The following is a 57,671-nucleotide window of genomic DNA, read 5'->3' as shown; positions in this document are numbered from 1 at the left end:
GTGGAATTACTGGTGCTGTTGGCTGGATGATTTTTTGGTTTTCAAAAAATTTATCAACAGGAGAGATTTTTGCTAATTTCTTAGGTTCTGTAGGGATTGGCTTAGTAAGCATATATTTTTCACGAAAAAGAAAAATGCCAATGACAATATTCAATATTCCTAGTTTAGTTCCTCTGGTTCCAGGTGGTGCCGCTTATCAGGCAGTCAGAAATATAGTTTTGGGTGATTATGTTGCTGGATCACAAGAAGCATTAAAAGTAATTATGACTGCTGGAGCAATCGCAGCGGGATTTATGATTACAGGAATTTTCGAACGAATTTTGAAAGCAGTTATTGATAAGAAAAAGATAACCTCTTAATTTTTGGACTGAAAAGTGCATAAAAAAATCGATCATTTTATTTTCCTATTCATTTAGTTGGAATAAGAAACAAAAAAATGATCTTTTTTTTATTAATATATTTACTAGCTAACATTTAAAGACAAATAAATGTTAGCAACTGTTGTATACTCATTCTTTTAATCGATAGAAATCTCTTCTTGTGCTTCTTCAAAAAACAATAACAAATCTTGTAATGTTAATTTTTCTTTTTCAGCTTTATTTAAATCTTTTACGATTTTCCCTTTTTGTAAAACAATCAAGCGGTTGCCGTATTTTAAAGCATCCTCCATGCGATGAGTGATCATTAAACAAGTGAGGTTGGCTTCTTGAATTCGTTGGTCAGTTAATCGCATCAATTGTTTTGAGGTTTTTGGATCTAATGCCGCTGTATGCTCATCTAGTAACAATAAGTCTGGCTTAGTCAATGTTGCCATCAATAAGCTTAACGCTTGTCTTTGACCACCAGAAAGATTACCAGCTGGGGTTTCTAAATGATGTTCTAATCCATTCCCCACTTCTGAACAAATTTCAGAAAAATAAGCACGTTGTTCATTTAATTTTCTTAATTTCAAGCCTCGTTTTTGTCCTCTAAGCTGAGCAAGTAACAAATTTTCGGCAACAGTCATTCTAGGAGCGGTTCCCATCTTTGGATCTTGAAAAACTCTAGAAAAATATTTTGCTCGTTTTTCTTCTGAAAGTTTAGTGATTGGTGTTCCATGAATCAACAATTCTCCTTCAGTTAAGGTTAAAGTCCCTGTAATACTATTGAATAAGGTACTTTTTCCTGCACCATTTCCACCTAGTACCGTAATAAATTCCCCTTGGTTGATTGTCAAATTCACATGATCAAGAATCGTTTTGATCTCATTGAGTCCATTATCGATATCTTTCGTCGCATTTTTTATTTCTAAAACAACACTCATTTTTTGCCCTCCTTTTCTGGAAGAAAGTGCAGATTTAATGCTTTTTTAAATTGAGGAATCATTAAGCAAACTGCAAGGATTACTGCTGAGAATATTTTCAAATAAGTTGTGTCAAACCCTAGCTTGATTACTAATAGAATCAATAATTGATAGAAAATACTCCCAATAATAATTGCAACTAGTCTTTCAGCAAACGTTAATTCTCCAAACAATACTTCCCCAATAATAATCGAAGCTAAACCAATTACAATCACGCCTGTTCCTTTATTAACATCAGCATATCCATCATTTTGAGCAATTAAAGCACCTGATAAAGCAATAATTCCATTTGACAGAGATAACCCTAAAATTTTCATTGAATCAGTTTTTATCCCAATTGATCGAGCCATGTCTTCGTTATCTCCTGTAGCGATATATGCTTGCCCTAGAGATGTATTGAAAAAGAACAACAGTAGACTTATAATAATAGTTAAAACAATAATGCCTAAAAAAATAATGTCGTAGTACTTAGGTAATCCCCAACTTAAAAAGACATCTTGAATCTTCGGTTGATTTAGTAACGACAGATTCGGACTTTGCATAACGAATAAAATTACTGAATTTAGTCCTGACATTACCAAAATACCTGCTAAAATAACTGGAATTTTTCCTTTCGTAAAAAGAAATCCCGTCACTAAACCGGCACACATGCCTGCAAGTACACCTAAAATCGTGGCTAAAACTGGATGAATTCCAGCCGTAATCGCAGTAACACAAACTGCTCCTCCCAAAGGAAACGTTCCTTCAGTCGTCATATCAGGAAAATTTAAAATTCGATAAGTCATAAAAATACCCAACCCTAAAATTCCCCATAACATTCCTTGTCCAATTGCTGAAACAATCATGTTTTTAGCTCCTTTCGCTTACTCATTCACTTTTTTCGCTTTTGCAAGTATTTTTTCTGGAATATCAATTCCTAAAAATTTTGCCTGTTTTTCATTTATAATTGTATCACCTGTTTTAAATGTATAAATAGGTGTTGTCGCAGGATCACTCTTGCCAGATAAAATATCAGCTGCCATCTTACCTGTTTGGACACCTAGTTCAAACTGATTGATTCCAACTGTTGCCAAGCCACCTTGCTCTACCATCGTATCTACAGATGGGATAATAGGCGTTTTACTTTTATTTGCTTCATTTACAACTGTTTGCATAGCATTAGCAATCGTATTATCTGTTGGAATATAAATAAAATCAACTTCACCAGTCATAACTTGAACCGTTTGAGCAATTTCATTACTGGACGGCACCGCATAGGCTTTGACCGATAATCCTTTTGCTTTAGCTACTTTCTCAGCTTCTTCTACTTGATATTTTGAATTTTCTTCTGAAGAAGCATATAAAATACCGACTTTCTTCGCTTTTGGTAATAATTCAAGCGCCAAATCAAATTGAGAATCAACTGGAGATTTATCGCTGACACCAGTAATATTCGCCCCAGGTTTTTGATCGTTTTCAACCAATCCAGCACTAACTGGGTCTGTAATAGCTCCTAAGACAATAGGAATAGTATTTGTCGTATTAGCTAAAGATAATGCGGCCGGTGTTGCAATCCCAATCAATACATCCGCTTTATCTTGAACTAATTGTTGACTCATGGTTGCTAATTTACTCTGATCTGCTTGACCATTTTGAAAATTAAGCACCATATTTTTTCCTTCTTCATACCCTTCTTCTTTTAATCCTGCCTGTATTCCTTTGTAAATTTCATCTAGCGCAGGATGGCTAACAAATTGCAAAACACCCACAACTGGCATTTGCTTTTCGCTGATTTCTTTTTTTTCTGTAAAATAAGACCCAATTAAAAATACTGCAATAATTCCAATCACCACGTACAACCGCTTAATTTTCATTTCCTTCCCTCCAATATTCTTGATTTTGATAACCTTATTACTCACTACCCTATGCTAAAGCTTACCATGATTGCAAACAATTTACATTAGTTATTTGCACCAAAAACCCTTAATAAAAAATAAGAACAGAAGCTTTACTATCAACAATAGAAGTCAATTCATAAAATGTAGAAACAATTTTTATGAACAGTTCTTATTAATTGAAGATAACTGCTTCTGTCTTTATATAAAATCATCGGTTTTTAGTTTTAGGAAAATAAAGTTTGTATTGTGAACCAAATCCAGCCTAAATTAAAAAGTAGTTTAAATTAATAAAGGTACTTGTTATTTTATCGTATTTCTATTTTATTCGTCAATAAAAATTTACTTTTCAACTGTTTTTAAATTTCTTCTATAGCTACAGCTGTCTTGTAACTTTTTATAAGGATAAAAGTTCAAATTCTTAAACATTCTCTGCGAAGCCTTGTTCCAATTAAATATCTCACTAACAATGATAAACTCTCGATCCATTACTTCTGCTTTATGAATAAAATATTGCGTCACAATTCGTCCTATATGCCGATTCCGATATTTTTTGTCAATGACAATAGCATAATCATCCTCCGCCAACCAAACATCGCCAATCGTTCGGAAACGTCCTTGCAATTCATATTCTATATAGTAAAGCATGCCATGTTTATTTTGCCAAAGATACATTTCTCTAATTTGCTCTCTTGTATAAATAACAGGTTTCCCCATAATATCTTGCATACTTTCTGGATCTTGGTACCAATCTAAAGCTTCTTCTCTAAGAAAATCAAATTGAACTAAACGAATTTTTTTTCCAATTCGAATCATTCTTGGTTTTTCCTTTTTTAAACTTGTGTCATTATCTGTAATCATTTCTTTTTTACAGAAAAAAGTAAACAATGTTTCCCAATTAATTACGGTCACGTTTTTCACTTCTTACAAAAACACGTTGCTTCTTTGATCTAAAGGTAAACAATGCTAACGTACATATAATAACTAAGATCATTCCTTCCATGCTTTTACCTTCTTCCTATTTAAAATTACTCTACCGGAACTTCGTCTGACTCTACAGCTGGTGCTTCTTCTTGTGAGCTTGAAGTTGTAGAGGTTTCTGTTTGCTGCTGAGAACTAGGCGTTGTTTGACTAGGTTGAACAGGTGTTGTATCCGCTGATAATGGTAATTCATTTAATTTAGGAATCAACATTGTGTTAACATCTAATGAATCTACAACAATAAAACGATTCTTTTCTTTACCATTTTCAAAAAAAATAACGGTCACTTCGTTCTTATTGATACCGAATTTTTTTTCAATCTTACTACTATTATATACTATTGGATAAATAAATAAACTATGATTAAAGCTATTCATCAATTTAGTGTCTGAAAAAACAGATAAAACTTTATCATATTCGGTCCCATGAGGTTCAGAAAACAAAACCGTAACAGCATTTTTGTCATCAATCTGTTTTTCTATATCTCCTTCAGCAAAGAATGAAACTTTTTTATTCAAATTTATTTTCTCAATCAAATAATTTATCTCAGATGTTCGGATACTCGCTTGCATTTTTGGAATAAAAATGAATAAGCTTATAATTAATAATACAATTACCCCCAAAATAATTGCACTAAATTTTTTTTTCTTATTTATTAATTCAACAAAATCATCTTTAGTATCAATCACATTTTTTTTCATACCGACTCATCTCTTTTCCTAAAATAAATTTTCATTTTTCCTTTATTAGTGAAATAACTAATTATCTATTTATTGTAGTTAAAAAAGTATAGTATTGCAAGTAAAGAAGCATTTCCAGTCCTTATGCCATTATAATTAAATGACTTTTTCGGATTTTTTGTACATAAATAATAAATATATGTTATTTTCTCACATGATTAATCGTAAAAAATAAAACCTAAAAAACAAATTATTACTCTTAATTTGGGTCTATATTTCAATAAAAAACTAATTTGTTTCAACTAAAGAGCTATTTTCTACTCTTATTTCCACCAGTTCAAATTCCTTAGTCAACTTCAAATAGGCAAAAATAGACTGCAACAAACGAAATTTAAAAATCAATTTCGAAAATTGCAATCTATTAAACTTGTTTACATTTGTGTTTAGTTTCTATCTATTAACAGATCGAGCCATGCGGTTGATTGTGTGACGCATACCACGAATAGCCAGAGACATTTCATAAATATTTTCTGCTGGAGCTAACCCACCGTATCCAGCATCACCAATATGTTGAATATCTACTCCGCAAATTTTATTTAATAAAGCAATTTGACGAATCGTTTCTTTTGTTGCACTTTCTTGACTTGTTCCAATAGCTGACATCGTTAATAGATCATACTTTTTAGCAATTCCCACGGCTTCTTTCAAATCCTCTTCAGTAAAACCTTGAACAGTTCCTACTGCAGGCAATAAAAGAATATCTGCACCTGCTTGGGCATAAGTTTCAACAGCTTCTATAGAAACTACTGGTTCATCTGAACCTGCACTATGCATTTTACCAGCAATCACTAAACCAGAAAAATTATTTTTAGCTACCTTGACTGCTTTAGCAATTTCTTTATTAGTCACGCCAGTTCCAGGATTTCCAGTTAAACAAATAAAGTCAATTCCTAACTCCTCAGCTCGTTGAATTGTTTCTTTAGAACTGGTTCTTCCTTTACTGATGATCAACTTCTCACTAAACATTTCTGATGATTCATCCACCGGTTCTAAATTAACACCAATTGGGCGACCCACTAACTCTTTAAGTATTTTTATAGGGTTGGTTTTATTTTTTTCAGGAAATTGCCAGTAATTCATTACCTCTTCAAAAGTTATCCCCGGAAGACCTTGGACAATCGGATTAAAACAGTCAAACGCATTTAATAAAATCAAGTCAGCTCCAAAAGCAGCAGCCACCTCTGCATTTGTAATATCACCGGCTTGAGGTGACGCAACGACAACATTTTCTGATAAAATCGTTCGTCCTTCACTAGCCTTAATCGATTGTTTCAATTCTACTGCATTCATTTGTTTCACTTCACTAGCACTTGCACTAATCAGTCTTTTTACCATAATGGTTCCTCCTCAAAAACATCTTTACAAACTATTATACGCCATTTCGTTAAAACTCTTTTGCTTATTTTGAAAAACTCATCGTTTTCTTAAGTATCTTGAACTTTAAATCAATCAAACCTAAAAGAAAAACACTAGTCTCTTGATTTTCTTTATTAATGAGTGAAAATTCGTTATAATAAAACCATTATGTGTATAGAATTGAGGGATGTTTATGTCATTTGATGGCGTATTTACTCACAACATGGTTAATGAATTATCTGAACAATTATTACATGGCCGAATTTCAAAAATTCATCAGCCTTATGATAATGAAATAGTCTTAGTTATTCGTTCCAAAGGAAAAAACAATAAATTATTACTTTCTGCTCACCCTAGTTACGCTCGAGTACAACTAACAGAAATTGCTTATGGAAATCCGGATACACCGCCAAATTTTGTCATGATGCTGCGGAAATTTTTGGATGGAGCGATTTTAGAACAAATTGAACAATTGGAGAACGATCGGGTCATTCATTTTACTTTTAGCAAAAGAGATGAACTTGGAGACCTACAAGACATTGTCTTGATTGTTGAATTAATGGGCAGACACAGTACCATTGTTTTAATCAATAAAGAAACTGGTAAAATTTTAGATGCTATTAAACATATTGGTAGTTCTCAAAATAGTTACCGTTCACTCTTACCTGGGGTTGAATACCTTGCTCCACCGAAACAAACCCAAATCAATCCATTTTTAGTATCGAAAGAAAAAGCCTTTGAATTACTCTCAAAAGCGCCAGAAATTTCTGGAAAATACTTGCAACAACAATTTCAAGGCTTAGGAAAAGATACTGCTGAAGAACTCGCTTTTCGTTTAAATCAGCAAAAAAATGAAAAAATGAGTGTTTGGACTGCCTTTTGGCACGAAATCACTGCTGATTTTAAGCCAACATTAACAATCATGAGTTCAAAAGAATTTTTTACTCCGATTCCTTTTTTTTCATTAGATGGTGATTCAACCTTTTTTGCTTCATTTAGCGAGTTACTTGATGCTTACTATGGTGGTAAAGCCGAAAAAGATCGTGTAAAACAACAAGGTGGAGAATTAATTCGTAAAATTGAAAATGAATTAAAGCGTAATAAAAGTAAAGTGATCAAATTGAAAAATACATTGGCTGATACTGAAAAAGCTGAAAACTTCCGCCGAGATGGTGAACTTTTAACCACTTTTATGGCTCAAGTTCCTAAAGGCGCTGAGTCTGTAACTTTACCTAACTATTATGAAGAAGATAAACAACTTGAAATTAAATTGAATCCAGCGTTGACTCCTAATCAAAATGCTCAAAAGTATTTTCAAAAATACCAAAAATTAAAAAATGCCGTAAAAGTTGTGCACACTCAAATTGAACAAGCTGAAAATGAAATTCTTTATTTAGAATCAGTAGTTTCTCAGTTGGAATTAGCCGGTCCGATGGATATTGATTTAATTCGTGAAGAATTGCTTAGTCAAGGCTATATTAAAAAAAGAGGCAACAAAAAAAGCAAACAGAAAAAAGCCAATCAACCTGAACGTTTTACTTCTACTGACGGAACGACTATTTTAGTTGGACGCAACAATTTACAGAATGATCAACTAACACTTAAAACCGCTAAAAAATCCGATTTCTGGCTCCACGCCAAAGATATTCCTGGCTCTCATGTAATCATAAAAGATGCAGAACCAAGTCAAGAAACATTATACGAAGCAGCCTTGCTTGCTGCATACTATTCAAAATTCCGACTATCTGCACAAGTTCCAGTCGATTATGTCCAAGTAAAACATGTGCATAAACCAAATGGGGCTAAACCTGGCTATGTCATCTACGAAAATCAAAAGACACTATACGTAACACCAGAAGAAGAAAAAATTACTCTATTACGTGATAATAAGTAAAAATTGAACTAGGGAGTGATAGAAAACTATGGTTTCGAAAATTTTCGCAATAGTTTTCTAACACTCCCTATCTATATTTTAGATGTGTAAAATATTAGTAATTATTTGCTTGCGAATACTACCCTTTTTATCTAAAATAATCTCTAAAGTAGTATCATCTACTTATCAATCAATATGCATTAAGCAACTCACTCATTTTTGTATAACCTAAACGAGCAGCATAGTCTCCAGCAGTCATGCCTTGATTATCACGAATATTTTTATCCGCACCATTTTCTAATAAGACTTTTACAATTTCCTGATAGACTTCTGAGCCATCTCGCAAAGCAACTGCCTCAATCAATGCGGTATAACCAAAATTATTTTGAAAATCTATCGGTTCCTTTCCAACAGCAAGTAACAATTTTACTGTTTCTAAGTGCCCTTTTTCAGCAGCAGGTATTAATGCATTCCCGCCAAAACGATTGACTTTGTTTAAATCGGGCGTAGCATGCTCAATAATATAGCTTAAAATTTCTGTTTTCCCTTGGGCTCCGGCATAAAGATACGGACTGTCTGAAATTGCATCCTGTTGATTGACATCCGCTCCACGATCAACTAATTGCTTAGCAATTTCAATATCGTTATTATGTGTTGCAATCAACAATGAGCTTTCTCCTTGCTCATTTGTTTCATTAATCGGATAGTTGGGGTCTTGTAAAATTTGGCTGACACGCGCTTGATCTCGAGCTGTTACAGCTTGAATTAAAGAACCTGATTCGAAATGCACAACTGATGTTGAACTGTCAATTGGTTTTTCAGATGACTCTTCAGTTGTATTTTGTTCACTTGTTTGTTGACTAATTTGACTCACCGAACTTCCTCCTACCTTTACTTCATCTTTATTTTTTCCACACCCGACCAAACCAATTACTCCTAAAAACAAAATAGTAAAATAGATTTTTTTTATTTCTCTCACTCCTTATCCTTGTGACTGATTTGTATCTATGATGCGCTTTTTTACTAATAAAAAGCAATTATTTTGCTTGAATCATTTTCCTTTCTAAACTCATGTTTACTCTTTCTGCCTCTTTTCCATCTGTAATCGTTACTTTAAATGATAAAGAAAAATGAGCGCACACCTCTTTTATAGTTTGCTCTATTGATGCGATTATTTTTGGATTTGAATTAGCTACAATTAGATAAACAACTCTTTTTTTGGGTGGAAAAAATTTTCTATGAAAATCAACTGATGGCAATTCTGTTAAGCGATCAAGAAAATTCTTTAAATACCCTGACATAGATGACCAATAAACGGGTGTTTCTATAACTAAAACATCAGCTTCTTGCAGTTGATTAATTACTAAAAAAAATTCATCTCCATCATAATCTTGTCCTAATTGATTTAAATGATAATCAGCCAAATTAATTTGCGTATATGTTGAATTTCCAAACAAATTAGCAATTATTTTTGCAGTTTGAGCTTCATTTTCAATGCTTGTTCTTAGCAAAATTTGTTTCATTTAATCTGCTCCTTTTTGCATTAAATTTTTCCTACATCAAAACGCGTACATTTTATACGTGTCAATGTACGCGTTTGATTCGATTTTATTTACACTTTTTATACCTTATTCACTTAGACTGCTCCTACAACATGATGAGGAACATATGGTTCTTCTAAATAAACAATCTCCTTTTTAGTCAAGCTCAAATCCAGTGCTGGTAATGCTTTTGTTAAATGACTTTCTTTCGTCGCTCCTATAATTGGCGCGACAACTGGTGCTTTTTGAAGTAACCAAGCTAGAGCTACTTCTACTCGCTCCACGCCACGATTTTGAGCAATTTCAGCAACGCGTTCAACAATTATACGATCTTGATCCGCTGTCGTATCATATTTTGAACGAGCTGTCACATCTGTTTCAAATCGTTTCGTCGTCGCACTCCAATCACGTGTCAAGCGCCCTGCAGCTAAAGGACTGTATGGCGTAACCGCAATTTTTTGATCTTCACACAACGGTAACATTTCTCGTTCTTCTTCACGATAAAGCAAATTCAAATGATCTTGCATCGAAACAAACTTAGTCCAACCGTTCTTATCAGCCACTGCTTGTGCTTTTGCAAATTGCCAGGCATACATCGCAGAAGCTCCGATATAACGAACTTTTCCTGTTTTAATCAAATCATGTAACGCTTCCATTGTCTCCTCGATTGGTGTGTGATAATCCCAACGATGAATAATATATAGATCTACGTAGTCCATTCCTAATCGTTCTAAACTCTGATCGATTTGATGAAAAATTTCTTTTCTAGATAAACCTCCACTGTTCGGAACATTCTTTTTCATCGTTGAGAATAATTTAGTTGCAACAACAATCTCATCTCGATGGGCATATTCTTTTAGTCCCTTTCCCAAAATTTGTTCACTTGCTCCATAAGAATAAACATTTGCTGTATCAAAAAAATTAATTCCTAAATCCAAAGCTTTTTTTATTACTTTTTTACTATCAGCTTCTTCTAAAACCCACTCATGAAACCCACTATTTGGATCGCCAAAGCCCATCGCACCTAAACAAAGTCTTGAAACATCCATACCTGTATTTCCAAATTTTACATAATCCATTTGATTTCCTCCTTAAATGTTTTTCTATTTAAACCCAGTTTATTCCTTGAAGTGAACTCCAAGTCAAGACTTTTTTGAATAAAAAAAGCTAAACAAAATCAATTTCTAGAAAAATCACTAGTTTTTTGATTTTATTTAGACTTATTTGTTTAGCGATAAACATCAAAATTTCTTAATAAACTTTCCGCTGGTACCATGTGATCATCATAATGTTCTAATTTAAATTCCAGACGGTCAATTGCACCATTTAATTCAGCAGCTTTTTTCTTTAATTCAAAAATTTGATCCGCAATGATTTCTTTTCTTGTTGGCACCGTCTCCGTTCCCATTCGAAATAGGGTCAAATATTCCACTAAAGATTCAATAGATAAACCAGCATTGCGCATTTGTCGACTATAAGTAATCCAGCGAAGATCTTCTTCATCAAAATCTCTTATCCCATTTTGATTTCGTTTGATTGGTGGAATTAAACCAATTCGTTCATAATAGCGAATGGTATCTGAAGAAACGCCACTAAGCTCACTTGCTTTTTTTATATTCATTTTCCTCAACGCTCCTTTTTTCTATATTTTTCTTATCATTAGAAACGAGAAATTTTCCTCATCTTAATCAACTTAAGTACTATTATACACTATACTTTAGTCAATATATTTGAATACAAATAATTTTTTGATTAGTTACACTTTAGGAAACAAAATACAAGTGTTTCAAAGATTTTTGCAAAAATAATATTGAATAAATTATTTATACATTTTTTTAACGATCATGATTTATGGGTTTAAGATTGTAAATTATATTTAAGGGGCGAGTTCTAATTACTATACATTTTGACGGATGTATGATAGTTTTTACGAACAATTAAATAACGATTTATATTTTATTTGAACTAGTGAAAAAAAAGTATCCGCACTAAAGAAAAATCAATTTTTTCTTTAATGCGGATACTTTATAAAAGACCATGAAAATAGTGATACTTAGTTTATTCTTTTTCTTCTAATTCTTTACCACGTCTATTTTCTTCGCGAATAAAACGTTTTGTTTCTTTCTCTTCTTTTTCTTCAGCAACATGTGCTCTATTTTTATCAATCGTTGCTTCAAAAACTTCTTTATTTTTTTCTTCTCTAAATGCTTCTCTGTTTTCTTCTTCTCCGTGACGATCGCTTGACATAATATAACGTCCCCTTTCTCTAAATACAACTAGATTATATGCCTATTTCAAAAAAAATTCCAATGATATCCTTATTTTTAGATACTCATTTATTTAGGCTAATCATTAGTGAAAAAAATGACTCTGTCACTAAGAAATAGTTCAAAGAAATTTTATCTTACTGTAAAAATTGATTCATTTTGACAAGTAATTCATCATTCGTACACTTTTTAGCGCTTTGTAAAGTAATATTTATTTCCCCAAATCCCATTTTTACATTCGCTTGAATTGCTTTACGTTGAAGTCCTGTGATATTTGCTAGAACTTTATCCGGATCTTTTAAGTAAACAGAAACAAAACTTTGATTAACCATACTCTTAATTTCTATCTCAGAAACTTCGTCCCATAAAATACAAAGATCTTTAGTGGCCATTGCACTAGAGTAATCGTAAAAACCTTTAGTCGTTAAACAAACGATTTTCTTTCCATGAATCAATTGCTTGATTAAATAAAATTCACAAGAGCCAAAGAAGCCAATACCAATGATACCTATGATGATAAATAGACTATTTCCAGCAAATAATGGAATAAAACTAGCTAAAACCATTAAAATACCTAATAAAACTAAGCCAATTTGTTTAAATTTACTTTGATAGACGACAAAAACTTCTTCATTTTCCAACTTCAAAACTCCTATTTTTTATTTTACATTTAGAAGATGCATTCCTTACTCTAAACCAATCTGTATGTATAAAAATAATGTACCTTACTTGATTTCTCCAGTCAATATGCTTTCAAAACTTACATGTTTTTACTATCAAATCGGAAGCGATCTTTATCAGAAGGCATTTGATGATGTACTCGCCTCCATTTTCCCTCATGATATAGTTCGTACATTTCAAATAAACAAGGAATTCCTTTAGAATGAGCGATATCATCACTATCCATTACTTGAAAATGTAAATGCGGGGAAGTGGAATTACCCGAATGACCCACTTGTCCTAACCGATCTCCTTTTTTTACTTTTTGATGTGCTGAAACATTGATTGAATTAGTTTTTAAATGTGCAAATAAACAATAGTTGTTATCTCCAAATTTCAGCACCAAATAATTCCCAGCAATTTTACTATAAGCTTCTTTCTTTTCATCAAAAAACCAACTATTTCTAAGTGCAATCAGCAAATCTCTCAACCAATGGACTTTTCTTTCTGGAATACCATCAACTATCGAAATAATTTCACCATCGCAAGGCGCATAAATCGTTTGTCCCCAACAATAATGTTTGTTCAAGGGAACCCCAAAAACTAGATATTGCCAAAAGCCAACTTGATAAAATGGACGTTTTTTATCTTGCCAATTGATTTGCAGAAAATCAAAAGCATATCGTAATCCAAAACGGTTCGTCCCATGACTAGGAATTCTTTTTTTAGGCGTCGTTGGCGCGTACCACTCTCCTCGTAATGGAAATTCCAGAATTACCGCCCGTTGTTCTCTACTAAATCCTTCCATTTTTCGCTCCTCCTACATTCAATACTTCCTTTTTGAATAACTATTTAGACAAACTCATTCTTCAACATCATCTGAACGATAAAACGCAAACCGTAATTCAGTCAAGTAATCATTCAGCTCTGAAGTGAAGGAAGTTTCATCCAAATCGATATCAGTTGATTCTTTTAATCGTTCTACAAACTGATCAAACAACCCTTTCATTGACCAGTAAATAATATTTTTCACCTTATCACAATCTAGCTCTGGTTTAAATTTAGTCCCATCGATTTCCTGAAATAATTGCACTTCGCAAGAAACATGATCTTGATTTCCCTTGTTTCTAAGAATTTGATTGATCTCATCAGACTTAGTTCTCTTTCCTAGTTTTTCCCAGTCAAAAATGGCTGGATATTGTTTAATCAATGTCATTTGTAACTCATACGACTGGCGCAATCGTTGAAGTAAATCTCTCTCTTCATAATCCAATTTTTCAAAGTATTCTTTTTGCAATAACTCTTGAAAAAAATCATAGACAAATAAAAATAGCTCTTGTTTACTTGATATATAATGAAACATCAATGCTTTCGAAATTCCCGCTTCTTTTGCAATAATATTGGTAGACGCTCGATCATATCCTTTGATTGTAAATTCTTTTAATGCGGCATTTAAGATGGCCGTTTTTCTTTCCGTTTCCAAATTAGCTAGATTCATTTTTCTAAAACTCCTTTCAAGTTCGCATTTATCTAACAGGTCAAAATAATCGTATCACGATTTATCTATCAGGTCAACAAAATTTAGAACTTAATTTCTCTTTACAAATTAGTAACTAGTTACTATAATAGATGTAAGATGAATAAAAGGAGTAAACTATGATAATCAATGAATTGATAAACGAATATAGTGACAATCGAGAAAATGAAATCAAAGGGATTTTCGCGAGTATTTTTATCTTGCAAAATCGACTACAAACTATTTTTGATAAAACAGATCCCGAATTAACCTTAAAACAATTTATGCTTTTAACAATGATTCGCTTTTCAAACAGTAAAACGACCTTTACTCATTTAGGAAAGCTTTTGGGATCATCTCGGCAAAATATTAAGAAATTAGCTTTATCACTAGAAAAAAAAGAATTTATCATCATTCAGCAAGAAGTTGATAACAAACGGAATACCTCAATTACTTTAACTAAAAAAGCGGTTGAATATGTTGATATTGTTTCTGAACTACATACACAAAAATTGACCAGTCTTTTTAATGACTATTCTACCGAAGAAATTCATTTATTTTACCAAATGATTACAAAACTCTATGTAGGTGTTGAACGAGAGGAGGAATGATTATGAAGAAAATTGTTATTTATGCAAGTCGCTATGGAACGACAAAATCTTTTGCTACAAAAATTGGGGAAGAGAAAAATATTCCTGTTTTTTCTTATAAAGAACCAGATCTCCCACTGACAGCTGTAAACGAAATTATTTTTGTCGGAGCAATTTATACAAGTAAAATTTTAGGATTAGAAGCTTTTTTGAAAAACAAACAATTAACAGTTCAAAAAATAACGATTCTAACTGTTGGATTATATGATCCAAAACGAGAAAATAATCAGCAACGAATTGAGCATTTTGTAAAAGAAAAACTAAAAAATAGTCAATTGAAACTTCAAGGGATTTACTCCCTTTCTGGTTATTTAAATGTATCTCAACTATCATTTCCTCACCGTTTATTGATTAAAGCCTTGTATAAACAAGCACAAAAAAAGCCAGTTAATCAGCGAACTGCTGAAGAAATAGACATTATTCACGCATATGAAAATACAAATTTAATTGATGAGAAAGAGCTAGAAATGATTCTTGGGAAAATTTGACATTTTCAAATTCATTTTACTTATAGTCTTGATTAATTAACGTATTTTCTTTATACTTTACTTATAGAATAGAAACAAAAAGTCTTGTATATTTTATTTACTCATATTGACTTTTATACAATCAAATAACTGGCACTTTTTGGTTTAGCTGGAACTGAACTAGAAAGTCTTGAAAACAACCAACATTGTTCTCTACAGATTAGCCGATAGGATAAACTCTTATATTTTTTACTATCTTTCTATATGATAATAGTAAAAAATGCTAAGTTTCTTTGAGTTACTATTGATTCAGGTATTGGACACCACGCCAATACCTTTTTTGTTTCTATTCTATATTATTATTCTTTCTTTAAAGGAGATGATTTATTAATCAGAACATTTCTAAAGCAAAATAAAAAGGCACCTTACAACCTGACTGGAATCATGTTGCAAGGCCCCGAAAAAACAGCCAACACTGTTTATCCAAGTTGCCAATAGCGCGTACCAAAGTACTCGCATGTTTTATTGTACTTAATTTTGATTGATTTGACTAGTGTTTTTGTCAGTTTTTTTCATCTTTTTGACGATTTTTCATATTCTTTGTCGAGTTATTGCACACGATGAGGCTTTGGTCTGATCGTATTTTTTCGTAAAAATCAAGAAAGGAACAAAATAAATGAATAAAAATCAGGATTTAAAAGCTATTCCTTATCAAGATATTTTAGATGCTCGTAATGAATTGACCAAATTGCAATCTTGGCAAAAATCTTTGGTTTATTTAGATGAATTTTTTGATAAAAATATTACCAAGAATAAAAAAGAATTGCAGATGCGTTATTATTCTTGTGCGCAATTATATCAAATTTTTGCGGCAGATTTAGAAGAAATAGTGACTCATACTGAAACTATCCTCACACATATGATACAACGAGAAAAATGTAAGTAATATACTTTCTATTTATAATTTTAGGATGAAATCAAATGTTCACTTTTGTCTCATCCTAAAACTAATTTTTATTATCTCGGACCTTGTCCACCAGGTCCACCCATTTGACTGTCATCTACGTCTGCACCCGTTTCATCAACAGAAGTCAACGAACTGCTTAACGTTATTTTCCCTATTTCTGTTCCATTTGAATAGCTACCACCTGTATATAGACCATTTTTTTCTGTCCCAGAATCTTCACCGCCACTAAACAATGTAAGTGTATCTCCAACGGTAAGTTCTGGTGAACTGATAGCGACATGTTTAAAATCTTTGGCAGCTTTATAAGTAAGAATCGTTTCTCCTTCACTATTTTTTAAAGAAATTAAACTTCCTGCTTTTTGCGTTGTTGTAAAATATAAACTAAGCGCTGCTTGAGAAGATCCTTCACTGGCACTCATTGCCATCCCAGAACTACCGCTAGCAACAAACATTCCTCCGTCCATCGTAAAGGTTCCATCATAATCCAAGGCACCATTGCCATCATCCGTCGGTCCATTGACAACAACTGTTCCTGCAGTCATCCGAATATCTCCATTACTATCAAGACCATCTCCCGCAGCATCTACGTAAATCATCCCGCCATTTATCTCGATAAATTTACTGCTATCACCACCAGCATTAGGGTTGCTAAATGAATCCACCCCAAACTGTCCTTCTTGCGAGGTTTCTTCACTACTTCCACCTGCCGCGTTGATTCCATCATCTGTTGAAAGAACGGATACCTCTCCATCGTTGATAGTTACAGTAGACCCTTCTAGTCCTTCATAAGATTGAGCAACTGTAATGGTTCCGTTATTAATTACCAAATCAGTATCAGAATGAATCCCATCATCTCCACTAGACAAATCAAATGTTCCATTGTTGATGGTCACAGCAGCGTTAGCATGAATTGAATCATCTGCTGTATCAATTTTATAGGTGCCATTATCAATCACTATATTTCCACCAGCTTTTAGCCCTTTATAGCTTTGCTTGGTATCGATTGACTGATCATCATATCCGCCAGCTGTTGTTAAATCGATTTTGGCTGTTGCTATTGATAAGTTGGTTTCTGCTTGTATGCCATCATTTCCTGCTTTGATTGTAAAAGTACCACCATCAATAGCAATCCAACCTTTTTCGCCATCTGTACTATTATTCGCTTGAATCCCATCCCCTTCAGAAGTTGTCAATGTAAAGGTTCCATCCGCGATTGAAAGTGAATCTTTTCCTTTTAAAGCATTATTTTTTGCATTTACTGAAATTGATCCGCCTGTTATTACTAAATCATCTTTGCTTCTGATTCCATTACTATAATTCCCATTTACTTCTAACGAACCTGAACCATTGATTGTTAGGTCATCTTTACTGAAAAATGTAGCATCAGGTTCTGTTTGGTCTGAGGTATTATAACTATACTCTGTTCCATCAGAGAGTTTATTCGTTGAATTTCCAGCTAATGTGGTGATGACCTTTTCCGCCTGTTCCACATAAATAGCTGATGAAGAAGTATTGCTAATCGTCACATTATTCAATACTAAATGAACTGTCTCTGTTCCTGCATTAATCAAAACTTGTCCTTCATAATCACCACTTAAAATGTATGTCCCTCCACTACTAATTGAAAGGATACCAGCATGTTCTTCAGCGCCAGAACCATCAATCGTAGCAGTACTCTTACTAAGAGTAATTTTTGTAGCCGTTGACTCGTCATAACTATCATCATAATCTTCATCTTGATAAGAACCATACATATTTTCAGAACTTTTCTGTGCCGTTTTTACCGAAATTGCTTCAACGGACGTTTTTGTAGTGGACGAGTTGCTACTTGATTGATTGGAAGTCGTTGAGCAGCCTGATAGGATCAATGTAGCCATTGTTACAATGACTGAACCAAGTATTATTTTTTTCATTTGTAATCACCTACAATTCCTCTCTATTAGTAGAAACTTTTCCAGAAATTATCGTTAAGTTTCCGTTTCTAACACGCATTGCATCCATCAACTCTTTTTCCGTTTGACTATCTTTCAACATAATTCGATACCTCAACTCGTATAAGCTACCCATATTTGTTGTTTTTACAGAATCTAAAGTCGCTGAATACGTATAGGAAGCAAATAAATCATCAAATAATCCAGGATAATCTAAATCTTCTGGTATCGTAACTTTGATTTCTCGTTCTGCAATATTGTTCTTCTCTCCAAAATGAATCGTATTTAGCAACAGTAAAAAAATGGCAATAATCAAAGAAAAAATGGCGATATAACCGACAAATCCCATTCCAGTCGCTAATCCAATGCCCATTGACCAAAAAATACTCGTGATTTCCCTCGCTCCACCAGCTACAGATCGAAAACGAATCAAACTGAACGCACCTAAGACAGCGACCCCAGTCCCTAAATTTCCATTAACCAACATAATCACTAATTGAACTAAAACCGGTAAAACTGCTAATGTTATCACAAAATTTTTACTGTAAACATTTCGGTACATATGAACAAAGGCAACGACTAATCCTAAAACAATTGACGTTGTAATACAAAGCAATAATTCTTTATACGATAAACTGGTTGAACTTTCTGTGCTTTCAGTAATTAAACTAGACAACATGACGAAAATCCCCCTCACAATAAAGATATCTTTGGTAAGTTTGTGCATATTTTGAAAATGAAGCGGGATAAATCTCAAGTGATGCTAATAATTCTGAAAACCATAAGGGATAGGCCCCTAATGCTTTAACCTCCATTAAGACATCAATTTCTGGAGCCACTCGTTCTCCTATGTCATTTATTTCCTGCGTTCCAGTTATTTTGTTATAGCGAATATTAAAATCAAAGGTAATACGGAAATTTTCATCTGCTGAATCAAAAAAAGCACGTCGGTCATAAGCAATCATAACTTTTGGTTCTAATTTCTTTCTAGCAAATAACCAATCAATTTCCTGTTTAATTTGTTGGCTATTTGCTTTTGTTCCTTTAAATGATTTAGGACATTCCAGATATTCTTTCGCTAACGAAAACGGTAAATCCATTCGTCGTTTGTAGACAATTCCTTTAAATTTTTTCTTGATTTCTAAAAAAACAGCACTATTTTCTTGTGGTATCCCATAGCTCCGAATCCGAAATTTTTCTTTATAGGTTGGCTTGCTAATTGAATGGCGAATCAGTTCATAATCAGCCGTATCAAAGTAAATAGAGATTATTGTGTGCAAGCCATAGCTGTCTTCCTCCATATAGGCTTCCAATTTTTCTTTCAATTCAAGGTACACTTTATTTGATAAAGAATATTTCTTTTCTTTTCGTTGGAAACTATTTTTTAATTTAACCATCTAAATCCCTCCTGTATATTTGTTTATAATAAAGAGGGAAACATAAAAATAACTTAAAAAGAACATTTTTAAAGTAGTTTGGAAAGTAATTAGAATAGCTATAAGTCTATCCTAATAAAATAAACTACAAAATCACAAAAGTTAAATACACTTCTTATGATTTGTAGTTTATTGTTTTATTTAATCCTAGATTTCCAAAAGCATTAAAGCGTCAAAAAAGTAGCAATCATTCCAATCATACTAAATGTATTCAGAGATAAATGAACCACCATTCCAATGCGAATATTTTTCTTATAGTAAACGACACTAACAAATGGCAAAATAGCTAAAATTCTAGTCACATTTTCCCAAGGAGTAAAAAAATGATAGAGTGAAAATAATACTGTGTTTACCACGGGAGCTAATTTTCCTAATTTTTCCATTCGAGGTAACAGAAACCCACGAAAATATAATTCTTCAACAAAAGGACCCAATAAACCATTTAGTAAAATTCCAATCGCTAAAAAAGGAATGGCTTCTGTTTTCGAAATTTCTCCAATAGAAAACTGATCTAAACGAAACCATTCAGAAACCCAATCAAAAAGTTGCCATAGTGGATGCTCGATTGGTGCAATAATACCAAAAACTACTAGAGCAATGAGTATACAAGGAAGCGCCCATAACAAGGTTTGACCAACTGACATTGGTTTAGTATATTGAATAAATTCCTTGATTTTTTTTCCTTCTTTTTTTGATAAGTAGTATAAAACACCTAGTTCAACTGGGATCAAGCCAAAAAGAATCGCCAACATCAATGATGAAAATATGGATAATCCAATCCCAAAGTATGGATTTGAAAAGAAATACTCAAAATCAAAATCGGAATTCCTGGTAAAAGATGGTACAAAATAATTTCTAAAGCACCTAATTGTTTTACATTCGTTTGTTTTTTCATGATTAAGACTCCTTTGTTTTTAGTTACAAAACAAAGTTTAGACTATGTTGTTAAAACAAAGTCAAGTAAAAATCACTCATTTTTTATAGGAACATAAACATCATAATAATTATGTTCGGTTTCTCCAAATAGGACTAGACGAATAAAAATATGAACTTCACCTTTTAACGAAAGTTGGTTTTCTTTTGCCCATTTATTACAATTTTTCAGCATTTTTTCAGTTAATTTCTCATCATTATTATCTGCCGAAACCTTAATATGAATACATGATTGCTCACTAACTGGATTATTAGTTAGTTCAATAATAGACATTTGCGAACCTGTGTAACCTATTTCATCAAAATAAAGTGTTCGAACTAAATGAGAGAGGATATCTTGCTCTGAAAAATCTTTTGCTGTAAAAACTTTTTCTTGATAATCATAGAAATCAGAAAAAGACGAGAAATTATTCTTAACGTCGTAAGTCGGTAATTGCTTGATACTAAAAACATTGTAGCTAGTTGCTAACTCGTTGATATATTCTTTTGTTTCTTTTAATTTAGTTAGCATGTCTTGATACTGACTAATTGCTAATTCTAGTTCATTTTCTTTTGCTTCGAAAGCAGTTAAAAAATTTTCGGGTTGAGTTACTTGAAAAAAATCTTTAATTTCGGGATTACTAAACCCTCTTTTGCGATAAAAATCAATTGCCATCAGTCGAAATACATCAAATCCATTAAATGTTCGGTAATTATTCGCATGCTCTCTCATTGGTTGAATCAATCCTAGTCGTTCATAATAACGAATCCCTTCCCTCGTTACCCCAATAAAATCATTAATCTCTTGAATATGATAACGATCTGATGCTTTACGGATATCGACTTGATTTACATCCCCATCAATAGCTGGAATAATTGAATCTACTGGATTTTTGTTGCTTTTTCGACGTCTATCCAATGGTTTCTTAGCCTCCAGCGGAATAAACCATGTTTTGCTTTTTTTAATTGCTCCTGGAATTTGTCCTTTTTGACAATAATAAGCGACCATTCGAGGAGAGATATTATTTTTTCTTGCAAATTCAATAGAAGTAATAAAGTTCATTTTAAAGCTCCTTTTAAAACTGGTAGATATTTCAGATAAATGAAAGATAGTTTAACTATCTAAGTTTTAAAGTGAAATACATGAATGACTATAAATATAAAACTCTTCTTGACTGCATGAATAGCTTTTTTCAAGTTTTGGAAAAGTTTGATCAAATGTTTCAGCTTGTTTTTCATCAATACTCATCACAGGACTTTCAAAATAATTCCATCTCTTCTTATCCAAAGTTCCAACTTGCAATTCCTTAACCATCATCGCTGTTGGAAATTGACCATTTTCTAGACAAATATTGAATTTTTGACAACTTTTAAACCCATGTTTAACATAATTTGATGGACTACCAAAAATAACAATTACATCGTAACCGAGCTTTCTTGCCTGTTCAAAAGAGTGCTCAAGAAGTTTTGCTCCATAGCCTTGTCGCTGATATTGCGGCAAAATAGAGACTGGTCCGAACGTTAGAATCTCCCGTTTCTTTTCATTTTCATCAATCAATGTTGCTTTTGTATACATGATATTTCCAATAATTTTTCCATCAACTTCTAAAACAAAAGCTAATTCTGGTATAAAATCTTTATGAGAACGCATTTTATGAACTAAATAATGCTCTGAAGCACCTGGCACATAAATATCCCAAAATGCTTCTCTTGTAACTTCTTCAACAATCCTATAATCTGCTTCAACTTCTTTTCTAATCGTAATTTTTGTCATAAATGTTTTGCTCCTTTTATTTTTTCTTAAACTCATAAATTTGTTAATTAATAAATCAAGTAGCTTTTTTTCGAGGTAAAATCGGTAAATAAATTAAAAATTTGATTCGATCATCCTGACTTCGTACGATAATCTCGCCGTTCATTGCTCGTATCAAAGATTGTGCAATAGATAAACCTAAACCAAGGTGTCCTTCCTCATTCATTGTTTCTTCAGTATAAAATCGATCAAATACTTTTTTTATATCTGTATTGGAGTTATTTAACCCATCATTTTCAATACAGATAACAAAATTATTTTTTTGACGAGCAACAGTGATTGAAAAGAACTTTTGATAATATCGACACGCATTACTAACCATATTTTCTAAAACACGATCGAATTGATTTCCATCGATAGTGATTACCGATTGCTCATATTCTGCTAATTGATTATGTAATTCACAATAGACTCCTTTTGCTTGGCACTCTACTTTTAGATCTTCAAAAAAATCAAGCGTCCATGCGTAGCAAGGAACAGGTTGCATGCATACTGACAACGTTTCTGGTGTTTCATAACTCAAACTCAATTGTTTCGATAACTCTGTCAATACAGTGATTTTATTTTCGATAATTTTAAAATAATGTTGCTGTTCTTCTGTTTCAGAAACTAGTCCATCTTGCAAGGCTTCAATATACGCAGAAATAGAAGCTAACGGTGTTTTTAAATCATGCGAAATATTGTCAATAAATTGTTTGCGCTCTTCTTCGAATAGTTCTTGCTGTTTTTGCCGTTGATAAATTGTTTCACGCATTTGATCAAAAGCCAACGTAAATTCGCCTAACTCATCGTCAGTTGCATGGTCAATTTTATGAGCTAAGTCTCCTGAAGCAATAATTTTGGCTGCTTCGACTAAAGAGTTTAAGGGTTGGATTAAACGTTTTTTTAGATACAGAATTGTATAGAAAGTCAATAGTGAGAATGGGATTGCCACATATGCAATCACTACCCATAAAGCTTTTATTTGAGCGGTTACCGAAATAAAACCAATCGGTAGCAATAAAAAAAGAAGACATACGATAACTAAATGACGAATCATTCCTTTTTTCATGTTTGCTCTCCATCAAAACGATAGCCGATTCCTCTTACCGTAAAAATCCCATGATTTGCTCCAAGTTTTTCTCTGATTTTTTGAACATGAATCGTAACCGTATTAATTGCACCATAGCCATCCATACCCCAAACTTGCTCATAAATCTGCTCCTTACTAAAAACTTGCCTTGGATGTTCTGCTAAAAAGGTTAACAAATTAAATTCTTTTGCAGTCAAATCAACTACTTCTTGCTTCTTAAAAATTTCTCGCGAGGTTAGATTAATGAAAAAATGATGGTAAGAGATGGTAGTCGCCTTTTCAGCTTTATTCTGGTAACTGTCAATCCTTCTAAAAATCGCTTCAACGCGTGCAACTAATTCTTTCATCGAAAAAGGTTTACTTAAATAGTCGTCTGCACCTAACTTCAAACCCAAAATCCGGTCAAATTCAGTTTCTTTCGCGCTAATAATGATTACAGGAATCATTGATGTCGCTCGAATTTGACGTAAAATCTCTAAACCATCTTTTTCAGGAAGCATTAAATCTAATAACAATAAATCTGGGCTTAATGCTTCAAATTGAGTGAATGCAACACCACCATTACTAACAATCGTTACCTCATAATGCTCATTCAGCAAATATTTCTCAATCATTATTGCCAAATCATATTCATCTTCAATAATCAAAATTCTTTTTTTCGCCATTTAAAACTCCTCTCATATATCGTTTCATATTCTTTTATTATATCAATAAATTTTAATGAAAAACGTTATTAGATAAATAAATCTTTTTTACAAAATCGTATAGACGTAACTACAGCTATCCCTGTTGCTCCTAAAAACCAAATTAGCAGCACCCACAATACCTTAGTGAAATGACTTTTTTGTGAAATAAATAACATCCACATGGTTGGTAAATAAACAGTAAACGGCTCGAAAGATTCTAAAATGAAGCACAAAAGAATAACTCCAAAAGCTAAACTAATCGTTAACACTTCATTTCCAGTTAGAATCATGCTAAAAAAAAATAGACATGCTAAGCAAAAAAGACTGACCAAAATAGAACCAGATATAACTAAAAAATTTTTTTCTACAAGGAACGGTCTATATTCTATTGAAAAAACTATTTTGGCACAATCACTCCCCAAAAATAGAGCTAAAAAAAGGCTATAACAAAAAGTCAAAGTAACAAACAATTTTGAGGATAAATAATTCATTCGACTATATGTATGAGGTAAAATCGTTTTTAGCGTTTGAAAATGATAGTCGCTTGTTATGATATCCGAGATAATATAGCAACAAAGTAACCAATAAATAGGTCGAAAAAATAAAAGCAGCTTAAAATTCAGTTCAAAATTCAATAAATTTTGTTTGATTCCAATTGAGGTATAGATAAAACTTAAGAAAACTAAGCTAAAGATGAAAAACAGATATTTTTTTTGATAAAATAGCTTGCGATAGTCAAAATTAATTTGCTTAATCATTCATTTTCACCTCTTTCATATCATTAAATCTTGCCTTCTAAAGACTAAATAACCGATTAAACCAAAAATAAGTAGATAGACACCGAGAATCCCCATGTTCTGTAGCCAAATCGTTTTTGATTTCTCTAAAAAATCTGTACCAAAAAAATATAATTGATGAGTAAGCGAAAACTGATTGATTGCTGGAAATAGTTCAAGTGATTCACCTGCTATTAACGTAACCCCCATTATTAAAACCGTCTCTAATAGTTTGCTCGCAACTAACGAAACCACGAGAGACACGATTCCAAAAACAAAATAAGCAACTGAATAAGCAAAACCACAGATTAACGTCAGCTTTACTCCGCTCACCCCAGTTGCTGTGACTTCATGAAAAACAAGCTCCTCACCCCATCCGAAAGCCAACCAACCAATAACATAGGCTAATGTTAGCATAATTAAAAAAAGTAACAGCGAAAAAACAACTATCGATAAGATACGACTAATAAAATAGTGTCTTCTTGATACAGCACGTAGTAAAATTAATTTCATTGTTCCCTGTGTTCGTTCTTGAATTATTAGTTGGCCGACATAAATAGCCATAAATAGTCCGCCAACTAAATAATTCCCTTGCAAATGTTGAATTGGGAAGGATTGCGCATTTCCTACCGTTAAAACAGTCCCTTCGCTTCCATACAATTTAAAAAAAAGAGCTGATAAGAGAAAGTTAACACTATAAATCAAAGCAAAAATCCATAGGCTTTTAGCGTTAAAGGCTTTTCTTAATTCAAAAATGGTTAAGTAACCAATCGTTTTCATCTCGCCTCTCCTTTCACACAGGCAAAAAATAGTGCTTCTAAATCCTTAACCTGATGTTTTTTTAATAAATGAGGGACATTTCCAGTGGCTAATAATTTTCCCCGATCAATGATTGCTACTTTATTACATAAATCAGCCATTTCTCTCAACATATGACTGGAAATTAAAAAAGTAATCTGCTCTTTTTTCGCTAAATCTTTGATTAGCTCTTTCATTTCATATAAACCAATTGGATCAACTCCGTTTGTCGGTTCATCTAAAATAATAATTTTAGGATACGCTAATAAAGCATTAGCTAATCCTAAACGTTGTTTCATCCCTAAAGAATAATTTTTTACTTTTTCATCTTTTGCTTCAGTTAATTTAACAATGGCTAATACTTCTTCAATTCTTTTAGCTGTTATAACTTGTTCTGATAAAGTCGCACTTAGTTTAAGATTTTGTTTCGCTGTTAAATTTAAATAAAATGCTGGATTTTCAATAATGCTTCCAATCGAAGTCAATGCTTCATGTAAATTTTTGATACTTGATTTACCATCAATGAAAACACCACCTGACGTTGGAAAAACCAAACCAGTAATCATACGCAATGTTGTTGTTTTACCTGAGCCATTTGGTCCAAGAAAACCAAATATATCTCCTTTATTTAGACTAAAACTTAACTGATTTACAAGATATTCTTTTCCTATTTTTTTGGTCAATTCATTGATTTCCAAAATTTTTCTTTGAGTAGTTTTCATCCTTTTCCTCCTAAATACTATTGATTTCACTGTTCATTTCCTAATTTTAACTATAGCAAAGTAAAATAAATAGGTTCTCTCTGAATAATAAAGTTTTTATAAAGAAAGAATTTTTTAATTTCAATAAGCTTACTTCACTAAGATTTAATACAAACAACCAGTATAAAATTAATAAATAGAAGACAAGGTGGTTTAATTTTATGAAGGAATTCAACCATGGAATATTTTCCGAATAAATAATAAGAATATCATTATTTATTTATTTATGATTTTCAATTTCACCTAAAAATATATGTTTTTTACCCATAAAGTGACTTTTTAATTACCATATCATTTCACAAAAAAATAAATATATATTATAATTTGTCGTGAAGTAAGTAAATTTTTTTAATGAAAATAAACAGAATCTGTTTCATTTCATTTTCATTAAATATAGTCAATAGTATTATTGTTAATTGAATGATTCTTCAGTTTTATGAAATTATTTATTTAATTATATAATATGAAAGGAATGTTAAAAATGAAAAGAAGAAAAATCGTTACTGTTGTAATCGTTGCTATCGTTAGTATCATCGGAAGTATTGGTTTTGTTCAGCAAAGTTTTGCTCGTTTCGGAACGGGATGTATTAAATCAGATAAAGCCAATTTAATCATCAGTCTTCCAACGAAATCCACTCCTTTAAAGTTAGTGGACTTCGTTGAAAGTGTTTATGATGTAGATGGAAATAGCATTGATCCTTCTGTCGTCGAACTTCCAAAGGTAGCAAAAAAACTTAGAAATGATGGGACTTATGACTATTATCCGATAGAAGAGTTTCTCAATGCAGATGGTGAGATTATAAAAACACTCGATTGTTTTGAGCTTACTTTTAGTTATACTTATAGAGACTGCATTGATTCTGCCGGCTTCCCAACCTCTAGTCAAAAAAATTCAATTGAAGGTAATTTAGGGAAAATTGAAAAATCAATTTTGTTTGGGCAATTCCGATAAAAAGGAGCTTAATCACAAAAATATCGCATAAAATGTGGATTTGACAGGTTAGTGAAACTAAAATTTTGTTGTATCTCCTAAAACCGAATAAATGACTTATAATTATCAGAATCTCGACAATTTCCAAATGAACTATCATTTATTATAAAGTACGTAATAACTGGTAGTTCGTTCAATTGTTCAATTCTATAAGATGGTATTATGACGTTGATCAATGGTTTAAGTAGCAAAAGATAAGCGACCAATTACAAAAATTTGAAAAAACAATCAGATAGGAATCATTCAACATCGAATGGGAACCTTTCGTGTTTCTTATCATTTTTGTGATTAGTCGCTTATTGTGATTCATTCGAATAACGAAGAGATTCGATGAAGTATCATACCTGCTTGGTTCTTGAAATTAAATATTCTGACATTAACCTCGAAGGTTCTGTTACTCTTATATAGTAAAAAACCGATTATTACATTTAAATCTTAACTTTGGTTCAGTTTAAACGATTTCTATTTTTATTCGATGCAAAAAAATGATTTTTCAGCTACTGTTCGCGCTTCACTTCTAAATAGCTATCATTAAAATTCTTCTCCGATAAAATTGATTCGACATATTTAGTCAAAAAACTATCTTGATGCTTTTGCAAAAGCTGGTATCCCTCTTCATTTTTAAAAGCTTCAAACTCTTTCTTTCGTTGCTTAGAACCAGCGAAATACCAAACATTAATCCGGCCAATAAATGAAGCAATCTCATCTTGTTCTTTTTGATTCGCCCATCCCTCTTGTATCAGTTGATTTTTTGCCATATTGACTCCATCTTCATAAAATAAAGAAGTAGAATACGCTTCATAATCTAATAATTGCGGATTAATTTGGTCAGTAGCTTTCGCCCAATCATTCATAAGCAAATTTTTTTTCGTATAGCTCAACGCTTGATTCTTAATTTCGATTTCTCCAATCGGATTCGACAATGATGCAAAACTTCCCGTAGCAATATCATAAATCGTTTCTGAATCTTTTTTGACTTCTGCTATGTTCTGAGCATGAATATGACCGCTAAAGATGAGATTTGCTTGTTTGGAAAGAAAATAGTCTTGAAGTGAGTCCGCATCATCAATCGTAAATCCTTGATTGACCATTGAATTATGATCGATTAAATTATGGTGCATGACTGGAATCACTACAGCGTCTTCTTTCTTTGCTTGAGAATAGATTTCGTTCAACCAATTGTATGTTTCTTTTCTTACTTTTCCACTTGTTGCAGGACTAGAACTACTTGCTGTATTCATATACTTATTTGTATCAATCATCACAATAATTACATCATTAAATGGACGAACCGCATAACTTAACGAGTCACTATCTCTTGAAAAAGCTTCAGAATAACCAGCAAGTGAAAAAATTTCAGCAAATTCCTCCGGTAAAATTTGATCCGCATTTTCAGCTTTAGTTCCACGATACTTTCTTGCCCAACCATTTGAGATATCATGATTTCCTGGTATAACATAAACTTGTGTTCCAATTTTAGTGATTCGTTCAAAATAATTTGCTAACTCTTCAGCACTTAATTTTTCCCCATTTAGTGTTAAATCTCCACTTACAAGTAAGATTTTAGGTTTTTCTTGCTCTATTTGCCAAATCAATGCTTCTAAACGTTCTTTAGAAAAATCTAAATCCTTGCCTGCGGAAGTATTTTTTATAAATTGAAACTTCTCTCCCTGATCGTGTAATTCATGTGAAAGATAATGAAGATCAGAAATTATCCAAATTTTATCTTGCTCGTTCATTTTTCGATCAAAATAACTGGATTTATCAATTTGAGTCTGCATTTTGACTGGACATTCATTTTTTACAAACCAAAATATTAAAACAAGAACAAAAAGACTGATTAGAAAAAGAAGCATTCTTTTTTTATGTTTAATAGTTTCCAACTCCCTATTTAAAATCTATCATAGTTAAACTTCTCTTATTATATAGAGGACTCGTAAAAATTTCAATTTTTTCTTGACTTAGAGTGGACTTTAAGTTGTAAGATAGATTCAATAGAAAGGAGATTTTACTATTGTTAGAAAAAATTAAAAGTCCAAAAGAGTTAAAAACACTATCAAATCAAGAATTACAAACTCTTGTAACCGAGCTTAGAGAAAATTTACTTGAAAAAGTAAGTCAACACGGTGGGCATAACGGTCCTAACCTTGGGATGGTCGAAATGACAGTTGCCTTACACACCGTTTTTGATTCACCCATCGATAAAATGATTTTTGATGTTTCTCACCAAACCTATCTGCATAAAATGTTAACAGGACGCGCTCAGGCATTCATTGATGCAACTCATTACGATGACGTTTCAGGATATACAAATCCGAAAGAGAGCGAGCATGATCTATTCACAATCGGCCATACCTCTACGTCTCTTTCTTTAGCGAATGGTGTCGCTAAAGCGCGTGATTTAAAAAAAGAAAATAACAATGTCATCGCAGTCATTGGAGATGGCTCTTTATCTGGTGGTTTGGCGTATGAAGGCTTGAACAATATCGTTGAACAAGGAACGAATACCATTGTAGTTGTCAATGACAATGATCAGTCAATCGCTAAAAATTTTGGTGGTCTTTACCGAAATTTACATGACCTTAGAATGTCAAATGGAAACGCTGAAAACAATTTTTTTAAAGCACTTGGTTTTGATTATTATTATCTTGATAAAGGAAATGATTTACAGGCATTGATGGCTTTGTTCTCAAAAGTAAAAGACTCAACCAAACCTGTTTTACTTCATATCCATACAATTAAGGGAAAAGGATTTAAATTTGCTGAAGAAAATCCAGAAAAATTTCATGCTGGTGGTCCCTTTAGTTTAGAAACAGGTGACTATTTAACTAATGGAACTCCAAGTGAAACCTACAATAGCATTACCACAGAGTTTTTACTGAAAAAAATGGCTTCTGATCCGAAGGTTGTCGCTTTAAACGCTGGAACACCAATGATTTTATTTACACCTGAGCAACGGAAAGTAGCTGGAAAACAATTTGTTGATGTTGGAATTGCTGAAGAACATGCAGCAACAATGACTGCTGGCTTAGCTAAAAATGGAGCAAAACCGATTTGGGCTGTTTTCTCAACCTTTATGCAACGAAGTTACGATCAAATTTCTCATGATTTGGCCTTAAATAATTTACCTGGCACTATTTTGGTTTATTCAGCCTCTGTTAATGGCATGAACGATGAGACACATCTAGGAATATTTGATATTCCATTTTTGAGTCATATTCCAAATATCATTTATCTTGCGCCAACAAATAAAGAAGAATACTTAGCGATGTTGGATTGGTCGATTGAACAAGATGAACATCCTGTGGCCATTCGTGTTCCTGTTGGCCCATTAAAAGAGACAGGAATTCCTGATTCTACCGATTATTCAGACTTATTTAAAAATCAAGTGACGCAAACAGGTTCAAAAATAGTACTTATGGGATTGGGGAATTTTTACTCATTAGCAGAAGAAGTTGCGACAGAATTAGAAACTAGGCATCAAATCAAAGCAACCGTTATCAATCCTAAATATATTTCGGGATTAGATACAGAATTACTTGATTTGTTACAAAAAGATCATCAAGTGATTGTAACATTGGAAGATGGTATTATTGATGGAGGTTATGGTCAAACTGTCGCTAGCTATCTAGGAAATACCTCGCTGAAAATTCAAAATTATGGTTTGGAAAAAGCTTTTCACGATCGTTACGACGCTAAAGAACTAATGGCTGAGAATGGATTAACTGTAGAAAATATTGTTTCCAATATTATTGAAAAACTCTAAAAATCTCTGGAAAACGTTAGTGAAAAAAATATTGAAATAAAAAGTCATTGTACTAGAAGTTCCTGAATATGATTGAAAAGTTCAAATTAATTTTTTTTTGAAATTCCTTCATATAAAGATAAAAGTCATCCAACGAATTTGATGGATGACTTTTATCTTTAATGTTTTTCTACATCGTTAGACTCTGATCAATTCAGCAAAAATTATGCATTCTCAGCAATAAATCTAACTAATTCTTCCGTATCTTGCCAACCTAAACAAGGATCCGTAATTGATTGACCAAATACTTTTCCATCTGATTCTTGACGACCACTTTCAAGGAAACTTTCAATCATAAATCCACGTACTAGCTGCTTAAGATCTTGATTCCACGCTCGGTTTGACATCGTTTCTTTCACAATTCTAATTTGCTCTTGACATTTTTTACCAGAGTTGTCATGATTTGTATCAATCATGATAAATGGATTTTTATAGTTACCTGTTTTATACATTTCAACTACTTTTAGTAAATCTTCATAATGATAGTTCGGAATATTTTGTCCATATTCGTTTAGTCCACCTCTTAAAACGACATGAGCAAGTGGATTAGAACTTGACTGAACTTCGACACCATTAAAAATAAATTCTTGTTGTTGTTGTGCAGCATATAATGAATGGAATAATACATTCAAATTCCCACTTGTTGGATTCTTCATCCCTGTTGGTTGATCGATTCCACTAGCAACAAAACGATGTTGTTGATCTTCTACCGAACGAGCACCCACCGCAATATAACTAACTAAATCTTCAACAAACTCTAAATTTTCAGGATAAAGCATTTCATCTGCTGTTGTTAGTGAGGTTTCGCTAATCACACGATTATGTAGTTTTCTCACTGCAGCGATTCCTTGAATCAAGTCTGTTTGACCTTCTGGATCTTGTTGATGCAATAAACCTTTGTATCCATCTCCATTTGTACGAGGTTTATTAGTATAGACTCTAGGAACCATAAAAATTTTATCTTTTACTTCTTCTTGTAGTTTTGCTAATCGAGTCACATATTCCATAACTGCTTCTTCTTCATGAGCCGAACAAGGGCCAATTACCAATAAAATTTTATCACTTTTTCCTTCAATAATTTCACGAAGTTCTAGATCACGAACTTTTTTCTTTTTTAGTTGTTCTTCGGTTAGTTTAGATAATGATTTAACTTCTTCAAAATTGATTACTTCACTTAGTGGTTTAAAACTCATTAAAATACACCCTTTCATTTTCCTTTTTTTAATTGGTTCGTTTTATTTATTGATAAAACAAAAAAACTCGTCCTTTCCACTCTGGAAAAGGACGAGACTAATTGTTCGTGTTACCACCTTTATTCTCGATTTACTTGCATAAATCGACTTAACAGGTACCTAAATAAATACCTAGACAAGATAACGACTGTACTCTAGCCGTCGCAGCCTACTCTAATTCGGTGCGAAGTTCAAAGATGAATTCAGGTATTTCAAAATCGTGCGCCTCTCAACAACCGGCTACTTTCTGTTAATCATTAATACCTTACTATTTCTTATCAAAACTTTTAGTATTTGTTGAAATCAATTGTAAGAGATTCGCTCCTACTTGTCAACCTAATATTGATTAATTCATTTTTTTTCCTTTTTTTGACACTCTTGACAGATGCCATGAAAAGTTAAACGATGATCTTTTACGGTAAAATTATAGCGTTGTTCGACGACTATTTCTACCTCGCCAAGTAAATCCTCTTCTACTTCTTCAATATTTCCACATTCTAAGCAAAGAAGATGATGGTGAAAGTGTTTTGCGCCTTCTTTTCTAAGATCATAACGAGCTAATCCATCGTCAAAACTTACTTTATCAACGATTCTTAATTCTGTTAATATTTCTAATGTTCGATATACAGTAGCCAAGCCAATTTCTGGGCTTTTTTGTTTTACTAAAAAATAAATATCTTCAGCAGATAAATGATCTTTTTCATTTTCAAGTAACACCAAAACCGTCGCTTCTCGTTGTGGTGTTAACTTAAATCCTGATTCATGCAATTGTTGTTTTATCTTTTTTAAAGCGGCAGTTGAATCCATAAGGAACAGCTCCTTAATTATAATTATTTTAAATAAGAAAAGTAGTTTATCACTACAAATTAAAATAATTATAAAATAACTCTAGCGTTTTTGCAAGTGATTCTCAATTAGAATTGAATTTATTTTATTTCAGATGAGTCTTCAAGTAAAATTGTATAGCCATCTTCTTGTTTGATTCGCTTCTGTTTTAATAAATTTCCAATTGCTCGTTTGAATTGTCCTTTACTAATCCCGAAAGTTTGCTTGATTTCTTCAGGATTGGATTTATCAGTAAACGGAATTTTATGGTCTGCTGAACGTTCTAAAAAGGCTAATAGCATTGCAGCGTCATCACCAATTACTTCGTAACCACGAGGTTTTAAAGAAAGATTTAAAACACCATCGGGACGGATTCCAATCACACGACCAGTTACATTTTCACCCAAGCGTGGTTCTTGATAACGTTCAGAGGGATGAATAAATCCCACATAGAAATCATCTGTAATAACATAGGTTCCCGCCATTTTTAATCGATAAACGGTTCCTGTTATATTATTATTCTTCATTTCTTCAGTTGCTTTTTTAGACATTGCTTTAAATAATTTTTCGTCTGCTAATTCGCCCCAAATTCGCTCTTTATTGTCCGTGCGTAAAGAAACCATCAAACGGTCACCTTTTTTAGGCCAAAGCTCTCGTAACATTGGAAGCTCATCTAGAGATACTACAACATCCTTATCTTCTAGACCAATATCCACAAAAGCCCCCAGATCTTTTCTAGTATTTGTAACTGTTCCAAATGAATAATTTCCTTGTCTTGCAGTTGGAATATTAGTAGTCATTGCTGGTTCTTGTTTTTGATTATAGTAACCAAAACCTTCTACTGCTTCGCCAATTTGATGTTCTCCTTCTTCTTTTGATAGTCGGAAAGTAATGCCATTTTTTTGTAAAAAATAATATTTCTCATTCTCATCTATTACTAAAGCTGTGAAAACAGTTGCTAATAATTCATTCATCTTTTTTTATCTCCTTCTATTTTTTATCCAACTAGGATTCGTAGGATAGCAATTGTAACAATCCCTACTAAAACAGTTTTCATTAAATCTTTTGTTCGAATTGCCACAAAAAAAGTCGGAATACAACTTAGCGCTTCTAATGTTTTTAATTGAGGCAACCCATTTTCTTGAACTTCTAAAATACTTTGAAATAACAATGCTGTTAAAATACAAATTGGAATATAAGATAAAAATCTAAGAAACCATTCAGGAAAATCAATTTTTTTTGATAATACAAATGGAAATATTCTTGGTAGCCAAGTAACAATCGCACACCCAATGATTGTAAATAAGACATAATTATTCATCTCGTAACACCACCCCAACCGTACATCCTAAAAGTGTTGCAAGTAAAATAGCTAGTTCTGGTGAGACAAAGGTCATTAAAAAGTATAAACTAAGACAAACCGTTAGTAAAACAATCACTGTTTTCTTTGTTTGTTTTCGAATAGGTAAATCCACTTGTAATACAAAAAGTCCTACAAACATAGCAACCAAAGCAAAATCAAGTCCTAATAAATGAGGGTCAGGAATCCAATTTCCTAAAAGGCCACCCACTACAGTCGCAAGAATCCAAGAAATATAAGCGGTAATATTTAATCCATTTGTCCACTTTGAGCTAACAGAGTAGTCATTATTTAACGCGGTCATCAATACCCCGTATGATTCATCGGTCAATAAGGTTCCTATGCCAATACTAGTTTTCAAAGGTTCTTTTTTAAAATACGTCGCAACGGACATACTCATTAAAAAATGACGTAAATTAACTAAAAAAGTAGTTAAAATAATGGCTGAAATAGGTGATTGAATTGCTAACATACCACATATAATAAATTGCGCACTTCCAGCATAAACGAGGATTGACATCAATGCAATCTCTAAAATGGATAGTCCAACGCTTTTCCCAACGACCCCAGCAGCTATACCAATTCCAACATACCCTAAGATTGTTGGAACACATGCCTTAATTCCTTCGTTAAAAGTCATATATCCTTTTGTTTCCATCTTTTTTCTCCCTCAATACAACAATAGTTAGTTAACTTGCACACATAACTTTTTAATCTCATTACTCTCCCATCCTAGAGATTGGATTAAAGTAGTTCGTGCATAAAAAAATCGTAGAATGATTTATCGTCTCTCTATGTTTTCAGCATTTTAATACAATAAAAAAGAACGACTTTATCTCACTCACTTCGCTATAAACAAGTTGAAATTCACAAAAAATTTTCAACGAAATTTTTGTGAATTTCTTCTTGTTTAATCGTTTAAATAATTAATCCCATTTTTGAATTATCTTCCTGCATTTCTTGAAGCATTTCCTTTAAACCAACCAGTTTGAGCATTGATTGTCACTAAATATTGTCCATCTCCACCATAAAGATTATAGTATCCTTCTCCATTAACGATACGAGCTGGTTGTAAAGAGTAGTTTCCTGCTGTAATATACCCTCTTTCAATACAGGTAGCAATCACCTTCTCTTGAACTCCTGGCGCCCAAATCCAAGCTGGATTGCTTGCGTCTGCTACATCTGCAGGATTGACTGTATAAACAGGCTCTGTATAGATACCTTGACTATTTGGTCCTGTAAAGCCACTGGCATCAGGTGTACCATTTGATTGAATCACTTGTTCTTGATTTGTTTGATCAGCTGTTGTTGTATCTGATTCTTGAGCTACTTCTGGTTCTGCTACTGAAACAGTCGCTTCATTTTGAGCAACAAGTTTTTTCTCAGCTTCAGTCAATGCTTTTAATAATGATTCTTTTAATTTTCCACTCTTCACTAAATCAACTTCAGTTTTAGCTGTATTATACGCTTCTTGAGTCAAACTATCTGTAATCGCTCCGTTTTGATAAAAAACTGCAACTGCTTGTTGTGCTTTTTTCAATTGATTATATTGATTAGTTGCCTGATCAATCGCTTGATTGATTAATTTGTCAAACTCATTGGTCCCAGACATTTTTTCAATTTTAATCTCAGTATCCGAGGCAAGCACAACATCATTTAATTTATCACCCGCAATAATCGGTTTTTCAAATAGTTGATTCACTTGAGTGATTGTCTTTTGTTTTGATACTACCTTTTGATAGGTCGCTTCCAATGTTTTATAATCTGAGGAATCCTTTAACTTATCCAAATTATCTTTGATTGTCGTCGGACTAACAGAGACCATATCGGCTTTGATGAACTCTTGCTTATCATTGGTAAAATAATTTTGAAGGCTTTCTTTCGTTTCTTCAGCTAAAGTTTCTACATTTTTAGAAACTTCTGTACTTCCAGTTGTTCCTTTTTGCGATTGATCGTAGAAATACCACCCAGCTCCGCCTAAAACAATTGCTGCTCCTAAAATGATCGCTGTCTTCTTGTAATTATTTTTTTTAGGAACTGCTTTTTTTTCTTTTGGAGCCTCAGACTTACGAGCAGTAATTGTAGGTTTTTCTACTTTTGATTCAGTTTTAACAAAATTTGAAGGGATATTTTTAGGTCCTGGTTTCTCATCTTTATCTTTGAAAAAGATTGGGGCCTCATCCATCTCAATTTCCTCTGGACGTTTACTTTTGGAAGGGATAAAAGGCTGTGTTTTACCTAGATCAACTTCTTTATGCTCAGATTTATTTTCAAGTGTTTCGTCAATTACAGAATGCTTATCATTTTTATCTTCTTTTGCTTTATCCTCATCACTTGAATTTTTTTGAATTGATTGGTCGATATTTTTTTCTTTTTCTTCAGACATACTCTTCTCACTTTCATCAGATTGAGGATTATTCTCAGTCTCTGTGTTATCTTCTTTTTCAATAGCAATATCAGACCGATGTTCTTGCAAGTATTCTTGAAAAGCAGAAGCATCTTCAGTAGAAACTTTTTCAATTGTTTCTTCATCCACAGTGATGTCTGTTTTTATTTCTGTTTCACTTTCAGAATGCTTCGTTTCAGAAATAGCTGTTTCCTCAATCAGTTCAATTTCTTTTTCATCAAATGTTTCAATGATTGTTTTTTCTAAATCAGTTTCTTCTGCAGCTGCTGCTTCTTTTTCGTTAAACATATTCATCACATGGCCAATACTCATATCTTTCAATTCAGACCATTCAATATTTTCATTTTTTTCTTTATTAATAAAATTAGACGTAGATTCTTTTTTTTCTGACTCTTCAACTGATTCAGAAGCTTGCTCTAAAGTGGAAGAATCTGGCTCTATATTTTTATTAGAGAAATCAAAGCCACAATCAGGGCATTTTTCAATTTCATTTTCTACCTCTGTGCCACAAGCTGGACATTGCTTTGTCATTTTTCCGCCTCACATTCTACTCATTCAACTAATTCTAATCTACCATAAAATGCCGTTTGTTCCAATATGTACAAGATAACTTTTCTGTTACGATTTAAAAATAAGTCAGAAAAATCAGGGCATAAAAGAATCGCTTAGTAATGAGCAATTGGACGAAAATTCAGTGATTGCGTTCTATGCAATGAATGAATTTTAGGAAATTGCCGAGATACTGATTCTTTTACGCCGTTAAATCAGGGCATAAAAGAATCGCTTAGTAATGAACAATTGGACGAAAATTCAGTGATTGCGTTCTATGCAATGAATGAATTTTAGGAAATTGCCGAGATACTGATTCTCTTATGCTGTTCAATCTGGTCATACAGAATCTAATTCCTCCGTTTTATCCAGATTCAATTATAAAGCCCTAAACAAAACTAAGGGGTAGTTTTGTTTAGGGCTCTACTTCTTTCACGAAAAAATCAATTATTCTAAGAAATCTTTTAATTGTTTTGAGCGTGAAGGATGTCTTAATTTACGAAGAGCTTTCGCTTCAATTTGACGAATCCGTTCACGAGTAACGCCAAATACTTTTCCAACTTCTTCTAATGTTCTTGTACGTCCATCATCTAACCCAAAACGTAGTCGTAAAACATTTTCTTCACGGTCAGTTAATGTATCAAGCACATCTTCTAATTGTTCTTTTAGAAGTTCATAAGCTGCATGTTCTGCAGGACTTGTAGCTTCCTGATCTTCAATGAAATCACCTAAATGAGAATCATCTTCTTCCCCAATTGGTGTTTCTAAAGAAACTGGTTCTTGAGCGATTTTCAAGATTTCTCTGACTTTTTCAGTTGGAAGATCCATCTCTGCTCCAATTTCTTCTGGCGTTGGTTCTCTTCCTAAATCCTGTAGTAATTGACGTTGAATACGAATCAATTTGTTGATTGTTTCAACCATATGAACAGGAATTCGAATTGTTCTAGCTTGGTCAGCGATTGCACGGGTAATTGCTTGTCGAATCCACCATGTAGCGTAAGTAGAAAATTTAAATCCTTTGCGATAATCAAATTTTTCTACAGCTTTCATCAAGCCCATATTTCCTTCTTGAATCAAATCAAGAAATTGCATTCCACGACCAACATATCGTTTCGCAATCGAAACAACTAGTCGAAGGTTGGCTTCTGCTAAACGTTGTTTCGCTTCTTGGTCACCTTCTTCTATTTTAAGAGCAAGATCAACTTCTTCTTTGGCAGTTAAAAGTTGAACTCGACCAATTTCTTTTAAATACATTCTAACAGGGTCATTAATTTTTACTCCTGTTGGAGCAGATAAATCTTCCATTTTTGCTTCTTCAGCAACTTTTTCATCTTTTTTTAGACTATGTTCGCTAGGGTCGCCATTCTCATCCACCACACTGATACCAGAATCCTCGATTTTTTGAATCAATTTTTCCATTTCATCAGCATTCAACGTGAAAGGTGTAGCTAATTTGTTTGTAAGGTCATCATAGAAAACATTTCCTTTTGGTTTGTTTTCTTTGATGAACGCCGCCAATGCAGCTTCATATTTTTTTTCTGTTTCTTTTTCCATGAAAGAAGGCCCCCTTCATATTTGCGTATAACAAAAATATATATATCATAGTCATGTAGTTGTTTCAATTAGATACACGACTTTTTTGCAATTTTTTAACTAAGCCAACTAATTCAATCGACAATTCATCAACTAATTGCCGGTTACCAATTCGCTCTGCTTCCTTTTTTTGAAACATTTTTTCTTGAATCAAATCTTCAATGCTTGAGTTAGCAATAACTTGTAATACATCTGCAATCTCTCGTTCAGAACTTTCTTCAGAAATTACTTGATATGAAATGTCGATTGCAAGTTTTTTTATTTTTTCCTCTTTTAAATAATCCAGAAAATCGGCTAAAACAAATGCTGTATGAACACTCATATAACTATCTAAAAGTAAATACAATTCTTGATAATGAACATGAGCAAAATTAAAATCAATTTGCTGCGATAAGTGATTCCGCACAGCCTGCTCATTCATCAAACGATATAATAATGTTCGTTCAGCTTTTTCCACTTTTGAAAGCGGTCGTTTATTTTGCTCAGATGGTGACGATTGTTCTGGAACTTCGAAAAAGTGCGATTCTGGCTCGCTAGGATAATTCTGCCGCTCTTTTCTTTTTTGCGTTCGTGCAGCCATCTCCAACTGTCTAAACTGCTCTTCTAAGCTATTGAACGAAAGTTGAAATTCTTGTGAAATTTGATTTAAATAACGATCTCGTTCTAACGGTGATTGAACCAGAATCAATTCTTGCAACAGTTCATTAATGTAATCTAATTGCTCTTTTTCGTTATTCATATTTTTGGCTAAACGATGATAGTACATTTTGAAACTAAAAACTGTTTCCCGACCATGTAACGCTAACTCTCTAAATGAGTCAGCCCCATATTTTCGTAAGTACTCATCCGGATCAAGCTTTTCCGGAATATTCATAATACTTAATTGAAAATAACTATGTTCACTGAGTAAACTAATTGCACGATTAGTCGCTTCAAGCCCGGCATTATCACCATCATAACAAATTACTAATTCTTTGGCGACTCGTTCCAAACTTCTGATTTGCTCATTTGTCAAACTGGTTCCCATAGAGGCTACACCGCTTTGAATTCCAGCTTGCCAAGCAGCAATCACATCCATAAACCCTTCAAATAAAAAGACTGTATTATTCTTTCTAATCTCTTTGCGCGCTTTGTCGAAATTGAAAAGCGTTTCTCTTTTATTGAAAAGCAAGGTTTCGGGACTGTTTAGATATTTTGGCATATCTTCGCCTAAAAACTCATCTGTTTTGAGTAATCGTCCAGAAAATGCAATAATATTCCCTTTAGCATCGTTAATTGGAAACATCACTCGTTGATAAAAGCGATCTAAAAATTCACCTGATTCTCTTTGAATAAATAGACCTGATTCTTTAAGCAACTCTTCTTCAACTTTATCATTTTCAAAAACTTGTCGAAGAAAATCACGTTTTTGAGGAGCAAATCCAATCTTAAACGTTTCAATAATTTCTCTAGTTAAACCACGTTCCAATAAGTAGTTCAACGCCGCTTCACCAATTTGAGTATTCAATAGAACGTGATGGAAAAGTTCCGCTGCTTTTTGATGCAACTGAATTAATTTACGTTGCTGTTGATTTTCAGATGAATTTGCTTCAATAGCTGTTGTCCAATTGTACTCGATTGGAATTTGTTCTAATTCTGCTACACGTTTAACGGATTCAGGGAAACTAATCCCTTCAATTTCTTGAAGAAAATTAAAAACAGTTCCACCTTTTCCACAGCCAAAACAATGAAAAATTTGTTTGTCCTCTGCTACTGAAAATGAAGGGGAACGTTCTTCATGAAATGGGCATAGACCCATATAATTTTTTCCAGATTTCTTCAATTGAACATACTGTCCAATCACATCAGCAATATTGGTCCGCTGTCTAATCTCTTCTATAACTTCTTGAGGGATTCTTTGTGCCACTGTCTATACCTCCTAAAAAAAGCTAAAAGCTCATTCATGTGATCAATCAGTAAAAAACGCACTGAGCTTTACCAGCGCGAAAAAAGACAGAGTCATACATAATTAATTGTATCATATAAAAAACAATTTTCAAGTAATTTGCACGTTTGTTTTCAGATTATTTTCCTATAATTAGTCTCTTCCATATCTAAAAGAACAACTACACCTAAAAAAGTGTCTTTCTAATTTATAATAATTAAGAAAAATAAATTTTATCCTACACTATGATTATCTTTTAGTAACAAAAAGCGGGTGAATCTATACATTCCTCCCGCAAATTTGAACCATTATTAACGCTTTTTTATAAATGGAAATATGAAAACAACTCGTATTGAATCATATATCTTATTGCATTCATTACTATTTTATAAATCTTTTATTGTTTTACCCGCTTTTTTAAGTTGGTAAAAACCAATCAATATTCGCACAACAATGTTACATAACATCATAATTGCAAATATTGGTAATGTTTGAGCAGTTAAAAAGCCAATTTCTAATATGTGATGGAACAACATAACCGCTACATAAACACCAACAATCGTTGTACTTGCTAAGAAAATTCTTAAAGGATTAAACGGAAGACATGCACGAACCACCGCCATACAACTGATTCCAATTAACAAATAGTACATCAATGTTGTCGTATCAACTTGAGCAAACTGTTGGTTTTGACCAATAAAATAAACGGTAACGATATTCAACACGACTAGAACTGCATTAACAGACGCATTTTTTAACGCTGTTGGTAAAAATTTACCTAATACTTTTCTTTTATCCCCTTCAAAAGATAAGAAGAACACTGGATATCCTTCTACAGCCAAATCAATTAACGTAATTTGAATTGGAATAAACGGAAATGCAACAGTCGATATAATACATAGAAGTGACACAATAAATGAATAGATGGTTTTAATAAAGAAGATACTGGCTACTTTTGTAACGTTATTGACTACTCGACGACCTTCAAACAAAACATCTGGTAACGTTGTAAAATCAGAATCTAATAAAACTAGATTTGAAATTTGTCTGGTTGCTCCATCCCCTTCAGCCATCGCAATACTGCAGTCTGCTTCTCGTAAAGCTAATACATCATTAACTCCATCACCTGTCATAGCAACAACATGATTAGTATCTTTCAGTTCTCTAACAAGCGTTCTTTTCTGTTGCGGACTTACCCGACCAAATACCGTGTATTGACTAACCGCCTGACGTACCTCTTCTTCTGTTTTTTTTGTTGATAAATCGATGTAGTTTTCATAACCAGGTAGTCCAGCTCTTCTTGCAATATTAGAAACAGTAATAGGATTATCTCCTGAAATAACTTTAAGATCAATTCCTTCTTCATGTAAGTACGCTAGTGTTTCATTAGCATTTTGACGAATTGGATCGTCGATTTCTAAGACAGCTAAAGGTTCTAAATACGGCATTTCAGATTCATTCAAAGGTGTGTTTTCAGCAATTGCTAACATTAAAACGCGTAATCCATTTTCTTGAGCTTCTATAACTGCTTCTGGCAAGCGATTTTCAGAAACTAATCGTTCAGGAGCACCTAAATAGACAGTTCCTAGTTCCCTAAAATGAATCGCTCCCCATTTTCTTTCAGAAGAAAATGGTAATACTTTATCTGCTCCATAACGGTTTGATAACTCATAATGATCTCGTATTGCTTGCATTGTAATATTATTATCTGTACTTTCAGATAGATAACTTCCTATAATCAGCGGGAATGCTTCTTGATATTGTTTGTTCAAAACCACTTCTTTTTGAACTTTCATCTTACCTTCCGTAATTGTTCCTGTTTTATCTAAACATAAAGTATCCACATGAGCTAAAGTTTCAATCGAGTACATATCTTGAACTAAAATTCTTTTTTTAGCTAATTTGATAACACCTGTCGTTAAAGCAATACTAATCAAAAGCACAAGACCTTTTGGTAACATTCCCAATAATGCTGCCGCAGAAGCAACAACCGAAAGTTTAATTCCAGATTCACGAATAAAAAAGGCTTCCACAAATAGAATCAATCCAATAGGAATAATCACAAAACTAGTAAACTTAGAAACTTTACGGATTGAATTCACCAATTCAGATTGAATCGGTTTGTGGACTTTTGCTTCAGCCGTTATTTTGACTGCGTAGTTGTCTGCCCCCACATGAATCACACGTGCATAAACTTGACCGCTAGCTAAAAAACTACCAGATAATAGAACGGATCCTGCTGTCTTTTCAATTAAATCAGATTCACCAGTTAGTAAAGCTTCATTCGCTTCCGCCTGTCCATCAATGACTTCCATATCTGAAGGTACTTGTTCCCCTGCCGAAATTAAGACGATATCATCAACAACCAACTCTTTTGTATCAATCATTTGTTGTTTTCCATCTCTGATTACATGGATGCTTTCTTTAGCAACAATTGATAACTTCTGAACCAAATTTCGTGCATGAATTTCTTGATAGATTCCCATTGTCATATTTACTAAAATAATTGCCAAGAATGCTAAATTTGAATAAGCGCCTACCAAAAATAGACACACAGCAATTCCGAAATTCAGAAAGTTAAATAACGTCATTACATTATCATAGATAATATCTTTAGTAGATTTAGCTACATTTTCCTCATAATCATTTTGCAAACCTTGTTGAATCCTTTGAGATACCTCTGATTCACTAAGTCCTTTTTTCAAATCAAATTTATTTGTCATTCAGCTGCTACCCTACTTTCTCATTAATAAAACATCTTCTCTAGTTTACTTGTAAATGGATGGAAGTTCAAGATAATCCTAATAAACCACTTGATAATTTAATTTTTTTTACGTTAATTTGGCTAAATAGCAAAATAAAAAAATTGGGATAGAACCCTACAAAACTCGCTCTACTTACTCATAGCAGAGATTTATAGTTACTGATGTTCTCTCCCAATCATACTTTCGTTAATTTCCACTCATTCTCAGACATGTACTAATTGAAAATTTCAACAAACGTTTCATTCATTTTTACAATATCTGCATAAAACATGTTCCCGCCATTATTATAGAGAAAACCTCCATTGTAAAAAACGGATTGCGGTCTATAATAAGGATATTTTTCTTCATTTGTATTCCCTAACAAAGGTGAAAGAACTTCTTTGGAGTAGCGATCAGCCAAACGAATCGAATTTTTCCCACCATTTTGACTGACATAATCAATATAATCCAATCCAAAATTATAAGCTTGAACTGCTGTCCATACATCACAACCAGCTACTTCTGCTTTTTTTAGGGATTCAGCTAAAAAAGCCACTCCGATATCAATACTCTCCGCTGGATCACTAATCATGTGTTGTTGTCCATAAGCACTTTCACTACTTTGCATCAAATCATTGGATCTTCCTTTTGATTCTGTATATATAATAGCCAAAACAAGATTTTTATATTTTTCAATGTCATTTCTTTTGACGGCCGCTTCCACTTCATTTTCATAAGATACAACTTGTTTGACATTTGCTCTAATTTTATACCCAAAATACCCCATAGAAATAAGCATAATCAATAAGGCAAATAGAATTATTTTTTTTAAAATTTTCAGTAACCTACGCATCTAACCATCTGCCCTTTCACTTGGTATAAACAATCATACTAGAAAATGAATCTAAACTGTAAAAAAGATGTATTTCTTTATTATTATTTAATAAAAATAAATAGCATTAGCCTTTTAGTGTTCAAACTTCTCTAAAACATTTATAATAAAAAACATAGGTGATGAATGATATGAAAACAAATAAAAAAACATATATAACAAAAGATGCTAGTAAAATTTTTTATGAAGTTACTGGTTCAGGTTTCCCCTTACTCTTACTTCATGGAAATGGTGGCAGCAGTAAATATTTTAGTAAACAAATCCCAGAATTAAGTCGTTATTTTAAAGTCTATGCTATTGATAGTAGAGGTCATGGACAATCTACAAATACGAGTGCTACATTAACTTTCCAACAAATGTCTGAAGACTTATTTGCACTCATGGAAATTGAACAAATCAAAGAAGCAGACATTTTAGGCTTTAGTGATGGGGCAAACCTTGCAATGGTCTTTACTGTTAATCATCCCGATAAAGTCCATTCATTAGTTTTAAATGCCGGAAACACTTTAGACAGCGGCGTTGTTTTCCCGCTTAGAATAGCTACTTATATAGAATACATGCTCGTCTCTTTTTTGTCATTATTTAGTCAAAAAATGAAACAAAAAAAAGCAATGGTTGCTTTAATGATGAGAGATATCGGTATTAATAGTAACGAGCTTAAAAAAATCAAGTGTAGAACACTAATTTTAGTGGGTAAATATGATATTATCAAGCGATCTCACTCACTGTATTTAGCAAGAACAATTCCTAAAGCTTCCTTTGTTTTAATTCCTGGTCAAGGTCATTTATTTGCTAGGAAAGCGCCAGCTTTATTTAACCAAAATATATTAAAATTTCTATTAGAAAAGAAGGTGTAAACTTGAAAAAAGTAATCCAATGGTTCAAAGATCACATTAATTTTTTTAAAACGGTTTTTATTTTTTCTGTTATTGTAATTGTTATTGCTGAATTAATTTCCATTAGTAAAACAATCTCATTTGATCAATTAAGCGATACCTTTCAAGATATTGCAATTTGGAAAATTGCTCTTATGTTGATTATTGGTCTAGTTTCAGTTTTACCAATGATCGGTTATGATATTATTCTTAATCAAATTCTAGGACAAAAACAAAAAAGACTCTTTTTATTCGAAAGTAGTTGGATGATCAATACGATCAATAATATTGCTGGGTTTGGCGGCTTAATCAGTATCGGACTACGCTCAGAATTTTATGGAAAAAAACAAGAAGGTCGTAAAGTTGCGCAATCATTGACTAAAATTTTACTCTTTTTAATGTCGGGGCTATCTATTTATAGTTTGGTAGCATTTTTTATTTTAATATTTGGTCATGCGAATGAGTTTCTGCAACAATATTGGATCTGGTTGATTGGTGGTGGCTTATATTTCCCAATTGTTTTAATCATCAGTATCGTTAGAAAAGACGATTATATCGGGGATTTGGATAACAAAACTCGCTTCAGCTTAATCCTCACTTCTTTTTTAGAATGGACCGGCGTTTTAGGTAGCTTTTTATTAATCGGTATGCTTATGGGCATCTCTTTTAATCCATTACAAGTAATTCCTTTATTTATCGCTGCTTCTGTGATTGGTATTGCATCAATGATTCCTGGAGAAATCGGGAGTTTTGATGTGATGATGATCATCGGCTTATCCTCATTAGGTTTATCTAGAGAAATTGTTGTTGCATGGATTTTGTTGTATCGTCTATTTTACTACATCATTCCATTTATGATTGGAGTTATTTTCTTTGTTAAAAATCTAAGTACTCGATTAAATGAAGATTATTCAGGAATTCCTAGAGAATTAACCACAGAAATTGCGCATAAAATTGTCGTATTTCTAATGTATTTTTCAGGTGTTATGATGGTTTTATCTGCTACGATTCCTGAAGTGTTTGATCAAGTTCGTTGGCTAAGACATTTGAATCCCTTGTCTTTCCATATTTTAAATCAATTCCCATCCATATTACTAGGTTTCTTATTATTAATTATGGGTCGAGGGATCTCCGCTCAAGTAAAACGAGCATATATCCCAACTATTTCACTGCTAGTTATTACCTTACTCTATACATTTATAAAAGATTTTAGTTGGGGCGTCATTTTCTATCTTGGCTTCTTATTGTTGATTATTATTTTTTCTAAAGATCAACTTTATCGAGAACAATTGGTCTATTCTTGGGAAAAAATGACACTTGATGGAGCTATTTTTTCTGTACTGACAATTTTATATATTGTCATCGGTGTTTATAATTTACCGACGTTCCCTCATCATAGACATCATTTTAATGAATTCCTTTTCTTCCCTTCTGAAAAAATTTGGCTTTCTGGATTTATTGGAATTTTATTAGTGGCAATTGTGATGTATATTTTCTTACGCTACTTAAAAGGATCCAATCGAACAGTGGGTATTCCCTTAGATGATGCACGAGCTATGACTCTTTTAGAAACCTATGGTGGTAATACAGATAGTCAATTACTTTTTTTACGAGATAAAGAGATGTATATCTATACAAATAAAGACGATGAAGATACCGTACTTCTACAGTTTAGAACTTATAATAATAAATGTATCGTCATGGGAGATCCTTCTGGTAAAAAAGACGATTTTTCGGTAGCCATTGAACAGTTCATTAAAGAATCTGATTTATTAGGTTATCTACCAGTATTTTATGAAGCTTCTGAAGAAATGGTTATGTTATTACATGAATTTGGTTATGATTTCATAAAAATGGGGGAAGAGGCCCATGTAGATTTACCAAGTTTTACTCTATCTGGTAAAAAACGGAAAGCGGAAAGAGCGGTCATGAATCGTTTTGCCAAAGAGAATTATCAGTTTGAAGTTATCAAACCGCCTTTCTCAGCTGAAAAAATGACAGAATTAAAAGCAGTTTCTGACGAATGGCTAGGTAGCCGAAAAGAAAAAGGCTTCTCACTTGGGTTCTATTCAGAAGATTACCTGCAAAGAGCGCCAATTGCTGTGGTATACGATCAAGAAAACAAATTAATTGCTTTTGCTAATATTATGCCAACCTATACTAAAGAAGAAGGAACAATCGATTTAATGCGTTATAGTAAAGATGCTCCTTCTGGTGTGATGGATTTCTTATTTATTTCTTTATTTACCTACATGCAAGAACAAGAAATCGATTATTTCAACTTAGGAATGGCACCATTATCTAATGTCGGAACATCAAGAAAAAGTTTTATTCAAGAAAGAGTTGCTTATTTAGTTTTTGAATTCGGCTCTCACTTCTATTCCTTCCAGGGATTACGAAGTTACAAAGATAAATATGCAACGAATTGGGTTTCTAGATATACGTTGTATTCAAGAGACAGTTCCATTATTTATGTGATGATTGCATTAATGATTATTGATAATGCTCCGATTGATAAAAAACCGAAACTACATGGAATCAAACGCCTGTTATCTAATCAATCAGATCGATAAAAAAAAATCCGAAATCGCTAACCAAAAGCGATTTCGGATTTTTTTAAATCTCAATCAATTGATTAAAACAAGCAGTTCCAGAGATACTTACTTTATGTTTCTGATCCTCACTTCTCGTAACATGCACATTTACAACTCCTTCTCGTTGTAAATGCTTCCCTTGGAAAACGCGAAAACTTTTACTTGGAGTCTCTAAAAAAATATGATTTAATGCATACGCCCCCATCACTCCAGAAGCAGTTCCAGTCACTGAATCCTCAACAGTCCCTGAATGAGGAGAAGAAAAATGACGTGCGTGAAATAAATCAGATTGCTGCTCATCTAACGCAAATGGATGAATAGATGATTTTGGTAGCTCTTTTAAAACAGTTGGAAATTGAGCTGATTTTGGTGACATTTTATCTAAAACATCCTTATTTTTTACTGGCACTAATAACGTCCACGAACCTGTATTTCCATATTGAATAGGTAAATCAAAATCTAAATCTTCTAACGCAATACCTATGCTTTCGCAAAGTTCTTGCTTATTGCCAGAAAATGATAAAAATTTTGGTTCTGCTTGTTCCATTAAGATTTCACTGCTTGAAGAAATATATTGGACCGATAGTAAGCCTGCACCAGTTTCTACAATCAGTTTTTGATTCGATTTCCCCTCATATAAAGCAAATACACTAGCCATTGTAGCATGTCCGCATAACGGTGTTTCATGTCCAGGTGTAAAATAACGTAATTTAAAATCACCAAGTTTACTTGAACAAACAAAAACAGTTTCATTGAAACCTATTTTTTTCGCTATCTCTTGCATCTCTTCAGTAATATAGTTATCTCCATTCAATACCACTCCTGCCGGATTGCCTTGTCCAGGTATTTTGGTAAACGCATCTATTTGTAGGACTGTCTCAGTCATCTTCATCCTCCTTTGATTTAAAAATGATAGAATTCATCCATTTTTTTTGAAACGAGTTCCCCACACTCATCTACATATTCCGCAGCTAATCTACGCAATTCAACTGATTCATTTAACGAAAGCTCTCCTACAAATTGTTTTTTACTCATTAATTCCATTAATTTTTCGATATCTTCGATTGCCATATTAAGACCACCTTAATTTATATTTTTCTATTTGCAAATTAAAATTATTGCTTACACTATTAGATATTTAACATCGCAGGCCACTAATTTAATCATTTATTTTAAAAATAATATAAAGTAACCTTAGCACATAGAAAAAATAAAGCAACTAAAATATAGTTAACTCGTATCGAAGAAGGATAAAGGAATCACTTCTACAAAAAAATTTCTATATAAACCACAGTAAATACAAAAAAGTTAAGATTTTGAAAAGAAGTTATTAAAAACCCTTTTCTTCAATCTTAACTTTTTTGAGTTATAAAACTAGTTTCTGCTTTTCTTATTCAATATAAGCATATTTATAAGTAACCGTAGCTCCAAAATTATGATATTGAATATCGTGAACTCCTGATCTTACCAATTGCCCTCTAGCTTGTTGATATAATGGAACTAGCGCAGCATCTTCTTCCACTAAAACCTTTTCAGCAGCAATTAAGGTTTCCCAACGTTTTTCTGGATCATTACCGTACTTATTGGTTGCATCGTCAATCAATTGATCATATTTTTCACTTGAATAATTAGAGGTATTTCCTGTAGTTGAGTTTTCTAAAAATGTCATTGGATCTTGATAATCTGGTCCCCACATACTAACAGATAACTCATAATCCCCTTTTTTCATCAAATCAATGGCATTATTTAATGGAACAGTTTTAACATTTACCTTTAATCCTGGTAACGCTTCTTGAAGCTGACTTTGAATAAATTCAGCCACTTTTTTATCTCCATCACCATCTTTAGATAACAATTCGATTGTAATATCACTGTTTAATTCTTTTTTCGCTTTTTCTAAATATTCATTGGCAACTTTGGTATCCGTTTTAACTAACTTGCCAGCTTCTTTTCTAAAATCTTCTCCAGTTTCTGGATTTTTCACAAAATCTTGTGGAATATAACCATAGATTTCTTTTGATCCATCTCCTAAAATACTGTCAACTAACCCTTTTTTATCTAACGCATACGCAACCGCTTTTCTGACATTCTCATTAGCAAAAATGGACGGACTACCATTTCTAAGCTCATTCATTCTTAAAGAATAAACTTTTGATCGTTGAACTGCTTGATAATCTGGATTATCAACATTTTGTTTTGCAAAATCTCCTGTCAAAACAGCTACATCTAATTCTCCTGACTCATATAAATTAAAGGCAGTATTTGTCTCTTTTAAAACTTCAAAATGAATTTTTTCAGATTTTACTTGATCCACATCATAGTAGTTAGGATTTTTTTCTAAATCCCAAGACATTGATGTTTGATCCCAGTTTTTCATTACAAAAGGTCCATTAGAAACGATATTTTCACTTGACGAACCATAATCTTTGCCTTTTTCTGTAGCAAATTTTTCATTTTGCGGGAAAAACGGTGAAAAAGCCAGCAATGAAGTAAAATAAGGAACTGGTTTTTCTAAATTAATTTCAATTGTATAATCATCAATTGCTTTCACACCTAGTTCATCTGCTTTTTTCTCCTCATTGACGACAGCTGTCCCATTTAAAATGGTGCCATCAAGCATAAAGAAATAATTGGCTTGGTTTTTAGGATCGGCTAATTTTTTCCATGCATAAATAAAATCATTGGCAGTTAATTTATCCCCATTTGACCATTTAACATCTTCCCTTAGTTTAATCGTGTAGGTTTTTCCGTCTTCAGAAATTTCTGGTAGTTCTTTTGCTACGGCTGGAATAATTTCATCTTTTTCATTCAACTGATATAGTCCTTCAAAAACATTTGATTGCGCATTAATACTCGGTTCATCTTGAGAAAAGATTGTATCCATGGAACTAATTTCTGAGCCTTCCATTAACTTTAATGTTTTTGAGGAAGTTTTAGCCTCATTTCCTGTACCAGAATCATCTGTATCTTTTTTACTTGTTCCACAAGCAGTACTAATTACTAACGTAAGTGCAACTAACATCCCTAATTTAAAACTCTTTTTCATAGACTCACCCTAACTTTCTTTATTTACTAATTAAGTTCTTCCATTCCTATCAGTTCTTGTTGAACTTCTAAAAAAGCATATGGAAGCCCTTGATTCCCGTATTCAAATTCGCCTCTTTGATTATCAATCGGATCTGCTCTAAGTTGCTGTTTCGGCGGTAAAAAATCTTGTTGAATTTCACTATTAGCAGGCATTCTATAGATATCTAAATTACCAAAATAATAGTTCCACCGATCCAAATCTCCATTTCTATACGCACCTCCACCAAATGAAACATCTGCAAAAAGCCAGCCATATGGTTCGATATAAAATTGTGCCCAATCATGACAACCTGTGTAGTATTGAGAAACATATAGGCCTGATTGCCATTTAGCAGGAATCCCAGCCATTCGGCAAAGTGTAATAAACAAAATCGCTTGCACACCACAATCGCCTTTTAAATTTACAGCCGCATATTCGGAAATATTAGCAATCGTAAAATATTCTCTCATAAAAGAATAATTAACTTTTGTTGTAATGAAATCATATATTTTTCTAGCTTTCTTAACCGGATTGCTTTCTTCACCAACAATTTCCGCCAACAATTGCTTTAAATATGGTGTAAATTGAATGTGAGGCAATTGTTCAGTCAGTTCAAATGTTACTTTTGGTTGCAATGGTTCTGCAAGCTCAGGATCTAGCTCTACATAATTCACTTGATTAACATAAGTATATTCAACAGTAAACACTTGATCTGCTTCCAAAAATGTTTCAAAGTAAACGGTTCTTTGTGCTTGGTCTTCTGGTGCAATCATCGTTGCTTCAGGTGTTGTTTTTAGAATTTGAATCTCTGAAACTTGTTGACAAGCTTTTGGTAATGGTAAGTAGACACGAACTTTTTCACCAATTTTTTCATATTCTTTTTTCACGCGAATACTTGTCTTTAAATGAATTTTTACTTTTCGAGAGCCATTCTTTTTCATATAAATGACATTCTCACTCAATTCTTGTTTTCTTAATAAATCAACTTCGTTATCCTCGACAACGAACAAGCGTTTTTCATAATCTGCCTGCGTCTTGATTAGATTCATTAGAAAACGGCGTTGGAAATAGACTTGACCGTCAATGTAGAGCCAATCCACTTTTCCTTGATCTTTCAAAGCATTTAATTCATCATTCGAATAATCTTTAAACGTTTCTGCCATCATTTTATTTGCTTGTTCGAAATTAAAAGGATACTCATTGATCCCAACCATTCGAATAATATCTTTTTCGATTTCTAATCGCTTTTGCAACGCTATTGGCGTTTCCTCTTTTAAAAGGAGAAAATCAATTAGTTTTTCAGCTCCAGAAAAATCACCATAATTTTTCAATTTTAGAACATCTTCGGGTAATGGAATACTTAAATAACTTAAATCGTAATACATTGCAGCTCTCCTTTCCGTTACTATTTATCCAAGCCTAATCCAGCTTTATTAGATAAAGTAATTTGTTCAATTGGGTCAAGTGGCACACCACCAGAAATTGCTACTTCACTTAAACCAAACGTAGCATCTAAATCCGCTCGCGTTATATTTTGTTTCGCTGCCGCTAAATGAGCTGCCGCGGTAACACCTATGTTTGTTTCCTCTACCATACAACCAATCATGCACTCAACGCCAGCAGCTTCACAAATACTATTGATTTTCATCGCTTCATAGATTCCGCCAGATTTCATTAATTTGATATTTACATAATCAACTGCGTGAGCTTGAATCAATCGCAAGGCATCTTTTGAGTTAAAACAACTTTCATCAGACATGATTGGAGTTCGAACATTCGCTGTAACAAAAGCTAGACCCTCAATATTATGATAAGCAACAGGTTGTTCAACAAGTTCAATATCAAATTCAGCTAAACAATCAATCGTTCGTACAGCTTCCTTAGCTGTCCAAGCTTGATTAGCATCCAGTCTTAAGTGAACTGAACTACCAACCGCTTCACGAATCGCTTTGATTCTTGAAACATCCGCATTAAAACCTGTCCCCACTTTGATTTTCAATGTATCAAATCCTTGTGATATGGCTAATTTTGCCTTCTCGGCCATAATCTCAGAACAATCGATCCCAATTGTCATATCGGTCTTAACACTTGAAGAATTACCACCCAATAACTGATATAGTGGTAATTTTGCTTTTTTTCCTAATAAATCATAACAAGCCAAATCAATTGCAGTCTTAGCGGAGGGTGCATGTGCAGCAACGCCATTCATTAAATGATGAACTTTTTCTATATCTAAAGGATTAACACCTAACAAGACTTTCTCAAACAGTTCAATACATTCCACTGTCCCTTTTAGTGTTTCTCCAGTAATTAAAATTCCTGGAGCCCCTTCTCCAATACCTATGATATTTTCGTCCGTTTCAATTTCAACAACCGCACTCATTGCATAGTGAATGGTCCCTAAGGAAATAGTAATAGGTTCCTTTAATTTAGCTATTTTTGGTGAAACATTAATTTTTGTAATTTTCATACCAATCCTCAATCCTATCTTTTATTCAAATCTTTTCGTTTTTTAACTAATAGTGAATTTAGATGCATTAAATTGAATTCTTGGTTACATATTAAATATTATCTAAAAGAATGTCAATAATAAAATGAAAAAGAAATGAGTTTATTTTAATGTTCGTCAATAACTTGTGTTTTCTTCTAGAATCCGAGATAATAAAGAGGTAGAGAATATGATCAAAAGGATGTCTAACTAATGGAATTTAAGAAAATTAAGGAAATAAGGAAAGAGCAACAAATCACTTTAAAAGAACTTGGTCAAAAAACAGGTTATTCAGCTAGTTTTTTATCTCAAATAGAACGCGGGATGAATCGACCTTCCCTTGAATCTTTGAGAAAAATCGCGGATGCTTTAAATATAACTGTAGCTACCCTTTTAGCTGCTGACTCCCCTAAAGTAGTCGAAAATGAAGCAACTTTGCAAAAAGAATATAAAATCATCCGAAACTCAGCTGATACAATCTATAATCCTTGGCAAACAAACTCCACCTATTATAATACATTATTTAATTTACCAGTTCACACAGAGAATATGGTTATTTCCAAAATATATATCGACAAAAACTCATCATCTAGCGGAAAATTGATTGCACACAATCTACGTGAAATCAATTACGTGCTAAAAGGAGAAGCACTTATCGAATTAGAAAACGAGACATTTACCCTATCGGAAGGTGATACAATTTTTCTAGAGGCTTTTGCTCGACACAATATCAGTAATAAAACAGAGGATGAACTTTTACTGCTAACAATGCAATTTTAGTTAAAATTTACTGTTTTCTTTTAAATTGAGTTAAAACCTTCTCATTTACAAACGACTGAAAAAAAGGTATATTATGAGGTACAAACAATTGTAAAGGAGTAATACAATGACTGAATCACAAGAATACTCTGCTGAAGAGATTGAAGACATCAAAGAACAAATCTTGACAGCTCTAGAAACTGTCATCGATCCTGAACTTGGCATTGATATTGTTAATTTAGGATTAATATATGAAGTAGAATTTGAAAAAAATGGCGATACAACAATCAAGATGACTCTCACAACAATGGGTTGTCCTTTAGCTGATGTCTTAACGGAGCAAATCCACGAAGCCTTAAAAGAAGTGCCAGAAGTAAATAATGTCGAAGTAAAACTTGTCTGGTATCCAGCATGGACAACAGATAAAATGTCACGTTATGCCCGAATTGCATTAGGCATCCGTTAACAAACATTTTTTCTAGATAATTTAACTAAATAAAATTTATTAGAAAAAAATACAAGGAGAACTCCATTAACACAAATGGAATTTTCCTTGTATTTTTTATTAGGTATTTTGTTAACAAACATACGTGGTGACTGGTCTGAGAATGAATAGCTTTTATGCTATTTCAAACAAAACAACACTTATTCACAGTCTAATGAAGCCATATCGGCATATGTTTCCCGACGGACAACTAATTTATCTTGACCGTTTTCAACAAAAACAACGGCTGGACGCGGATTTCGGTTGTAATTATTTGCCATTGAATAGCCATAAGCGCCTGTTGTAGTAATTGCTATCAAGTCTTCTGGTTGCAGTTTAGGTAATTCGATGTCACGAATCAAAACATCTCCTGATTCACAAAATTTACCTACAATCGTAACTTCTTCTATGTCTTCTGTAGCAACACGATTCGCTAACAAACCATCATATTTCGCCCCATAAAGCGCTGGACGAATGTTATCTCCCATTCCTCCATCAACAGATACATAACGACGAACATCAGGAATTGTTTTTTGTGAGCCAACAGTATAAAGACTTGTTCCAGCCTCGGCGATAATGCTTCTACCTGGTTCAATCCAAATTTCTGGGAAAGGATAATCTAAAACTTCTGATTGACCTTTGACCGCTTCAACAATTGCTTTAACAAATTCTTTGGGATCAAGTGGCGTATCCGCTTCAGTGTATTTTACTCCAAAACCACCACCCATATTTAAAATATCAACTGTATAGTCAAATGCTTTTTTCCACTCATCTAAAATCAGCATCATTTTTTCTACAGCCGCTAAAAAACCATCCGCAGAAAAAATTTGTGAGCCAATATGACAATGAACTCCTGTTAATACAAAACGCTCTTCATTAAGAATTTTTTGTAAAGCTTCTGTCGCTTGACCACTATTGACATCAAAACCAAATTTAGAATCTACTTGCCCTGTCAAAATATAATCATGCGTCTCTGCATTAACACCCGGAGTAATTCTGAACATCACATTTTGCTTCTTATCTTGTTCTGTCAGAACTTCTTTTAGTAATTCGATTTCATAAAAATTATCAATAATAATCGTTCCAACATTTTCTTCAACAGCAAATGCTAATTCTTCCTTTGTTTTATTGTTGCCGTGAAATTCAATATTTTCAGGAGACATTCCACCTTTGATGGCCGTGTAGATTTCACCACCAGAAACAACATCACAACCTAGATGCTCTTCCTCCAATAAATTATAAATTGCCAAACAGCTAAACGCTTTGCTGGCATAAATCACTTTATTTTTAACGCCCAAAGAATCAAATGTTTGCTTGAATCCTCTCGCTCTTTCACGAATATGTGCAACATCATAGACAAACAATGGCGTTCCATATTTTTCTACTAACTGAACTGTATCACATCCACCAATCGTTAAATGGTTTTCTTCATTAAATTTTGCTGTTCCAAATAATAAAGACATTTATCCACCCTCTTCTTTCCTTCATTTATTAAAAATAATAGCATATAAACAAAAAACTGCCTATCGTTTTTTTCTTCATTGTCTTATTTTTTGTTTATTATTCTTCAAGTAAGCGATAGATTGTATCTCCCAAAGTGCTCATTCCATTAATAGGCACTTGATTTCCAAACAAAATCACCAAACTCTTTCCACTTTGACTTCCATATATCAAAGTATCATAACCGCCTAACATTCCTTCTGAATATTGTAAATCCTCTAAATAAACAATTCCTGCTTGGTATCCGCCAGCCTTTGCATTTACAAGTTTCTGATAAATACCTGGTTCAAATAATTGCCCATCTGACAATCCGTGCATAAATCGCCACATATTTTCAGTCGTCATATACAAATTCCCGGCTCCTAACAAACTTGAAAATAAAGCCTCTGTGGAAGGAAATGTATCTGTTTGATAATCTTTAGTGGCATAAATATAGGATTTAGGAACTCTATTGCCTTTAGGTAAATCATCCCAAAAATAAGACTGTGTCATTTTAAGTGGTTTGAAAATTCTTTCTTCTACTGTTTTTTCATAAGTCATTCCTGAAATCTGACTAATAATTCCCGCTAATAAAGTATAATTTGCATTCGTATAAATAAATTCCTTTGATGCCGTTACATTTAACTCTGATAGAACATTTTGAATTTGGCTATCTTCGGTTTTCAATACGGTATTAGGATCTGTTTCATCCATCATTAAACCAGACGTATGATTTAGTAAATCACTGATTGTGATTTCGTGACTCGAGGGAATTTCTGGATAATAATCCGCTAAACTAGTTGTTAAACTCAATTTATGTTCTTCGACAAATTGTAAAATAATTGCTCCTGTCATCATTTTTTGCAGTGAAGCGATTGGAAATAGCGTATCTTTTTGATTTTTGATTCCTAGCTCCTTGTTCGCAAAACCATAACTATTTTCAAAAAAAATCGCATTATTTTTCACAATAAGAACGTTGCCGACAAAATGCTTTTCAGCCATAAGTTGATTTAAACTTTCTGAAAATGAGTTTTCTTTTGTTATCCCTCTAGCTTCATAAGATTCGTCTTGCTTTATTACATATCTAACACTTGCAACAATAGTAATCAAAATCAACGCTCCTACAACTATTTTCCAGTAGTTATTTCTCATTTTGCCACTTCTTTCTCTAAATACTCTATCAA

General features: G+C 32.9%; 54 protein-coding genes and 1 other annotated feature (1 of these 55 only partly in view). Of the genes, 11 read left to right on the top strand and 43 right to left on the bottom strand.

The window, feature by feature from the left end; genetic code table 11:
- On the top strand, positions 1–359 hold the 3' portion of the coding sequence (locus tag ACYSNW_RS12845; RefSeq protein WP_461745090.1) for a threonine/serine exporter family protein. 91 nt of this gene lie to the left of the window's left edge; the window shows 359 of its 450 coding nt (coding positions 92–450); its start codon lies beyond the left edge, outside the window; its stop codon occupies positions 357–359.
- Between the two features lie 158 nt (positions 360–517).
- Here the strand turns inward: ACYSNW_RS12845 and ACYSNW_RS12840 are convergent, their stop codons facing one another.
- The 6 genes from ACYSNW_RS12840 to ACYSNW_RS12815 form a co-directional block, all read right to left on the bottom strand.
- Complete coding sequence (locus tag ACYSNW_RS12840; protein ID WP_461745088.1) at positions 518–1,303, bottom strand: ABC transporter ATP-binding protein; 786 nt, start codon at positions 1,301–1,303, stop codon at positions 518–520.
- The gene (locus ACYSNW_RS12835) at positions 1,300–2,187 is read right to left on the bottom strand and encodes an ABC transporter permease (RefSeq protein WP_461745086.1); all 888 of its coding nucleotides are present in this window, start codon (positions 2,185–2,187) and stop codon (positions 1,300–1,302) included. The genes ACYSNW_RS12840 and ACYSNW_RS12835 overlap by 4 nt, the downstream gene beginning before the upstream one ends.
- A gap of 18 nt (positions 2,188–2,205) precedes the next feature.
- Positions 2,206–3,195, bottom strand: a complete 990-nt coding sequence (gene trpX / locus ACYSNW_RS12830; protein ID WP_461745084.1) for a tryptophan ABC transporter substrate-binding protein — start codon at positions 3,193–3,195, stop codon at positions 2,206–2,208.
- A gap of 363 nt (positions 3,196–3,558) precedes the next feature.
- Positions 3,559–4,128 carry a GNAT family N-acetyltransferase gene (locus ACYSNW_RS12825; RefSeq protein WP_461745082.1) on the bottom strand — a complete coding sequence of 190 codons (570 nt, stop codon included), beginning with the start codon at positions 4,126–4,128 and terminating at the stop codon, positions 3,559–3,561.
- Positions 4,129–4,244: 116 nt separating this feature from the next.
- Complete coding sequence (locus ACYSNW_RS12820) at positions 4,245–4,898, bottom strand: hypothetical protein (RefSeq protein WP_461745080.1); 654 nt, start codon at positions 4,896–4,898, stop codon at positions 4,245–4,247.
- A gap of 429 nt (positions 4,899–5,327) precedes the next feature.
- A complete protein-coding gene (locus tag ACYSNW_RS12815; protein ID WP_461745078.1) occupies positions 5,328–6,272 on the bottom strand; it encodes a DUF7916 family protein in 945 nt (314 codons plus the stop codon).
- Between the two features lie 214 nt (positions 6,273–6,486).
- Here ACYSNW_RS12815 and efbA point away from each other — a divergent pair, with 214 nt between their 5' ends.
- On the top strand, positions 6,487–8,187 hold the full coding sequence (gene efbA / locus ACYSNW_RS12810; RefSeq protein WP_461745076.1) for a fibronectin-binding protein EfbA: 1,701 nt from the start codon (positions 6,487–6,489) through the stop codon (positions 8,185–8,187).
- Positions 8,188–8,356: 169 nt separating this feature from the next.
- On the opposite strand, the gene ACYSNW_RS12805 is transcribed toward efbA, so the two are convergent.
- The 8 genes from ACYSNW_RS12805 to ACYSNW_RS12770 all read right to left on the bottom strand — a co-directional run bounded on the left by ACYSNW_RS12805 (position 8,357) and on the right by ACYSNW_RS12770 (position 14,132).
- Positions 8,357–9,040 (bottom strand): ankyrin repeat domain-containing protein, encoded by a 684-nt coding sequence (locus ACYSNW_RS12805; RefSeq protein WP_461745074.1) that lies wholly within the window; start codon positions 9,038–9,040, stop codon positions 8,357–8,359.
- Positions 9,041–9,203: 163 nt separating this feature from the next.
- Positions 9,204–9,689 (bottom strand): flavodoxin family protein, encoded by a 486-nt coding sequence (locus tag ACYSNW_RS12800; RefSeq protein WP_461745072.1) that lies wholly within the window; start codon positions 9,687–9,689, stop codon positions 9,204–9,206.
- 113 nt (positions 9,690–9,802) lie between these two features.
- Entirely contained in the window at positions 9,803–10,786 is a 984-nt protein-coding gene (locus ACYSNW_RS12795) for an aldo/keto reductase (protein ID WP_461745071.1), read from the bottom strand.
- Positions 10,787–10,935: 149 nt separating this feature from the next.
- Entirely contained in the window at positions 10,936–11,328 is a 393-nt protein-coding gene (locus tag ACYSNW_RS12790) for a MerR family transcriptional regulator (RefSeq protein ID WP_461745069.1), read from the bottom strand.
- 437 nt (positions 11,329–11,765) lie between these two features.
- Entirely contained in the window at positions 11,766–11,954 is a 189-nt protein-coding gene (locus tag ACYSNW_RS12785; protein ID WP_461745067.1) for a hypothetical protein, read from the bottom strand.
- Between the two features lie 157 nt (positions 11,955–12,111).
- Entirely contained in the window at positions 12,112–12,615 is a 504-nt protein-coding gene (locus ACYSNW_RS12780; RefSeq protein WP_461745065.1) for an STM3941 family protein, read from the bottom strand.
- Between the two features lie 119 nt (positions 12,616–12,734).
- The gene (locus tag ACYSNW_RS12775; RefSeq protein WP_461745064.1) at positions 12,735–13,442 is read right to left on the bottom strand and encodes a M23 family metallopeptidase; all 708 of its coding nucleotides are present in this window, start codon (positions 13,440–13,442) and stop codon (positions 12,735–12,737) included.
- A gap of 54 nt (positions 13,443–13,496) precedes the next feature.
- A complete protein-coding gene (locus ACYSNW_RS12770; protein ID WP_461745062.1) occupies positions 13,497–14,132 on the bottom strand; it encodes a TetR/AcrR family transcriptional regulator in 636 nt (211 codons plus the stop codon).
- A 158-nt stretch (positions 14,133–14,290) separates the two neighbouring features.
- Between ACYSNW_RS12770 and ACYSNW_RS12765 the strand changes: the two genes are divergently transcribed.
- The 3 genes from ACYSNW_RS12765 (at position 14,291) to ACYSNW_RS12755 (ending at position 16,213) form a co-directional block, all read left to right on the top strand.
- The gene (locus ACYSNW_RS12765) at positions 14,291–14,761 is read left to right on the top strand and encodes a MarR family winged helix-turn-helix transcriptional regulator (protein WP_461745060.1); all 471 of its coding nucleotides are present in this window, start codon (positions 14,291–14,293) and stop codon (positions 14,759–14,761) included.
- A gap of 2 nt (positions 14,762–14,763) precedes the next feature.
- On the top strand, positions 14,764–15,288 hold the full coding sequence (locus ACYSNW_RS12760) for a flavodoxin domain-containing protein (protein WP_461745059.1): 525 nt from the start codon (positions 14,764–14,766) through the stop codon (positions 15,286–15,288).
- A gap of 655 nt (positions 15,289–15,943) precedes the next feature.
- Complete coding sequence (locus ACYSNW_RS12755) at positions 15,944–16,213, top strand: hypothetical protein (protein ID WP_461745057.1); 270 nt, start codon at positions 15,944–15,946, stop codon at positions 16,211–16,213.
- A gap of 71 nt (positions 16,214–16,284) precedes the next feature.
- On the opposite strand, the gene ACYSNW_RS12750 is transcribed toward ACYSNW_RS12755, so the two are convergent.
- The 11 genes from ACYSNW_RS12750 to ACYSNW_RS12700 all read right to left on the bottom strand — a co-directional run bounded on the left by ACYSNW_RS12750 (position 16,285) and on the right by ACYSNW_RS12700 (position 26,380).
- A complete protein-coding gene (locus tag ACYSNW_RS12750) occupies positions 16,285–18,147 on the bottom strand; it encodes a carbohydrate-binding domain-containing protein (protein ID WP_461745056.1) in 1,863 nt (620 codons plus the stop codon).
- Positions 18,148–18,157: 10 nt separating this feature from the next.
- A complete protein-coding gene (locus tag ACYSNW_RS12745) occupies positions 18,158–18,844 on the bottom strand; it encodes a DUF4956 domain-containing protein (RefSeq protein ID WP_461745054.1) in 687 nt (228 codons plus the stop codon).
- Positions 18,834–19,562 (bottom strand): VTC domain-containing protein, encoded by a 729-nt coding sequence (locus ACYSNW_RS12740; protein WP_461745052.1) that lies wholly within the window; start codon positions 19,560–19,562, stop codon positions 18,834–18,836. The genes ACYSNW_RS12745 and ACYSNW_RS12740 overlap by 11 nt, the downstream gene beginning before the upstream one ends.
- 203 nt (positions 19,563–19,765) lie before the next feature.
- Complete coding sequence (locus tag ACYSNW_RS12735; RefSeq protein WP_461745051.1) at positions 19,766–20,332, bottom strand: lysostaphin resistance A-like protein; 567 nt, start codon at positions 20,330–20,332, stop codon at positions 19,766–19,768.
- Between the two features lie 20 nt (positions 20,333–20,352).
- Entirely contained in the window at positions 20,353–20,496 is a 144-nt protein-coding gene (locus ACYSNW_RS12730; RefSeq protein WP_461745049.1) for a hypothetical protein, read from the bottom strand.
- A gap of 72 nt (positions 20,497–20,568) precedes the next feature.
- A complete protein-coding gene (locus ACYSNW_RS12725) occupies positions 20,569–21,576 on the bottom strand; it encodes a MerR family transcriptional regulator (protein WP_461745047.1) in 1,008 nt (335 codons plus the stop codon).
- A 66-nt stretch (positions 21,577–21,642) separates the two neighbouring features.
- Positions 21,643–22,287, bottom strand: a complete 645-nt coding sequence (locus tag ACYSNW_RS12720; RefSeq protein ID WP_461745045.1) for a GNAT family N-acetyltransferase — start codon at positions 22,285–22,287, stop codon at positions 21,643–21,645.
- A gap of 55 nt (positions 22,288–22,342) precedes the next feature.
- Positions 22,343–23,377, bottom strand: a complete 1,035-nt coding sequence (locus tag ACYSNW_RS12715; RefSeq protein WP_461745042.1) for a HAMP domain-containing sensor histidine kinase — start codon at positions 23,375–23,377, stop codon at positions 22,343–22,345.
- The gene (locus ACYSNW_RS12710; protein ID WP_461745040.1) at positions 23,374–24,063 is read right to left on the bottom strand and encodes a response regulator; all 690 of its coding nucleotides are present in this window, start codon (positions 24,061–24,063) and stop codon (positions 23,374–23,376) included. The genes ACYSNW_RS12715 and ACYSNW_RS12710 overlap by 4 nt, the downstream gene beginning before the upstream one ends.
- A gap of 794 nt (positions 24,064–24,857) precedes the next feature.
- Positions 24,858–25,640 carry an ABC transporter permease gene (locus tag ACYSNW_RS12705; protein WP_461745038.1) on the bottom strand — a complete coding sequence of 261 codons (783 nt, stop codon included), beginning with the start codon at positions 25,638–25,640 and terminating at the stop codon, positions 24,858–24,860.
- Positions 25,637–26,380 carry an ABC transporter ATP-binding protein gene (locus ACYSNW_RS12700; RefSeq protein WP_461745036.1) on the bottom strand — a complete coding sequence of 248 codons (744 nt, stop codon included), beginning with the start codon at positions 26,378–26,380 and terminating at the stop codon, positions 25,637–25,639. Before ACYSNW_RS12700 ends, ACYSNW_RS12705 begins: the two co-directional genes overlap by 4 nt.
- A gap of 520 nt (positions 26,381–26,900) precedes the next feature.
- On the opposite strand from ACYSNW_RS12700, the gene ACYSNW_RS12695 reads away from it, so the two are divergent.
- Complete coding sequence (locus ACYSNW_RS12695; protein WP_461745034.1) at positions 26,901–27,371, top strand: hypothetical protein; 471 nt, start codon at positions 26,901–26,903, stop codon at positions 27,369–27,371.
- Between the two features lie 536 nt (positions 27,372–27,907).
- Here ACYSNW_RS12695 and ACYSNW_RS12690 read toward each other — a convergent pair.
- Positions 27,908–29,191: a metallophosphoesterase gene (locus ACYSNW_RS12690; RefSeq protein ID WP_461745033.1), complete on the bottom strand. Its 1,284-nt coding sequence runs from the start codon at positions 29,189–29,191 to the stop codon at positions 27,908–27,910.
- A gap of 224 nt (positions 29,192–29,415) precedes the next feature.
- Here ACYSNW_RS12690 and ACYSNW_RS12685 point away from each other — a divergent pair, with 224 nt between their 5' ends.
- Entirely contained in the window at positions 29,416–31,176 is a 1,761-nt protein-coding gene (locus ACYSNW_RS12685) for a 1-deoxy-D-xylulose-5-phosphate synthase (RefSeq protein WP_461745177.1), read from the top strand.
- 203 nt (positions 31,177–31,379) lie between these two features.
- Here ACYSNW_RS12685 and ACYSNW_RS12680 read toward each other — a convergent pair whose 3' ends face one another.
- The 10 genes from ACYSNW_RS12680 to ACYSNW_RS12635 all read right to left on the bottom strand — a co-directional run bounded on the left by ACYSNW_RS12680 (position 31,380) and on the right by ACYSNW_RS12635 (position 44,702).
- The gene (locus tag ACYSNW_RS12680; RefSeq protein WP_461745032.1) at positions 31,380–32,408 is read right to left on the bottom strand and encodes a 3-deoxy-7-phosphoheptulonate synthase; all 1,029 of its coding nucleotides are present in this window, start codon (positions 32,406–32,408) and stop codon (positions 31,380–31,382) included.
- Positions 32,409–32,492: 84 nt separating this feature from the next.
- Positions 32,493–32,738, bottom strand: a binding site (T-box leader).
- 60 nt (positions 32,739–32,798) lie between these two features.
- Complete coding sequence (gene fur, locus ACYSNW_RS12675) at positions 32,799–33,254, bottom strand: ferric iron uptake transcriptional regulator (RefSeq protein WP_461745030.1); 456 nt, start codon at positions 33,252–33,254, stop codon at positions 32,799–32,801.
- A gap of 119 nt (positions 33,255–33,373) precedes the next feature.
- Positions 33,374–34,246 carry a CvfB family protein gene (locus tag ACYSNW_RS12670; protein ID WP_461745028.1) on the bottom strand — a complete coding sequence of 291 codons (873 nt, stop codon included), beginning with the start codon at positions 34,244–34,246 and terminating at the stop codon, positions 33,374–33,376.
- 23 nt (positions 34,247–34,269) lie between these two features.
- The gene (locus ACYSNW_RS12665; protein WP_461745027.1) at positions 34,270–34,593 is read right to left on the bottom strand and encodes an AzlD domain-containing protein; all 324 of its coding nucleotides are present in this window, start codon (positions 34,591–34,593) and stop codon (positions 34,270–34,272) included.
- The gene (locus tag ACYSNW_RS12660) at positions 34,586–35,290 is read right to left on the bottom strand and encodes an AzlC family ABC transporter permease (RefSeq protein ID WP_461745025.1); all 705 of its coding nucleotides are present in this window, start codon (positions 35,288–35,290) and stop codon (positions 34,586–34,588) included. The genes ACYSNW_RS12665 and ACYSNW_RS12660 overlap by 8 nt, the downstream gene beginning before the upstream one ends.
- 285 nt (positions 35,291–35,575) lie before the next feature.
- A complete protein-coding gene (locus ACYSNW_RS12655) occupies positions 35,576–37,570 on the bottom strand; it encodes a cell division site-positioning protein MapZ family protein (protein ID WP_461745023.1) in 1,995 nt (664 codons plus the stop codon).
- Between the two features lie 465 nt (positions 37,571–38,035).
- Positions 38,036–39,142 carry an RNA polymerase sigma factor RpoD gene (gene rpoD, locus ACYSNW_RS12650; RefSeq protein WP_461745021.1) on the bottom strand — a complete coding sequence of 369 codons (1,107 nt, stop codon included), beginning with the start codon at positions 39,140–39,142 and terminating at the stop codon, positions 38,036–38,038.
- A 64-nt stretch (positions 39,143–39,206) separates the two neighbouring features.
- A complete protein-coding gene (dnaG, locus tag ACYSNW_RS12645; RefSeq protein WP_461745019.1) occupies positions 39,207–41,087 on the bottom strand; it encodes a DNA primase in 1,881 nt (626 codons plus the stop codon).
- A gap of 404 nt (positions 41,088–41,491) precedes the next feature.
- Positions 41,492–43,828 carry a cation-translocating P-type ATPase gene (locus tag ACYSNW_RS12640; RefSeq protein WP_461745017.1) on the bottom strand — a complete coding sequence of 779 codons (2,337 nt, stop codon included), beginning with the start codon at positions 43,826–43,828 and terminating at the stop codon, positions 41,492–41,494.
- A gap of 256 nt (positions 43,829–44,084) precedes the next feature.
- Complete coding sequence (locus ACYSNW_RS12635) at positions 44,085–44,702, bottom strand: lysozyme family protein (RefSeq protein ID WP_461745015.1); 618 nt, start codon at positions 44,700–44,702, stop codon at positions 44,085–44,087.
- Positions 44,703–44,872: 170 nt separating this feature from the next.
- Between ACYSNW_RS12635 and ACYSNW_RS12630 the strand changes: the two genes are divergently transcribed.
- Positions 44,873–45,598 (top strand): alpha/beta fold hydrolase, encoded by a 726-nt coding sequence (locus ACYSNW_RS12630; RefSeq protein ID WP_461745013.1) that lies wholly within the window; start codon positions 44,873–44,875, stop codon positions 45,596–45,598.
- A 2-nt stretch (positions 45,599–45,600) separates the two neighbouring features.
- Positions 45,601–48,189 carry a bifunctional lysylphosphatidylglycerol flippase/synthetase MprF gene (mprF, locus tag ACYSNW_RS12625; RefSeq protein ID WP_461745011.1) on the top strand — a complete coding sequence of 863 codons (2,589 nt, stop codon included), beginning with the start codon at positions 45,601–45,603 and terminating at the stop codon, positions 48,187–48,189.
- Between the two features lie 43 nt (positions 48,190–48,232).
- Here mprF and ACYSNW_RS12620 read toward each other — a convergent pair whose 3' ends face one another.
- The 5 genes from ACYSNW_RS12620 to ACYSNW_RS12600 form a co-directional block, all read right to left on the bottom strand.
- Entirely contained in the window at positions 48,233–49,096 is an 864-nt protein-coding gene (locus ACYSNW_RS12620) for a PhzF family phenazine biosynthesis protein (RefSeq protein WP_461745009.1), read from the bottom strand.
- A gap of 17 nt (positions 49,097–49,113) precedes the next feature.
- Complete coding sequence (locus tag ACYSNW_RS12615; protein WP_461745007.1) at positions 49,114–49,281, bottom strand: hypothetical protein; 168 nt, start codon at positions 49,279–49,281, stop codon at positions 49,114–49,116.
- A 319-nt stretch (positions 49,282–49,600) separates the two neighbouring features.
- Positions 49,601–51,256, bottom strand: coding sequence for a peptide ABC transporter substrate-binding protein (locus ACYSNW_RS12610; RefSeq protein ID WP_461745005.1), 1,656 nt, complete (start codon positions 51,254–51,256; stop codon positions 49,601–49,603).
- A gap of 26 nt (positions 51,257–51,282) precedes the next feature.
- Entirely contained in the window at positions 51,283–52,662 is a 1,380-nt protein-coding gene (locus ACYSNW_RS12605; RefSeq protein WP_461745003.1) for a transglutaminase-like domain-containing protein, read from the bottom strand.
- 20 nt (positions 52,663–52,682) lie between these two features.
- Positions 52,683–53,747, bottom strand: a complete 1,065-nt coding sequence (locus ACYSNW_RS12600; RefSeq protein WP_461745001.1) for a dipeptide epimerase — start codon at positions 53,745–53,747, stop codon at positions 52,683–52,685.
- 231 nt (positions 53,748–53,978) lie between these two features.
- On the opposite strand from ACYSNW_RS12600, the gene ACYSNW_RS12595 reads away from it, so the two are divergent.
- Positions 53,979–54,545, top strand: a complete 567-nt coding sequence (locus ACYSNW_RS12595) for a helix-turn-helix domain-containing protein (protein ID WP_461744999.1) — start codon at positions 53,979–53,981, stop codon at positions 54,543–54,545.
- A gap of 106 nt (positions 54,546–54,651) precedes the next feature.
- A complete protein-coding gene (locus ACYSNW_RS12590; RefSeq protein ID WP_461744998.1) occupies positions 54,652–54,990 on the top strand; it encodes a metal-sulfur cluster assembly factor in 339 nt (112 codons plus the stop codon).
- A 179-nt stretch (positions 54,991–55,169) separates the two neighbouring features.
- Here the strand turns inward: ACYSNW_RS12590 and lysA are convergent, their stop codons facing one another.
- Both lysA and ACYSNW_RS12580 read right to left on the bottom strand, forming a co-directional pair.
- Positions 55,170–56,471: a diaminopimelate decarboxylase gene (gene lysA, locus ACYSNW_RS12585; protein WP_461744996.1), complete on the bottom strand. Its 1,302-nt coding sequence runs from the start codon at positions 56,469–56,471 to the stop codon at positions 55,170–55,172.
- Positions 56,472–56,568: 97 nt separating this feature from the next.
- Positions 56,569–57,639 carry a serine hydrolase domain-containing protein gene (locus ACYSNW_RS12580; RefSeq protein ID WP_461744994.1) on the bottom strand — a complete coding sequence of 357 codons (1,071 nt, stop codon included), beginning with the start codon at positions 57,637–57,639 and terminating at the stop codon, positions 56,569–56,571.
- Positions 57,640–57,671 lie beyond the last annotated feature (32 nt).

It is taken from the genome of Enterococcus sp. LJL99, from assembly GCF_054871725.1.
The sequence above is the reverse complement of the archived record's forward strand: the minus strand, read 5'-3'. Positions and strand labels throughout refer to the sequence as shown.

Coding starts and splice junctions, on each gene's coding strand:
- ACYSNW_RS12840 (WP_461745088.1), bottom strand. CDS start 1,303: ATGAGTGTTGTTTTAGAAATAAAAAATGCGACGAAAGATATCGATAAT.
- ACYSNW_RS12835 (WP_461745086.1), bottom strand. CDS start 2,187: ATGATTGTTTCAGCAATTGGACAAGGAATGTTATGGGGAATTTTAGGG.
- trpX (WP_461745084.1), bottom strand. CDS start 3,195: ATGAAAATTAAGCGGTTGTACGTGGTGATTGGAATTATTGCAGTATTT.
- ACYSNW_RS12820 (WP_461745080.1), bottom strand. CDS start 4,898: ATGAAAAAAAATGTGATTGATACTAAAGATGATTTTGTTGAATTAATA.
- ACYSNW_RS12815 (WP_461745078.1), bottom strand. CDS start 6,272: ATGGTAAAAAGACTGATTAGTGCAAGTGCTAGTGAAGTGAAACAAATG.
- efbA (WP_461745076.1), top strand. CDS start 6,487: ATGTCATTTGATGGCGTATTTACTCACAACATGGTTAATGAATTATCT.
- ACYSNW_RS12800 (WP_461745072.1), bottom strand. CDS start 9,689: ATGAAACAAATTTTGCTAAGAACAAGCATTGAAAATGAAGCTCAAACT.
- ACYSNW_RS12795 (WP_461745071.1), bottom strand. CDS start 10,786: ATGGATTATGTAAAATTTGGAAATACAGGTATGGATGTTTCAAGACTT.
- ACYSNW_RS12790 (WP_461745069.1), bottom strand. CDS start 11,328: ATGAATATAAAAAAAGCAAGTGAGCTTAGTGGCGTTTCTTCAGATACC.
- ACYSNW_RS12785 (WP_461745067.1), bottom strand. CDS start 11,954: ATGTCAAGCGATCGTCACGGAGAAGAAGAAAACAGAGAAGCATTTAGA.
- ACYSNW_RS12775 (WP_461745064.1), bottom strand. CDS start 13,442: ATGGAAGGATTTAGTAGAGAACAACGGGCGGTAATTCTGGAATTTCCA.
- ACYSNW_RS12770 (WP_461745062.1), bottom strand. CDS start 14,132: ATGAATCTAGCTAATTTGGAAACGGAAAGAAAAACGGCCATCTTAAAT.
- ACYSNW_RS12765 (WP_461745060.1), top strand. CDS start 14,291: ATGATAATCAATGAATTGATAAACGAATATAGTGACAATCGAGAAAAT.
- ACYSNW_RS12760 (WP_461745059.1), top strand. CDS start 14,764: ATGAAGAAAATTGTTATTTATGCAAGTCGCTATGGAACGACAAAATCT.
- ACYSNW_RS12755 (WP_461745057.1), top strand. CDS start 15,944: ATGAATAAAAATCAGGATTTAAAAGCTATTCCTTATCAAGATATTTTA.
- ACYSNW_RS12750 (WP_461745056.1), bottom strand. CDS start 18,147: ATGAAAAAAATAATACTTGGTTCAGTCATTGTAACAATGGCTACATTG.
- ACYSNW_RS12745 (WP_461745054.1), bottom strand. CDS start 18,844: ATGTTGTCTAGTTTAATTACTGAAAGCACAGAAAGTTCAACCAGTTTA.
- ACYSNW_RS12740 (WP_461745052.1), bottom strand. CDS start 19,562: ATGGTTAAATTAAAAAATAGTTTCCAACGAAAAGAAAAGAAATATTCT.
- ACYSNW_RS12730 (WP_461745049.1), bottom strand. CDS start 20,496: ATGAAAAAACAAACGAATGTAAAACAATTAGGTGCTTTAGAAATTATT.
- ACYSNW_RS12725 (WP_461745047.1), bottom strand. CDS start 21,576: ATGAACTTTATTACTTCTATTGAATTTGCAAGAAAAAATAATATCTCT.
- ACYSNW_RS12720 (WP_461745045.1), bottom strand. CDS start 22,287: ATGACAAAAATTACGATTAGAAAAGAAGTTGAAGCAGATTATAGGATT.
- ACYSNW_RS12715 (WP_461745042.1), bottom strand. CDS start 23,377: ATGAAAAAAGGAATGATTCGTCATTTAGTTATCGTATGTCTTCTTTTT.
- ACYSNW_RS12710 (WP_461745040.1), bottom strand. CDS start 24,063: ATGGCGAAAAAAAGAATTTTGATTATTGAAGATGAATATGATTTGGCA.
- ACYSNW_RS12705 (WP_461745038.1), bottom strand. CDS start 25,640: ATGAAAACGATTGGTTACTTAACCATTTTTGAATTAAGAAAAGCCTTT.
- ACYSNW_RS12700 (WP_461745036.1), bottom strand. CDS start 26,380: ATGAAAACTACTCAAAGAAAAATTTTGGAAATCAATGAATTGACCAAA.
- ACYSNW_RS12695 (WP_461745034.1), top strand. CDS start 26,901: ATGAAAAGAAGAAAAATCGTTACTGTTGTAATCGTTGCTATCGTTAGT.
- ACYSNW_RS12690 (WP_461745033.1), bottom strand. CDS start 29,191: ATGCAGACTCAAATTGATAAATCCAGTTATTTTGATCGAAAAATGAAC.
- ACYSNW_RS12680 (WP_461745032.1), bottom strand. CDS start 32,408: ATGAGTTTTAAACCACTAAGTGAAGTAATCAATTTTGAAGAAGTTAAA.
- fur (WP_461745030.1), bottom strand. CDS start 33,254: ATGGATTCAACTGCCGCTTTAAAAAAGATAAAACAACAATTGCATGAA.
- ACYSNW_RS12670 (WP_461745028.1), bottom strand. CDS start 34,246: ATGAATGAATTATTAGCAACTGTTTTCACAGCTTTAGTAATAGATGAG.
- ACYSNW_RS12665 (WP_461745027.1), bottom strand. CDS start 34,593: ATGAATAATTATGTCTTATTTACAATCATTGGGTGTGCGATTGTTACT.
- ACYSNW_RS12660 (WP_461745025.1), bottom strand. CDS start 35,290: ATGGAAACAAAAGGATATATGACTTTTAACGAAGGAATTAAGGCATGT.
- ACYSNW_RS12655 (WP_461745023.1), bottom strand. CDS start 37,570: ATGACAAAGCAATGTCCAGCTTGTGGCACAGAGGTAGAAAATGAAATT.
- rpoD (WP_461745021.1), bottom strand. CDS start 39,142: ATGGAAAAAGAAACAGAAAAAAAATATGAAGCTGCATTGGCGGCGTTC.
- ACYSNW_RS12640 (WP_461745017.1), bottom strand. CDS start 43,828: ATGACAAATAAATTTGATTTGAAAAAAGGACTTAGTGAATCAGAGGTA.
- ACYSNW_RS12635 (WP_461745015.1), bottom strand. CDS start 44,702: ATGCGTAGGTTACTGAAAATTTTAAAAAAAATAATTCTATTTGCCTTA.
- ACYSNW_RS12630 (WP_461745013.1), top strand. CDS start 44,873: ATGAAAACAAATAAAAAAACATATATAACAAAAGATGCTAGTAAAATT.
- ACYSNW_RS12620 (WP_461745009.1), bottom strand. CDS start 49,096: ATGACTGAGACAGTCCTACAAATAGATGCGTTTACCAAAATACCTGGA.
- ACYSNW_RS12615 (WP_461745007.1), bottom strand. CDS start 49,281: ATGGCAATCGAAGATATCGAAAAATTAATGGAATTAATGAGTAAAAAA.
- ACYSNW_RS12610 (WP_461745005.1), bottom strand. CDS start 51,256: ATGAAAAAGAGTTTTAAATTAGGGATGTTAGTTGCACTTACGTTAGTA.
- ACYSNW_RS12605 (WP_461745003.1), bottom strand. CDS start 52,662: ATGTATTACGATTTAAGTTATTTAAGTATTCCATTACCCGAAGATGTT.
- ACYSNW_RS12600 (WP_461745001.1), bottom strand. CDS start 53,747: ATGAAAATTACAAAAATTAATGTTTCACCAAAAATAGCTAAATTAAAG.
- ACYSNW_RS12595 (WP_461744999.1), top strand. CDS start 53,979: ATGGAATTTAAGAAAATTAAGGAAATAAGGAAAGAGCAACAAATCACT.
- ACYSNW_RS12590 (WP_461744998.1), top strand. CDS start 54,652: ATGACTGAATCACAAGAATACTCTGCTGAAGAGATTGAAGACATCAAA.
- lysA (WP_461744996.1), bottom strand. CDS start 56,471: ATGTCTTTATTATTTGGAACAGCAAAATTTAATGAAGAAAACCATTTA.
- ACYSNW_RS12580 (WP_461744994.1), bottom strand. CDS start 57,639: ATGAGAAATAACTACTGGAAAATAGTTGTAGGAGCGTTGATTTTGATT.